Annotated in this window: 47 protein-coding genes, 1 tRNA gene and 1 pseudogene (1 of these 49 running past the window's edge); 21 read left to right on the forward strand and 28 right to left on the reverse strand. The window is 67.7% G+C overall.

Going from position 1 to position 57,671, the window contains the following annotated elements:
• Positions 1–96: 96 nt before the first annotated feature.
• Positions 97–903, reverse strand: a complete 807-nt coding sequence (locus ON43_RS26225; protein ID WP_245568754.1) for a helix-turn-helix transcriptional regulator — start codon at positions 901–903, stop codon at positions 97–99.
• 152 nt (positions 904–1,055) lie between these two features.
• Between ON43_RS26225 and ON43_RS47060 the strand changes: the two are divergent.
• The 5 genes and pseudogenes from ON43_RS47060 to ON43_RS26245 form a co-directional block, all read left to right on the forward strand.
• A pseudogene (locus ON43_RS47060) lies at positions 1,056–1,115 on the forward strand (hypothetical protein); the annotation flags it as partial.
• Between the two features lie 82 nt (positions 1,116–1,197).
• Positions 1,198–1,791: an SDR family oxidoreductase gene (locus tag ON43_RS26230; RefSeq protein ID WP_306304983.1), complete on the forward strand. Its 594-nt coding sequence runs from the start codon at positions 1,198–1,200 to the stop codon at positions 1,789–1,791.
• Positions 1,792–1,813: 22 nt separating this feature from the next.
• Entirely contained in the window at positions 1,814–2,572 is a 759-nt protein-coding gene (locus ON43_RS26235; protein WP_040811697.1) for an SDR family NAD(P)-dependent oxidoreductase, read from the forward strand.
• Positions 2,573–2,659: 87 nt separating this feature from the next.
• Positions 2,660–3,511, forward strand: a complete 852-nt coding sequence (locus ON43_RS26240; protein ID WP_040811698.1) for an oxidoreductase — start codon at positions 2,660–2,662, stop codon at positions 3,509–3,511.
• Positions 3,508–4,389, forward strand: coding sequence for an aldo/keto reductase (locus ON43_RS26245; protein WP_040811699.1), 882 nt, complete (start codon positions 3,508–3,510; stop codon positions 4,387–4,389). The genes ON43_RS26240 and ON43_RS26245 overlap by 4 nt, the downstream gene beginning before the upstream one ends.
• A gap of 51 nt (positions 4,390–4,440) precedes the next feature.
• Here the strand turns inward: ON43_RS26245 and ON43_RS26250 are convergent, their stop codons facing one another.
• Positions 4,441–5,064 (reverse strand): nitroreductase/quinone reductase family protein, encoded by a 624-nt coding sequence (locus ON43_RS26250; protein WP_051179244.1) that lies wholly within the window; start codon positions 5,062–5,064, stop codon positions 4,441–4,443.
• A 71-nt stretch (positions 5,065–5,135) separates the two neighbouring features.
• Between ON43_RS26250 and ON43_RS26255 the strand changes: the two genes are divergently transcribed.
• The gene (locus tag ON43_RS26255; RefSeq protein WP_245568756.1) at positions 5,136–5,702 is read left to right on the forward strand and encodes a TetR/AcrR family transcriptional regulator; all 567 of its coding nucleotides are present in this window, start codon (positions 5,136–5,138) and stop codon (positions 5,700–5,702) included.
• Here ON43_RS26255 and ON43_RS26260 read toward each other — a convergent pair.
• Positions 5,689–6,915, reverse strand: a complete 1,227-nt coding sequence (locus tag ON43_RS26260) for a cytochrome P450 (protein WP_040811701.1) — start codon at positions 6,913–6,915, stop codon at positions 5,689–5,691. The genes ON43_RS26255 and ON43_RS26260 overlap by 14 nt on opposite strands.
• Before the next feature lie 146 nt (positions 6,916–7,061).
• Positions 7,062–7,135 (reverse strand) — tRNA-Met (locus tag ON43_RS26265).
• A 537-nt stretch (positions 7,136–7,672) separates the two neighbouring features.
• On the opposite strand from ON43_RS26265, the gene ON43_RS26270 reads away from it, so the two are divergent.
• A complete protein-coding gene (locus ON43_RS26270) occupies positions 7,673–8,209 on the forward strand; it encodes a transglycosylase family protein (RefSeq protein WP_040811702.1) in 537 nt (178 codons plus the stop codon).
• A gap of 90 nt (positions 8,210–8,299) precedes the next feature.
• Here ON43_RS26270 and ON43_RS26275 read toward each other — a convergent pair whose 3' ends face one another.
• Positions 8,300–9,157, reverse strand: coding sequence for an SDR family oxidoreductase (locus ON43_RS26275; protein ID WP_040811703.1), 858 nt, complete (start codon positions 9,155–9,157; stop codon positions 8,300–8,302).
• 209 nt (positions 9,158–9,366) lie between these two features.
• Positions 9,367–12,360 (reverse strand): UPF0182 family protein, encoded by a 2,994-nt coding sequence (locus ON43_RS26280; protein ID WP_040811704.1) that lies wholly within the window; start codon positions 12,358–12,360, stop codon positions 9,367–9,369.
• 322 nt (positions 12,361–12,682) lie between these two features.
• Here ON43_RS26280 and ON43_RS26285 point away from each other — a divergent pair, with 322 nt between their 5' ends.
• A complete protein-coding gene (locus ON43_RS26285) occupies positions 12,683–13,291 on the forward strand; it encodes a PPA1309 family protein (RefSeq protein ID WP_040811705.1) in 609 nt (202 codons plus the stop codon).
• A gap of 1 nt (position 13,292) precedes the next feature.
• Here the strand turns inward: ON43_RS26285 and ON43_RS26290 are convergent, their stop codons facing one another.
• Positions 13,293–14,318 (reverse strand): YlbL family protein, encoded by a 1,026-nt coding sequence (locus ON43_RS26290; RefSeq protein ID WP_218003370.1) that lies wholly within the window; start codon positions 14,316–14,318, stop codon positions 13,293–13,295.
• An 85-nt stretch (positions 14,319–14,403) separates the two neighbouring features.
• On the opposite strand from ON43_RS26290, the gene ON43_RS26295 reads away from it, so the two are divergent.
• The 3 genes from ON43_RS26295 (at position 14,404) to ON43_RS26305 (ending at position 18,181) form a co-directional block, all read left to right on the forward strand.
• On the forward strand, positions 14,404–15,804 hold the full coding sequence (locus ON43_RS26295) for a zinc-dependent metalloprotease (protein WP_040811707.1): 1,401 nt from the start codon (positions 14,404–14,406) through the stop codon (positions 15,802–15,804).
• A gap of 83 nt (positions 15,805–15,887) precedes the next feature.
• Positions 15,888–16,748 carry a hypothetical protein gene (locus ON43_RS26300; RefSeq protein ID WP_040811708.1) on the forward strand — a complete coding sequence of 287 codons (861 nt, stop codon included), beginning with the start codon at positions 15,888–15,890 and terminating at the stop codon, positions 16,746–16,748.
• A 44-nt stretch (positions 16,749–16,792) separates the two neighbouring features.
• Entirely contained in the window at positions 16,793–18,181 is a 1,389-nt protein-coding gene (locus ON43_RS26305) for an ABC1 kinase family protein (protein ID WP_051179246.1), read from the forward strand.
• A 110-nt stretch (positions 18,182–18,291) separates the two neighbouring features.
• Here ON43_RS26305 and ON43_RS26310 read toward each other — a convergent pair whose 3' ends face one another.
• The 3 genes from ON43_RS26310 to ON43_RS26320 form a co-directional block, all read right to left on the reverse strand.
• Positions 18,292–18,612, reverse strand: coding sequence for a WhiB family transcriptional regulator (locus tag ON43_RS26310; RefSeq protein WP_040811710.1), 321 nt, complete (start codon positions 18,610–18,612; stop codon positions 18,292–18,294).
• 139 nt (positions 18,613–18,751) lie between these two features.
• Positions 18,752–19,114, reverse strand: a complete 363-nt coding sequence (locus tag ON43_RS26315; protein WP_040811711.1) for a hypothetical protein — start codon at positions 19,112–19,114, stop codon at positions 18,752–18,754.
• A 155-nt stretch (positions 19,115–19,269) separates the two neighbouring features.
• The gene (locus ON43_RS26320; protein ID WP_083913742.1) at positions 19,270–21,426 is read right to left on the reverse strand and encodes an ATP-dependent DNA helicase UvrD2; all 2,157 of its coding nucleotides are present in this window, start codon (positions 21,424–21,426) and stop codon (positions 19,270–19,272) included.
• Positions 21,427–21,516: 90 nt separating this feature from the next.
• Here ON43_RS26320 and ON43_RS26325 point away from each other — a divergent pair, with 90 nt between their 5' ends.
• Complete coding sequence (locus ON43_RS26325) at positions 21,517–22,812, forward strand: low temperature requirement protein A (protein ID WP_083913737.1); 1,296 nt, start codon at positions 21,517–21,519, stop codon at positions 22,810–22,812.
• A 116-nt stretch (positions 22,813–22,928) separates the two neighbouring features.
• Here the strand turns inward: ON43_RS26325 and ON43_RS26330 are convergent, their stop codons facing one another.
• From ON43_RS26330 to ON43_RS26340, 3 genes are read right to left on the reverse strand one after another with little or no spacing between them, the layout of a single operon-like run.
• Positions 22,929–23,390 (reverse strand): MarR family winged helix-turn-helix transcriptional regulator, encoded by a 462-nt coding sequence (locus tag ON43_RS26330; protein WP_051179249.1) that lies wholly within the window; start codon positions 23,388–23,390, stop codon positions 22,929–22,931.
• Entirely contained in the window at positions 23,387–23,812 is a 426-nt protein-coding gene (locus tag ON43_RS26335) for an EVE domain-containing protein (RefSeq protein WP_040811713.1), read from the reverse strand. The genes ON43_RS26330 and ON43_RS26335 overlap by 4 nt, the downstream gene beginning before the upstream one ends.
• Positions 23,809–24,231 carry an SRPBCC family protein gene (locus ON43_RS26340; RefSeq protein WP_040811714.1) on the reverse strand — a complete coding sequence of 141 codons (423 nt, stop codon included), beginning with the start codon at positions 24,229–24,231 and terminating at the stop codon, positions 23,809–23,811. Before ON43_RS26340 ends, ON43_RS26335 begins: the two co-directional genes overlap by 4 nt.
• A 109-nt stretch (positions 24,232–24,340) precedes the next feature.
• On the opposite strand from ON43_RS26340, the gene ON43_RS26345 reads away from it, so the two are divergent.
• Positions 24,341–24,592, forward strand: coding sequence for a mycoredoxin (locus ON43_RS26345; RefSeq protein WP_040811715.1), 252 nt, complete (start codon positions 24,341–24,343; stop codon positions 24,590–24,592).
• 63 nt (positions 24,593–24,655) lie between these two features.
• Here ON43_RS26345 and nudC read toward each other — a convergent pair whose 3' ends face one another.
• From nudC to ON43_RS43930, 4 genes are all read right to left on the reverse strand, one after another.
• Positions 24,656–25,585: an NAD(+) diphosphatase gene (gene nudC / locus ON43_RS26350; protein WP_040811716.1), complete on the reverse strand. Its 930-nt coding sequence runs from the start codon at positions 25,583–25,585 to the stop codon at positions 24,656–24,658.
• A gap of 23 nt (positions 25,586–25,608) precedes the next feature.
• Complete coding sequence (locus tag ON43_RS26355) at positions 25,609–26,670, reverse strand: potassium channel family protein (protein WP_040811735.1); 1,062 nt, start codon at positions 26,668–26,670, stop codon at positions 25,609–25,611.
• A gap of 182 nt (positions 26,671–26,852) precedes the next feature.
• Entirely contained in the window at positions 26,853–30,647 is a 3,795-nt protein-coding gene (locus tag ON43_RS26360) for an ATP-dependent helicase (RefSeq protein ID WP_083913738.1), read from the reverse strand.
• Entirely contained in the window at positions 30,644–34,417 is a 3,774-nt protein-coding gene (locus ON43_RS43930) for an ATP-dependent helicase (RefSeq protein WP_040811737.1), read from the reverse strand. Before ON43_RS43930 ends, ON43_RS26360 begins: the two co-directional genes overlap by 4 nt.
• Before the next feature lie 139 nt (positions 34,418–34,556).
• Between ON43_RS43930 and ON43_RS26370 the strand changes: the two genes are divergently transcribed.
• From ON43_RS26370 to ON43_RS26380, 3 genes are read left to right on the forward strand one after another with little or no spacing between them, the layout of a single operon-like run.
• A complete protein-coding gene (locus tag ON43_RS26370) occupies positions 34,557–35,333 on the forward strand; it encodes an alpha/beta fold hydrolase (protein WP_083913743.1) in 777 nt (258 codons plus the stop codon).
• A gap of 32 nt (positions 35,334–35,365) precedes the next feature.
• On the forward strand, positions 35,366–35,665 hold the full coding sequence (locus ON43_RS26375; protein ID WP_040811718.1) for an MGMT family protein: 300 nt from the start codon (positions 35,366–35,368) through the stop codon (positions 35,663–35,665).
• A gap of 37 nt (positions 35,666–35,702) precedes the next feature.
• Positions 35,703–36,449 carry a VOC family protein gene (locus tag ON43_RS26380; RefSeq protein WP_040811719.1) on the forward strand — a complete coding sequence of 249 codons (747 nt, stop codon included), beginning with the start codon at positions 35,703–35,705 and terminating at the stop codon, positions 36,447–36,449.
• A 68-nt stretch (positions 36,450–36,517) separates the two neighbouring features.
• Here ON43_RS26380 and ON43_RS26385 read toward each other — a convergent pair whose 3' ends face one another.
• The gene (locus ON43_RS26385; RefSeq protein WP_281033342.1) at positions 36,518–36,802 is read right to left on the reverse strand and encodes a WhiB family transcriptional regulator; all 285 of its coding nucleotides are present in this window, start codon (positions 36,800–36,802) and stop codon (positions 36,518–36,520) included.
• Positions 36,803–36,884: 82 nt separating this feature from the next.
• On the reverse strand, positions 36,885–37,325 hold the full coding sequence (locus ON43_RS26390; protein ID WP_174416495.1) for a hypothetical protein: 441 nt from the start codon (positions 37,323–37,325) through the stop codon (positions 36,885–36,887).
• Positions 37,326–37,546: 221 nt separating this feature from the next.
• Between ON43_RS26390 and ON43_RS26395 the strand changes: the two genes are divergently transcribed.
• On the forward strand, positions 37,547–38,428 hold the full coding sequence (locus ON43_RS26395; protein ID WP_083913744.1) for an alpha/beta fold hydrolase: 882 nt from the start codon (positions 37,547–37,549) through the stop codon (positions 38,426–38,428).
• 84 nt (positions 38,429–38,512) lie between these two features.
• On the opposite strand, the gene ON43_RS26400 is transcribed toward ON43_RS26395, so the two are convergent.
• Complete coding sequence (locus tag ON43_RS26400) at positions 38,513–39,307, reverse strand: helix-turn-helix transcriptional regulator (RefSeq protein ID WP_245568759.1); 795 nt, start codon at positions 39,305–39,307, stop codon at positions 38,513–38,515.
• A 355-nt stretch (positions 39,308–39,662) separates the two neighbouring features.
• Here ON43_RS26400 and ON43_RS26405 point away from each other — a divergent pair, with 355 nt between their 5' ends.
• Entirely contained in the window at positions 39,663–41,411 is a 1,749-nt protein-coding gene (locus tag ON43_RS26405) for an NTP transferase domain-containing protein (protein WP_040811720.1), read from the forward strand.
• Positions 41,412–41,553: 142 nt separating this feature from the next.
• Here ON43_RS26405 and ON43_RS47065 read toward each other — a convergent pair whose 3' ends face one another.
• The 6 genes from ON43_RS47065 to ON43_RS26435 form a co-directional block, all read right to left on the reverse strand.
• A complete protein-coding gene (locus ON43_RS47065; RefSeq protein WP_040811721.1) occupies positions 41,554–41,901 on the reverse strand; it encodes a hypothetical protein in 348 nt (115 codons plus the stop codon).
• A gap of 158 nt (positions 41,902–42,059) precedes the next feature.
• Entirely contained in the window at positions 42,060–42,908 is an 849-nt protein-coding gene (locus ON43_RS26415) for a helix-turn-helix domain-containing protein (protein ID WP_306304982.1), read from the reverse strand.
• Between the two features lie 140 nt (positions 42,909–43,048).
• Positions 43,049–44,818: a dipeptide ABC transporter ATP-binding protein gene (locus ON43_RS26420; RefSeq protein WP_051179253.1), complete on the reverse strand. Its 1,770-nt coding sequence runs from the start codon at positions 44,816–44,818 to the stop codon at positions 43,049–43,051.
• A complete protein-coding gene (locus tag ON43_RS26425) occupies positions 44,815–45,621 on the reverse strand; it encodes an ABC transporter permease (RefSeq protein WP_051179271.1) in 807 nt (268 codons plus the stop codon). The genes ON43_RS26420 and ON43_RS26425 overlap by 4 nt, the downstream gene beginning before the upstream one ends.
• A 77-nt stretch (positions 45,622–45,698) precedes the next feature.
• Positions 45,699–46,658 carry an ABC transporter permease gene (locus ON43_RS26430; RefSeq protein WP_040811722.1) on the reverse strand — a complete coding sequence of 320 codons (960 nt, stop codon included), beginning with the start codon at positions 46,656–46,658 and terminating at the stop codon, positions 45,699–45,701.
• Positions 46,655–48,241, reverse strand: a complete 1,587-nt coding sequence (locus ON43_RS26435) for an ABC transporter substrate-binding protein (protein ID WP_040811723.1) — start codon at positions 48,239–48,241, stop codon at positions 46,655–46,657. Before ON43_RS26435 ends, ON43_RS26430 begins: the two co-directional genes overlap by 4 nt.
• Before the next feature lie 137 nt (positions 48,242–48,378).
• Here ON43_RS26435 and ON43_RS26440 point away from each other — a divergent pair, with 137 nt between their 5' ends.
• A complete protein-coding gene (locus ON43_RS26440; protein ID WP_040811724.1) occupies positions 48,379–50,691 on the forward strand; it encodes an arylsulfatase in 2,313 nt (770 codons plus the stop codon).
• Between the two features lie 586 nt (positions 50,692–51,277).
• Here the strand turns inward: ON43_RS26440 and ON43_RS26445 are convergent.
• Complete coding sequence (locus ON43_RS26445; protein ID WP_083913740.1) at positions 51,278–52,729, reverse strand: HNH endonuclease signature motif containing protein; 1,452 nt, start codon at positions 52,727–52,729, stop codon at positions 51,278–51,280.
• A 73-nt stretch (positions 52,730–52,802) separates the two neighbouring features.
• On the reverse strand, positions 52,803–53,240 hold the full coding sequence (locus tag ON43_RS26450; protein WP_040811725.1) for a YdeI/OmpD-associated family protein: 438 nt from the start codon (positions 53,238–53,240) through the stop codon (positions 52,803–52,805).
• A gap of 323 nt (positions 53,241–53,563) precedes the next feature.
• Here ON43_RS26450 and ON43_RS26455 point away from each other — a divergent pair, with 323 nt between their 5' ends.
• Entirely contained in the window at positions 53,564–57,271 is a 3,708-nt protein-coding gene (locus ON43_RS26455) for a nitrate reductase subunit alpha (RefSeq protein WP_040811726.1), read from the forward strand.
• A gap of 11 nt (positions 57,272–57,282) precedes the next feature.
• A protein-coding gene (gene narH / locus ON43_RS26460; protein ID WP_245568761.1) for a nitrate reductase subunit beta crosses the window boundary here: on the forward strand, positions 57,283–57,671 show its beginning. The gene runs 1,348 nt beyond the window's last position; 389 of the gene's 1,737 nt are visible here — the first part of the coding sequence; it begins with the start codon at positions 57,283–57,285; its stop codon lies beyond the right edge, outside the window.

Here is a 57,671-nt window from a genome sequence, read left to right on the forward strand (position 1 = left end):
GCCCGGCACCGACCACCGGGCAGTCGTCGCCCGCCTGCGCCTGTAGCGAGCCGTATACCGCAGGCGGGCAGAGCAATTCGATGTCGGGGCCGCTTATCAGAGTGTCCGCAGGATCTTCTCGGACGGGGATCCGGGCTCCACGGTGTAGAGGCCGAGGGTCTGGTCGAGATCGCCGCTGGGTGTGAAGGCTTCGAAGCCGAGGCTGAGTTCCCCGGCGATCGGGTGGCGGTAGCGCTTGACGCCGAAGGTCGGTCGGTAGACGTCCTGCCGAGGCCACCAGCGGCGGAAATCCGGATCGTCGGACAGTTCGCCGACCAGTGCGGCGAGCCGTGGATCGCGGGGGTTACGACCGGCGTAGAGATGCAGCATGCCGATGTTCTCGCGTGCGGTCTCGGCCCAGTCGAGGTAGAGATCGCGGGCGGCGGGGTCGAGGAACATGAAGCGGGCCATGTTCCACTCACCGGCCGCGACGTCGTCGAAGCCGGGGTAGAAGGTGCGGGCCAGGCGGTTCATCGCCAGCACGTCGAGGCGGTGTCCGAGAACCATCGCGGGGATCGCGGTGATGTTGTCCAGGACCCGCGCCAGGCCCGGGCGTACCTGCTGAACGTTCGGAAGTGGCTGCGGGCCTGAGGGTTTTGCCAAGGCGAACAGGTGATCGCGTTCGGTGTCGTCGAGTTGCAGAGCGCGGGCCACCGCATCGAGCACCGCCGCCGAGACATGGGTGTTGCGGCCGCGCTCGAGCTGTACGTAGTAATCGACGCTGACCCCGGCCAGCTGGGCGACTTCCTCGCGACGCAGACCCGGCACCCGGCGAACACCGGGATGCGGGGGCAACCCGGCCGCCTCCGGGCTTATCCGCGCCCGCCGCGACCGCAGGAACTCTCGAAGATCGGTTTCGATCACGATTGCCCAGGCTAACGGCACCCGGGACACAGAGGGGGTACATCCGTACCCCCGGTACGTCCTCCCCCGGGGAAAACCGTAGTCTGCCTGGGATTTTGCGTCAGTGGTGTGCTCAAAGGGTCCCACTCACCACTGACGGAGGTCGCAGACAAATGAACGAATCCAAGATCATCTTGGTGACCGGAGCATCCAGCGGTATCGGCGAGGCCACGGCCCGCAAGCTGGCCGCCGCCGGCCACCACGTCGTCCTGGGGGGCGCGGCGCACGGACCGCCTGGCTCAGCTCGTCACCGAGCTGAAGGAAGCCGGACACGACGCGGAGTACGCGCGGCTCGACGTGACCGACCTGGAGAATGTGCGAGCGGTCGTCACCGACGTACTCGCCCGCCACGGACGGGTCGACGTCCTGGTCAACAACGCCGGCGTCATGCCGCTGTCCATGGTCGAAGACCTGCGGGTCGACGACTGGAATCAGATGATCGACGTCAACCTGCGCGGTGTGCTGCACGGCATCGCGGCGGTGCTGCCGTCGATGCGCGAGCGCCGGTCCGGGCACATCGTGAATATCGCATCCACCGCCGCCGACCGGGTGGATCCGACCGGCGTGGTCTATTCCGCGACCAAGTACGCGGTGCGCGCCATCTCCGAAGGATTGCGCCAGGAGACCGCCGACATCCGGGTCACGCTCGTCAACCCCGGACTCACCCGCACCGAACTCACCCACTCCGGCGGCACTCCCGAACTGCAGGCCGCGGTCCGAGACGCACTCGCCGGAGCCGGTCTCGACGCCTCCGCGATCGCCGCGGCCATCGACTACGCCATCGGCCAGCCCGAAGGCGTGGACGTCAACGAGATCATCGTCCGCTCGACCGCCTCGCTCCAGGGCTGAAAACACCGGAAGGACAAGAGAAATGACATGGCAATTCGATGGAAAGTCGGCACTCGTCACCGGCGGCGGCAGCGGCATCGGGCGGGCCAGCGCATTGGCATTGGCGGCCGAAGGGGCGATCGTGACGGTCGCGGGCCGCACCGAGGCGAGCCTGAAAGAGACGGTCCGGCAGATCGAATCAGCAGGCGGCACAGCGCGATTCGTGGTGGCCGACGTGACCGAGGAGGCGCAGTTGAAACGGGCCGTCGAGGCCGCGGTCTCGGGTATCGGCCATTTGGACATCGCGTTGAACAATGCCGGGTATGACGGCGAGTATCAGCTGACCTGGGAGTACTCGGCCGACCTGCTCGATCGCATGATCGCCACCAACCTCCGGGGCGTCTTCCTCGCCATGAAATACGAACTCCAGCAGATGGTTTCACAGCGATCCGGCGCGATCGTGAACATGGCCTCCGGCGCCGGCCTGGTCGGAGTGGCGGGCTTCTCCGGCTACACCGCCACCAAGGCGGCCACGATCGCCATGACCAAGAGCACCGCACTCGAGGCCGCGCCCTATGGAATTCGCGTCAACGCGGTCGCACCCGGGTTGGTCGAAACCCCCATGATCGCCACCCAGGACCCGAACACCGAACCGATGAAGTCGATCATCGCCTCGCATCCGCTCGGGCGAATCGCGACCGCGGAGGAGATCGCCGACGCCGTCGTCTGGCTCAGTTCCGGAAAAACCAGCTTCATCACCGGCGCGACCATCCCCGTCGACGGCGGATACACGGTGCCCTGAACAGGCGCTCAGCAGCGGACCGCCCCGTGGCCGGAACGCCACGGGGCCGAGTCCCTTTCCAGTACAAGGAGATACGACATGCCAACCATGAACCCCAGGACTTGGTTGATCACCGGAAGCTCGCGCGGGTTCGGCCGCAGTCTCGCGCGGGCCGTCCTCGCCGCGGGCGACAATCTGGTCTCGTCCGCGCGAAATCCTGTGGCCCTCAGCGATCTCGCCGAGGAATTCGGCGATCGGGTACTGCCCTTCACCCTCGACGTGACCCGACCCGAGCAGGCCCGGCTTGCCGTCGCCACGGCGGTGGAGCGGTTCGGGCGTCTCGATGTGGTCGTCAACAACGCCGGTTACGCCAATCTCGACTCGATCGAGCACATCACCGAGGACGATCTGCGTGCCCAGGTGGAAACCAACCTGTGGGGCGTCGTCAACGTCACGCGCGCCGCGCTGCCCGTGCTGCATCGCCAGCGCGCCGGGCACATCATCCAATTCTCGTCGATCGGCGGGCGGCAGGGCTCACCCGCGCTCGGCGCGTACCAGCTGTCCAAGTTCGCGGTCGGCGGATTTTCCGAGGTGCTCGCGGCGGAGGTCGCGCCGCTGGGCATCAAGGTCACCATCATCGAACCCGGCGGCTTCCGCACCGACTGGGCAGGCCCGTCGATGCGCACCGCGCACGCTCTGGACCCCGATTACGAACCGACGGTCGGGGCGATGATCAGGCGGCTGCGTGACAACCACGGCCACGAGGACGGCGACCCCGACCGCGCCGCCGAGGTCATCGTCGAACTCGTCGGACTCGCCGACCCGCCGCTTCGACTGCTGCTCGGCAGCTATGCGCTCGAACGCGCGGCCGACATCCTCGAACGGCAATCGGCGTCCGATCGGAAATGGGCCTACCTGAGCAAACGAACCGACTTTCAACCCGAGGAGGACGCGAAATGACCACCGCGGCAACCGAAACCATCACCATCGGCGGCGATTTGACCGTCGGCCGCATCGGATACGGCGCCATGCAGTTGACCGGGCCCAAGGTCTGGGGCGAATACCCCGACCGAGAACGCGGAATCGCGCTGCTGCGCACCGTCGTCGAGAAGGGCGTGACCTTCATCGACACGGCCGACGTCTACGGGCCCCACTCGAACGAGGAACTCATTCGTGATGCCCTGCATCCATATCCGGACGATCTGGTGATCGCCACCAAGGGCGGCTTCGTCCGCGGTGGACCGGAATACAGCGATATGGGCGCGGTCGGGAACCGGTACTACCTGCGGCAAGCGGCCCACATGAGTGCCCGCAGGCTCGGACTGGACCACATCGACCTGTACTACCTGCACACACCGACGATGACCGATGCCCCCTTCGAGGACATCATCGCAACCCTCGTGCGGATGCGCGAGGACGGGCTCATCCGCCACATCGGACTCTCCAATGTCAGTGCGGACCAGCTGCGGACGGCGCTCGACATCACCGACATCGCCGCTGTCACAGTGCATTACAACGTCGCCGAGCGTCTCGGCAGCGCCGTCCGGCAGCTCGCGCAGCAGTCGGGCATCGTGTTCTCGCCCTGGCATCCCGGCGCTATCCCCGGAGGCGAGGCGGGCGAGCCCTTGCACCGCGTGATCGATCCCATTGCCGCGCAATACCGTGCCACACCCCGGCAGATCGCCCTCGCCTGGCAACTGCACCGGGGCGGACAGGTGCTGCCCATCCCCGGTACGACCAGCATTGAGCACCTCGAGGAGAATCTCGGTGCCGCGGCAATCGAACTCTCTCCGGCCGAGGTCGCTGCCATCACCGCCCTTGTCCCCGAAGAACATTGAGGACATGACGCGCCGCCCTCATCACGGTGTGGGTGGACGCGTCGAGGGCGGTCAGGCGGACCGCTCGATGCAGGCAGCCTGATCCGGCTCACCCGCTGACTCTCGCGGTGTCAGGTCGATGCGGATGACGAGCAGGTCTGCGCCGAGTGCGCGGACGACGATTGCGTTGAGCATGCGCAGTGGGTGCCAACGGACAAGTCGCCGTTGTCTTTCCAGGGGATCCTCGTTCGGCAGGACTGTCGCCCATCCGTCCCGCCAGACGAAACGCCAACCCTGTCGGAGCTTTACGCGTACGGCGGGCTCGGCGATCAGGTTGCGGACGTATCCGGCGCGGTAGCCGTGTTCGGCGATGATCCAGAAGGCGTCGCCCTCCAGGCCATTGCCGACCGGTGTGCGGTATCGCCGCCCGGTGCGGCGGCCCACCGTTTCCACGAGCGCGTATCCGAACGGGACGAAGCCGCTCCGGAAGAGCAGGCGCACAACGGGATTGAGCAGGTAGCGCTGAAAGACCGTCACCACGGCCCGTTTTCGGTGCGGCCACAGGATGGTGAGCGGGATGTTGATCAGGAGCACGGCCGACTCCAGCAGGGGGACCAGCGGAGAGGAGGAGGCCGTGGGGTCGATCTTCCAGGTGATCCAGGCCAGGGCGGTCAGGCCCACCGACCCGGTGATCACGGCGTGCGAGCGTACTTTTCGAAGCAATTCCATACGAACGTATTGTTCCATACGAGTGTATGGTTGTCGATGTGCGGAAATACGGATCGACGAGCCGGGAGCAGCTCACGGACGCGGTGTTCGCCATCGCGGGCGCGAAAGGGCTGGACGCCGCGAGCATTCGTGAGGTCGCGTCCGCCGCCGAGGTGTCCATCGGCGCGGTGCAGCATCACTTCACCACCAAGGACGAGCTCTACGCCTTCGCGTTCGAACAGCTCACCGCCCGCGTGCGCGCCCGCATGGGCGATATCGACCCGGGCGCCCCGCTGGCCGACCGACTGATCACGGCACTGTCCCAACTACTTCCGCTCGACGCCGTGCGCGAGCACGAAGCGCGGGTCATGGTCTCGTTCGCCGCCCGCGCGGCGACCAGCGGCACCCTCGCCGAGATCCAGCGCCGCACCCTGACCGAGATTCGCCACGAACTGGAGGAGCAACTGACCGCCGCGAATCTCCCGAACCCGGCGACACGAGCCGCTCTACTGCTCGCGGCGGTCGACGGCCTCGCCCTCGACGCGGTCAGCGCCGGGATCTACTCCCCCGACGACCTGACCGCCGCCCTCTCATTACAGGTGCGCGCGCTCCTCACTCGAAGCTGACCTGCCAGTGCTTGATGCCGTTGATCCAGCCGGAGCGCAGGCGCTGCGGCTCGGCCAGCTGGCGCAGATTCGGCATGACATCGGCGATGGCATTGAACATCAGGTCGATTTCCAGCCGGGCGAGATTCGCGCCCACGCAGTAGTGGGTGCCGGTGCCGCCGAAGCCCAGGTGCGGGTTGGGGTCGCGGAGGATATCGAAGGTGAACGGGTCGGCGAAGGCGGCCTCGTCGAAATTGGCCGAGCTGTAGAACATTCCGACGCGATCACCCGCGGCGATCGGCTGCCCGGCCAGTTCGGTGTCCCGGGTGGCGGTGCGCTGGAACGCGGTGACGGGCGTCGCCCAGCGCACGATCTCGTCGGGCGCGGTGCGGGGCCGCTTGTCGCGGAACAACTCCCACTGCTCGGGGTGATCGACGAAGGCCTTCATACCGTGGGAGATGGCATTGCGCGTGGTCTCGTTGCCCGCGACGGTCAGCAGGATGACGAAGAACCCGAATTCGTCGGAGCCCAGCGCCTCCCCGTCGATGTCAGCGGTGACCAACCGGCTGACGATGTCATCGGCGGGACAGGCGCGCCGCTGCTCGGCCATGTTCCAGGCGTAGCCGAGGATCTCGGCGGAGGCCACCAGCGGATCGCCGTACTCCGGATCGTCGTAGCTGAGCATCTGATTCGACCAGTCGAACAGGCGGTGGCGATCGGCCTGCGGGACACCGAGCAGTTCGGCGATCGCCTGCAGCGGTAGCTCACAGGCCACCTGCTGGACGAAATCGCCGCCGCCGGTCTTCCTGGCCTCGTGGACGATTCGCTCGGCGCGTTCGGTCAACGCCGCGCGCAACCCCTCGACCGCGCGCGGCGTGAACCCCTTCGACACGATGCGCCGGGTGCGGGTGTGCTTGGGCGGATCCATGTTCACCAGCGACGCGCCGTTGAGCTCCAACTGCTCCGGCGTGGTGTCCGAGGGCATGCGGATGATCGACCCGTTCCGGCTGGAGGAGAACAGCTCCGGCTGCCGCGACACCTCCCGGATGTCCTCGTGCCGGCTCACCACCCAGAAGCCCTTGTCCCCGAACGGCGCCGCCTGTGCGGGCGTCTGCGCGTTCCACCAGACCGGCGCGTTGCGGCGCAGCTCGGCGAACTCCTCGACGGGACTGCGGGTCGCCCAGAGTTCCGGATCGGTGAAATCGAATCCGGCCGGGATCGATGGACGCGGCATGGTCGCTCCTGAGGCTCGCGGTCTGTCCGGCCACCCAAGCACCGTCGCGCCCCGCGAATCCGCCCCCGGTTCCAGCCAGTGGAACCGGCCTGGCTACCGATACGAGAAAGGCCCGGAACCTGATGGTTCCGGGCCTTCCGCTTTAGTAGCGGGGACAGGATTTGAACCTGCGACCTCTGGGTTATGAGCCCAGCGAGCTACCGAGCTGCTCCACCCCGCGTCGGTGAACACAACATTACACACGGGCTGGCAGTAGCGCCAAATCGTCTGGTCAAGGCGCATTTTTGCGATCTTTGGGCGGTAGCGGACCCGGGGCTGGCACAGCGAGGCGAGCCGGACGGGCACCCACTAAGCGGAGTGATCAGGTTGAAAATCCTCCGTTTGAAAGGCTCGCGCGCACGTATGGCCGTCGGAATGGCCGGAAAACGTGACTCACATCACCATTTCACTGTGAGTCGAGTCACATCACGGGTAGATAACAGACCGATCGGGATTGGCATTTACAGCATAGCCAACCTGCATCAACGCCGTTTTCGGCATCATTCGCTTCATGCAATTCTGGAGTTATCAAGACGTGATCTGCCGAGATTTACTCGTTATCGTCAGTTCCGGCCCGGATCAAACCTGAGACGGGCACCGACCCCGACCGCTGCACTCCGGAAACCCTGTCCCGCGGTCGGGCACCCAAGCCTCCTGGGGACAGGGACACGACGCAGCAAATGCGTCGGGTCGGGGCAGCGCAGGGAGGGAATACACCATGAAACAGAACCGGAAGATCAACACTCGCGCCCTCGGCCTCGCCGCCGTCACCGGCGCACTTGTTGCCGTCCCGTTCGGCTTCACCGCAACCGCTTCGGCCGCCCCCGCCCACGACTGGGACGGCGTCGCCCAGTGTGAGAGCGGCGGCAACTGGGGTATCAACACCGGCAACGGCTACTACGGCGGACTGCAGTTCACGCAGAGCACCTGGGCCGCGAACGGCGGCTCCGGCAACGCCGCCAATGCCAGCAAGGCCGAGCAGATCCGCGTGGCCGAGAACGTGCTGGCCACCCAGGGTGTCGGCGCTTGGCCGGTGTGCGGCCAGTACCTGCGTACGGGCGTTTCCGAGCCCGAGCCCGAGGCCGCCCCGGAGCCCGCCGCTCCCGCGCCGGCCCCCGCCCCGACCGACCGCCAGGTCCTCATCGAGCAGGCCAAGGGCGTCGCCGGCGGTCTCGCCGAGCAGTTCGGCGTGCAGGATCAGTACAACCAGGTCATGCAGGCGAACGCCGCTCTCATCGAATCGTGGGGCAAATAGCCCAAAACTCCTTCCCTTATCGGAAGTAATGGAAAGGTGCTGTCATCAATGACGATGACAGCACCTTTCGCTAATTGCGGGCAATAACTATTAATATGCGGCAGTAAATTGCTCCTTGTTTTCGCGAGCCCATTCCTGGAAGGTTCGCGGTGACCGGCCCGTGACGGCGGCGACCGTCGGATGCACGACCGAGGTGAAGGACTCCAGGGCCGTGGCGCGCAGAGCCATGATGGCCGAAGCCATCTCGGGGTCGACGCCGAAGCGCAGCAGGTCCGCCCGGGCGGCCTCCGGGGAGATCTCCTCGAAACGCACTGGGCGGCCGAGGATTCCGGACAGGATGGCGGCCTGCTCGCCCGGCGAGAGGGCCCGGGGACCGGTCAGCGTGTAGACCTGACCGGCGTGGCCGGGCTCGGTGAGCGCGGCGACCGAGACCGCGGCGATATCGTCGGGATCGATGACCGCGATCCGACCGTGACCGAAAGGCGCACGGACGGTTGACGATTCACGGATCGACCGGGCCCAGTGCAGGGCATTGGACATGAATCCCATGGGGCGCACCATGGTCCAGTCGAGCCCGCTCGCGCGGACCGCGTCCTCGCCCGCGCGATGCCAGGACGGGATCGGATCGGTGGCGGCCTCGTCACCGGCGCGACCGGAGGACAGCTTCACGATGTGCTCGACGCCCGCGGCGGCGGCAGCGGTCGCGAGATTGGCGTCGTGCGTTGGGATCTCGGGCCCCGCGGTCGAGAGGAAGACGCGGCGGACACCGGCCAGGGCGGCGGGCAAGGTGGCGGGGTCACCGAGATCGGCGCGCACCACCTCGACGGCCGCGGGCAGATCGGCCGACTCGGGGCGGCGGGTGAGCGCCCGCACCGGCAGGCCCGCGGCCAGCAGCCGGTCGATCACGGCCCGGCCGACGGTGCCGGTGGCTCCGGTCACGAGATACATGATTGCTCCATTCATCGAGGTACAGCGGGCGATTCCCGCCCCTCGATGGTGCAATCCACGCGGAAACATGACCATCAACCGCCGCAATTTCGCTCGAAGCCTCCATGATCAGCGGCTACATTGCGGGATTTCCGCCATCGAATTGCCCTGAATACGCGAAAGGCGCTGTCACCCAAGGGATGACAGCGCCTTTCAGGCTCACGGAAAGGCTATCCGCCCGCCTTCTGGTAGTTGTTCACCGCGGTCTGCAGCTGCTCCAGCGCCCGGCCGAGCGCGCCCAGGTCGCCGGACTTCTGCGCGTCCTGGACCCCCTTCAAGGCGTCGTCGAGCTGCTTGACCGCCGCGTCCTTACCGGCCGAGCCGGTGGCCGGAGGCGCCACCGGGGTGGTCGGCGGCGTCGCGCCCTGGGTCGGCGGGGTGACCACCTGTCCCGGCTGATCGGTCGCGGCACTGCTGGCCGCGGGCAGCACCTGGTCCAGCGCCTCCTTGAGGGTGGCCCCGTAGCCGACCTTGTCGCGGTAGCTGGCCAGCACCTTCACCAGCTGCGGGAAGGACGGCGCGTTGGGTCCGCCGGTATTGCGTTCCAGATACCAGGGTTCGACGTACAGGATGCCGCCGTCACCGATCGGCAGGGTCAGCAGATTGCCGTACTTGATCTTGTTGACATTGCCGCCGGTCAACAGGTTCCGGTCCCGCGACACTTGATCGGCCGTCGTCATGGACGTCTGTGTCTGGCCCGGGCCCGAGGTCTGCGTATCGGGCGGCAGCTTCAAAACGGTGATCTTGCCGTAGTTCTCGGGATCGGAGTGCGCCTGGATGTAGGCCGACATGTACTGCCGCTTGTAGCCCACCATCGCACTGGTCAGCGTGAACTGCGGCGGCTCCTTCGGGGCCTTCGGGTCGCCGAGCAGCACGTAGTACGGCGGCTGGTGCGCGGTGCTGGCCGCACCCTCCTGGGTCGGATCATTGGGCACCGACCAGAAGGCGTTGCCGTTGAAGAACTCCGTCGGATCGTCCACGTGGTACTTGGCGAGCATCTCGCGCTGCACCTTGAAAAGGTCCTCGGGATAACGGAAGTGCTTGCGCAGCTCGTCCGGGATCGAGCTCTCCGGCTTGACCGTGCCGGGGAACACGCCCTCCCACGCCTTGAGCACCGGGTCGGTCTTGTCCACCTCGTAGAGGCTGACGGTGCCGTCGTACGCGTCGACGGTGGCCTTCACCGAGTTCCGGATGTAGGAGACCTCCTTGCGGGGTAGTAGACGCCCCGTGGTCTGGTCGATGCTGTCCTCGACCGCACCGTCCAGCGGAGTCCGCTGCGCGTACGGGTAGTTGTCGAGGGTGGTGTAGCCGTCCACGATCCAGACGATGCGGCCGTTCACCACCGCCGGGTAGACATCGCCGTCGGCGGTCAGCCACGGCGCGACCTGGGTGACGCGATCGTGCGGATTGCGGTTGAAGATGATCTTCGAATCCGGTCCGATGGCGCTGGAGAACAGGATGTTGCGCTCGGCGTACTTGGCCGCGAAGGCCAAGCGGTTGAACCAGTTTCCGATCGGCACGCCGCCGCTGCCGCCGTAGGTGGAGTTGGCGTTGGGGGTGTCGTACTCCTTGGCGGGCTGGCCGTTGGCGCCGACGATGGCGTAGTCGGCATCGCTCTTGGAGATCAGCTCGCCGAAGTAGATGCGCGGCTGGTCGACCGGGATGGCCTGCTTGTCCTTCGGCGTGTCGATATCGCTCACCGTCTTCTTGCCGTCGCAGACGTCGAAGACCGGGTAGCCGTAGCCGCCGCCGGAATCGCTGCCCACGGTCTGCTGGGCCTGTGCGGATTCCTTGGGCGGGGCCGCGTTCACCTTGTTGGCCGGCGAGGCGATGAAGCCGTTGCCGTGGGTGTACACGGTGTGCTTGTTGAGCCAGTTGGTCTGGTTCTCGGACAGGTTCTGCGGCTGCAGCTCGCGCGCGGCCACGATGTAGTCGCCCTTTTCGCCGCAGATGGTGTAGCGGTCGATGTCCAGCGGGTCCGGGAAGCCGTAGAAGTTCTGCAGCTGCAGGTTGCGCTGAATGAAGGTCTGGGTCAGCAGGTTCGGGTCCAGCAGCCGGATGTTCTTGATGGTCTGCTGGTCCTGGGCGGAACTGATCTGATCGTTGGACGCCACGCCCTTGTAATCGACGTACTGGACCTTGTCCGGGGTGAGCCCGTACGCGTCACGGGTGGCCGCGATATTGCGCTCGATGTAGGAGCGCTCCTTGGTGGTGGCGTTCGGCTTCACCGAGAACTGCTCCACCAGCAGCGGCCACACCGCGCCCACCAGCACCGAGGACAGCACCAGCAGCGCCGCCGCCATGGCCGGAATCCGCAAGTCGCGCAGCACGACTCCGGCGAAGAAGGCGATGGCGCAGATGACCGCGATGGACAGCAGGATCAGCTTGGCCGGCAGCACCGCGTTGATATCGGTGTACGAACCGCCGGTGAAGGTCGGCTCCTTGCGGCTGCTCGACAGCAGCGCGTAGCGGTCGAACCAGTACGCGACGGCCTTGAGCAGCACGAAGATTCCGGCGATCACCGCCAGCTGCACGCGCGCCGAGCTGCTCAGCGCGCCCTCGCGGCCGGACAGCCGCAGGCCGCCGAACACGTAGTGCGCCACCAGGTTCGCGAAGAACGCGATCACCACGGCGACGAACAGCCAGTTCAGCACCATGCGGTAGAACGGCAGGTCGAAGGCGTAGAAGCCGATGTCCAGATGGAACTGCGGATCCTGCTGCCCGAACGAGCCGCCGTGCAGGAACAGCTGCACCGTCACCCAGCTCGACTGCGCGACCAGGCCCGACAGCGCGCCGATCAGCACCGGGATGCCGATGCCGAACAGCTTGAGCCGGCTCATCACCGTGGTGCGATAGCGGGCGATCGGGTCGCCTGGGCCGCTGGCGGGCACGAATACCGGCCGCGACCGGTAGGCCAGCAGCAACGCCGCCCAGATGATCAGCGCCACCACGATGGTGACCACCAGGAACAACAGGATCCGGGTGATCAGGACGGTGGTGAAGACTTTGCGGAATCCCACCTCCCCGAACCACAACCAGTTCGTGTAGGCGTCGGTGAGCCGGGGCCCGACCAGTAACAGTGCGGCCAGCACCAGTGCCGTGACGAGCAGTATGCGGCTGCGTCGGGACAGCGAAGGTAAGCCGGTCGGGGGGCGCATGCCCACGATGCCACTCTCCCAGGGTCCGGCGGCGCGCCGGGCCGATATGCCGGTCCGGAGCGCCGCAGTCCGATGATTCGAGTTGGTCCCGGGGGACCGTTCGCGCCCCACTCTACGTAAAACGCCCGTCCGGCGGCCCGACACCTGCCGGGCAGTCTGCATCCGGACATGTCGGGCATGCCGCACGGTCGCCGCCGTGCGGAAGGAACGGCCTGATCACGCTGGTGGGCAAGGGTGTCGATCCGCCGCCACCGACGGGGCTTTCGCTCAAGGCGCAACCCCTCGACCCGCGCTCCGGACGGCCGCGCGGCGATGCGAGGATTGCGGGGTGAATCCAGAGCAGTGGGCGGCGTCGGCCCTGTACCGGTCCATTCGGGAAGTCGCGGAGTATGTCGACGGCGAGGGGTGGGACCGCCCGCCACAGATGTTCGCGCTGGTCCCGACCGCCGATCTGGTCGCCGCCGAGCCCGGACTGCTGGATCAGCTCGACGCCCACAACGCGCTGACTCCCATTGCGCAGGAACCCTTCCCGGACGACATCGCGGGTGAGGCCGACGCCAGGGCGTTGGACGAATTCCTGGGCACCACCAGCTGGCCCGCCTCGGTCGAGGGCTGTGTGCTGGCCCAGCAGATCGTGGTGCTGCCGCCCACCGCCGAGCAGACCCTCGACGACGCCATCGCGCCGCTGCTGGCCGACCGCGACGCCGCCGACCAGGCCGGGCGGCAGGCCGCGCTGACCCACGCCGACCGCCGCGACGCGCGACTGTTCGTGGGAGTACTACGCGACGGCACGTCGCTGTCGCTGCTACAGGTCCGCCCGGCAGAGGACGAAGAGGACCCGTTCGGCGACCTCGAACTGCGCACCGCCCCGAACCTGGCCACGAACCTGGTCGAGGCGCTGCTCCATACGCTCGAGAACGACCCCGACGAGTTCTGAGCTAACCGCAGCTCGGGACGTCCTTGCCCGCGTTGATGTCCTCGAGGGATTGGACTGCGCCGGAGAGGTTTTCGACCTTGACCAGGCGCAGGCCCTCGGGGGTGCGCTGGGCGGCCTCGTTGCAGTTGGCGGCGGGGACCATGAAGGTGACGGCGCCGGCCTCGCGGGCGGCGATCATCTTGTATTGGATGCCGCCGATCGGGCCGACCTTGCCGTCCGGGTCGATGGTGCCGGTGCCGGCGACGAACTTGCCGCCGGACAGCTCGCCGGTGGTGAGCTTGTCGATCAGGGCCAGGGTGAACATGAGCCCGGCCGAGGGGCCGCCGATCTCGCCGAGGTTGAAGTCGACCTTGATCGGGCCCTTGGAGATCTCGTCGGGAGTGATGCCGAGGTAGCCCTTGTTGGCGTCGTCGGGCCGCGCGGCCAGGGTGATCTCGGCGGTCTGCTCGACGCCGTCGCGGCGGAACACCACCTTCACCGCGGTGCCGGGCTTGACCGAGGAAACCGCGGCGACAACGTCTTTGGCGGTGGTGATCGTCTTGCCGTCGATGCTGGCCAGCTCGTCGCCCTTCTTCAGGACGTCCTTGGCGGGCCCGTCGTCGGAGACATTCGCCAGTTGCACCGCGGTCGGCAGCTTCAGGTAATTCAGGGCCGCCAATTCGGCGGAATCCTCGGAATCCTTGAACTGCTGCTGATTGGATTTGTCTACATCGTCACGCGATTGTCCCGGCGGATAGACCTCCGCGCGCGGCACCAAACCGTGCTGACCGTCGACCCACAAGCCGATCGCCTCGAAGATATTCAGCTTGTCGCGAACGGACACCGTCGTCATATTGAGGTTGCCGGAGGTGGGTTTCACCTCCACGCCCTGCACCTCGACCACCTGTTTGCCCTCGACTTCGCCCAGCGTATTGAAGGTCGGGCCAGGTCCGAGCGCCACGAACGGGACGGTGACGACACTGCCCACGATTCCCAGCACCAGAATCGGGACCAGGGCGGCCAACAGGGTGACAATGCGGCGGTTCACGCGGCCAAGGGTACTGGTCATCAAGGCCATTGCCGCGCTCCGCTCGGCGGTTCGCGTGGTCCGTGGCTCCAGTACCGTAGTAGCTATGAGTGATTTCCCGTTCGGATTCTCGAACCGCGATGACGATCCGGAGCGCAAGCCCGGGGACCAGTCGGGCGGTTCTGGTGCGAACAACCCGTTCGGATTCCCCATCGGGGGTCAGGGCGGCGGCGGATTCGATCCCTCGCAACTCGGTCAGATGCTGACCCAGCTGGGCGCCATGTTCTCGGGCATGGGTCAGCCGGGCGCACAGAGCGGACCGGTCAATTACGACATCGCCAAGCGGTTGGCCCGGCAGCAGCTGGGAGCAACCGTCGCACCGGTGTCCTCCGGCTCGCAGAGCGCGGTGAACGACGCCGCGCATCTGGCGGAACTGTGGCTCGACGCGGCCACCACCTTCCCGGCGGGCGCGTCCAAGACCGTGGCGTGGACGGCCAACGACTGGATCGAGGAGACGCTGCCCACCTGGAAGCGGCTGTGTGATCCGGTGGCCGAACAGGTTTCGGGCATGTGGACCGCCACCCTCCCGGCCGAGGCCAAGGAGTTCGCGGCCCCGATGTTCGGGATGCTCGGGCAGATGGGCGGACTCGCCTTCGGCTCGCAGCTGGGTCAGGCGCTGGGCCAGCTCGCCAAGGAGGTGCTGACCTCCACCGATATCGGCCTGCCGCTGGGGCCGGACGGGACCGAGGCGCTGATGCCGACGGCCATCTCCGAATTCAGCGCCGGGCTCGAGCAGCCCGAGAGCGAGATCCTGGTCTACCTGGCCGCCCGCGAGGCCGCGCACCAGCGGCTGTTCGCGCACGTGCCGTGGCTGCGCCATCAGGTGCTGGGCGCGGTGGAGGATTACGCGCGCGGCATCAAGATGGACTTCTCGGCGATCGAGCAGGCCGCGGCGGGTCTGGATCCGATGACCCTCGCGCAGGATCCGTCGAAGCTGGAAGAGCTGCTCTCGCAGGGCACCTTCGAGCCGCAGACCACGCCCGAGCAGAAGGCCGCGCTGGAACGGCTGGAGACGCTGCTGGCGCTGATCGAGGGCTGGGTCGAGACCGTGGTCACCGACGCCGTCGGCGATCGGCTGCCCGGTGCGGGCGCACTGGCCGAGACGCTGCGCCGGCGGCGCGCCACCGGCGGTCCGGCCGAGCAGACCTTCGCGACCCTGGTCGGGCTGGAACTGCGGCCGCGCAAGGTGCGCGAGGCGGCGGCGCTGTGGCGGCGGCTGACCACCGATGCCGGGCTGGAGAAACGTGACGGCGTCTGGGCGCACCCGGACCTGCTGCCCGACTCCTCGGATCTGGATTCGCCCGCGGGCTTCATCGATTCGGTGCTGGGCGGCGGCGAGGCGAGCGCCTTCGACGATCCGCTGGCGCAACTGGCCGAGACGGAGGCGCGCGAGCGCGCCGAGAAGGAAGCCAAGGGCGAGGACTCCGACGGGGAAGACGCGAAGTAGAGGTTGTGGATAACCTGCGAAAGCGCTGATGAACAAGCGTTTTCGCGGGTTTTCGCGTTTCCGGGGGCGCGCACGCTGGAGGCATGACGACCTCGACCGCGACGCGCGGACCCCTGCTGCATCCTCGAATCACCGTGCTGCTGCGGCCGAACGGTGCCGTGCAGCTCGGGTGGGATCCGGACGCGGCGGTGATCGTGCGGCCGCCCGGGCCGGTCGAGGCGGTGCCCGCGCTGCTGCGGCTGCTCGACGGGTCCCGCACCGAGGCCGAGTTTCTCTGGCAGGCGCGGGAATTGGGGTTCGGGATCGAGACGGCCCGGGCCTTGCTCGGTGAGCTGGCGGCGGCCGATCTGCTGGCCCGGGACGAACCGCGGTCCCGGTTGCGGAGTGTGCGGATTCACGGGCGCGGGCCGCTGGCGGACGCGGTGCTGGCGGGGGTGCGCCGAATCGGGTTGCGGGCCGGGCATTCTCACGACCGCTACGGCGAGGGGCTCGCGGCGAGCCTCGCCGCCGACCGCCCGGATCTGCTGGTGCTCTGCGATGCCCTGGTCCCCGATCCCGGGCTGGTCGCGGAGCTGATGCGCCAGGGCATTCCCCATCTGCAGGTGCGGGTTCGCGACGGGCGCGGGCTTGTCGGCCCGCTGGTGCTGCCCGGTGAAACCAGTTGTCTGCGCTGCGCGGATCTGTACCGCACCGAGCGCGAACCGGACTGGCCGCAGCTGGCCGCGCAGTTGCTGGGCCGAGTCGGATGCGCCTCCCCGGCGGGCGTCGCGATGACGGCGGCCTTGGCGCTCAAGGAAATCGAGACGGTGGCCTTCGGCCCGGCCGCGCGGCCACCGGCCACCCTGAACGCCACGCTGGAGCTGGATCCCGATGTTCCGCATCTGGATCGGCGCACGTGGCCCGCCCATTCCGGCTGCGGTTGCACCGAAGGAGCGGGACTGTGACGGAAACCACTATCGTTCGCGACCCGAACAAACACCCAATTCCCATGGCGCACCGTCTGGGACATCGGCATGATGGGAACGTGTCAGAGATTGTGAGCAAGCGCTCTTCCCGCAATGCCAAGCTGGCCAAGATTCCACTCGGCATCGCAGGGCGGGCGGCCGTGGGTTTCGGCCGCAAACTTGCCGGGGGAGACAAGCAGGAGATCAACGCCGAGCTGAACCAGAAGGCCGCCGAACAGCTGTTCGCGGTGCTCGGTGAGCTCAAGGGCGGGGCCATGAAGTTCGGCCAGGCGCTTTCGGTGATGGAGGCCGCCGTCCCGGAGGAGTTCGGCGAGCACTACCGCGAGGCGCTCACCAAGCTGCAGGCCGCCGCGCCGCCCATGCCCGCCGCCGCGGTGCACCGGCAGCTGGATCAGCAGCTGGGAACCGGTTGGCGGCAACGCTTCCGGGAGTTCGACGACCAGCCCACCGCCTCGGCCAGCATCGGCCAGGTGCACAAGGCCATCTGGTCCGACGGCCGCGTGGTCGCGGTGAAGGTGCAGTATCCGGGCGCGGACGAGGCGCTGCGCGCCGATCTCAAGACCCTCAACCGGATGGCGGGCATGATGGGCGCGCTGATTCCGGGCGCGGACGTCAAGCCGATCCTGGCCGAGATCAGCGAGCGCACCGAGGAGGAGCTGGACTACCGCATCGAGGGCGGGCACCAGCGCCAGTTCGCCAAGGCCTTCGACGGGCATCCGCGGTTCCTGGTGCCGAAGGTGGTGGCCAGCGCGCCGAAGGTGATCGTCACCGAGTGGCTGGACGGCGCCACGCCGGTCTCCAAGATCATCCAGCGCGGCATGGAGGATCCCGAGGGCACGGTCGAGGAGCGCAACCGCACCGCGGCGCTGATGGGCGAATTCCATTTCAGCTCACCGGCCATCGCGGGCCTGCTGCACGCCGATCCGCATCCGGGCAACTTCATGGTGCTCGAGGACGGCCGGCTCGCGGTCATCGACTACGGCGCCTGCGCTCCCCTACCCAACGGCTTCCCCAAGATCCTGGGGCAGATGGTGGCACTCGAGGTCGAGGAGCGCTACGACGAGCTGACCGCGCTGCTGCACGACAACGGCTGGGTCATCCCCGGCAAGACGGTCAGCATCGAGGAGATCCAGTCCTACCTGCGTCCCTTCACCGACCCCATCAAGACCGAGACCTTCCACTTCACCCGCCGCTGGATGCAACGCGTCGCGGGCAAGGCCACCGACATCTCCAACTCCGAGATGATGAAAACCGCCCGCTCGCTTCAACTCCCGGCCGAACACGTCATGATCTTCCGCGTCCTCGGCGGCTCCGTCGGCATCTGTGCCCAACTCGACGCCGAAGTCCCCTTCATGAAACTCATGCGCGACTGGGTCCCCGGCTACGCCGAAACCCTCAGCGCCGCAAGCTGACACCCCGACAGCTCGCTTGGCACGTTTGAAAAGCGTTCCAGCGCAAAACGACCCGCTTACCACACGGTAAGCGGGTCGTATGCGTTCAACTCCCCCGGAAGCCGGGGTACTCATGCCACCGCGACCTTGCGCGGACGCCCACGGGGGCGCTTGCGGGCGATCACGACACCCTGGTCGAAGATCTCGCCACCCCAGACACCCCAGGGCTCAGCGCGATCCAGAGCCGCCGACAGGCAGCCCTGACGGATCGGGCAAGACGCGCACAGCGTCTTCGCCTCTTCCAGCTGGGCGGGAGACTCGGCGAACCACAGGTCCGGGTTGCCGACTCGGCAGGGGATGGAGATGGTGACCGTCCGGCGGGTGCGGGCGGTCGTGTTGGCCACGGTGTTGCGGCATGTCACTCGTTCACGGATGACCGTGGTGGTAGACACGTCGGGCTCCTTCAGCTCGTGCTTTCGGTCGTTCGGTGTGTTCGCGAAGACCGGTGCCGGTGGCTGAGGGCCGATAAAACAATGGCCACGGTATTCGCGCTTTTCGCGATCCGTGGCCAGGAGGTCTGGGAGTGGTTCCCTACCTGAGTCGACTTCGGTGTCGACTCCTGATCACGGTCGCTGGGTCGGTGGTGTTGGGGCGGACTGCCGTCAGATGGACCGGACGCTCGGTTCCGGCCGGATCGGCGACGAACTCGACGGCCGCATATGCGGCAGCCGGCTGCCAGTCACCCTTGGGCTTGTCCTGCATGATCACGATCTGCTTGTCCGCTTGGGCTTTGCTTGCAAAGACCTGAAGGCCCAGATCGGCATTCACGCCGGACACACGAATCCCCTGCAACGCGAGGATCCCCCGGGAGGCGGACGCCAGGGACATGACAGGTGCGCATGCGAAACGCCCGGCGATACTGCCGGTCGAGATGCTGTTCACGATGCCGTTCATTGGTCTGCCTCCCTCCTTCACTCGTATGCGATCAGTTGTCTAAAGCGCGCGGGTTCTTCCCCGGTGCATGTGAACCACACTAGGTAGTCGTACGGATGCACACAACCTATTTTTGACCTGCGGTTTTGGGGGCTTGCCCACATTTTCTTTCGGGACTAGGAAGAGTCGCGGAGCCGCGACCGCACGATCGCGAGCACATCCGCCCCGTATGTCTGCAGCTTCTTGGCCCCGATGCCCGGGATCGACACCAGTGCCTTGTCGTCGGCGGGCCGTTGTTCGGCGATGGCTGTCAAGGTCGTATCGCTGAACACCACAAAATGGGGCAGCTTCAGTTCGTCGGCCTTCTCGCGACGCCATTCCTGCAGGGCCACCAGCAGTTCCGGGTCGATGTCGGCCGGGCAGCGCGAGCAGCGGCCGAGCATGGTGGCCTGGGTGTTCAGCAGTGGACGGCCGCAGACGCGGCAGGTCGGGTGCACGCGTTTGGGGCCGGGGCGGCGGTCGGTGGTGTGGGTCGCGATGCGCGAGGCCGGGGAATCATCGGGGACCAGGCCGATGAGGAACCGGGAGCGGCGGCGCACCTTGCGGCCGCCCGCGGAACGGGCCAGCGCCCAGGACAACTGGAGGTGCTCGCGCGCGCGGGTGACGCCGACGTAGAGCAGGCGGCGTTCCTCCTCCAGGGCGGCCTCATCGGAAACCGTTGCGTCCGGGCCGAGTACGTGCTGGATGGGCATGGTGCCGTCGGCCAGGCCGACCAGGAACACCGCATCCCATTCCAGGCCCTTGGCCGCGTGCAGCGAGGCCAGGGTGATGCCCTGCACGGTCGGTGGGTGCCGGGCCTCGGCGCGGGCGGCCAGCTCGCGCAGCAGGCCGGTCAGGTCGAGTTCGGGGTCGTGCTCGGCGAGTTCCTCGGTCAGCTGGACCAGGGCCATGAAGGACGACCACTTCTCGCGGGCCTGCACACCGACGGGCTCTTCCTTGGTGAGCCCGATCCCAGCCAGCGCAGCGCGGACCAGGGTGACCAGTTTTTCGCCGCGGGCATCGGGCAGGTCCTCGCGGTTGGCGGTCTGGCGCAGGGTGGAGACCGCCTGCCGCACCTCGGGCCGGTTGAAGAAGCCCTCGCCGCCGCGCACCTGGTAGGCGATGCCCGCCTCGGTCAACGCCTGCTCGTAGACCTCCGACTGGGCGTTGATGCGGTAGAGGATCGCGATCTCGGATGCGGGAACACCGTTTCCGAGCAGTTTGGCGACCGCCTTGGCGACGGCGGCGGCCTCGGCGGGCTCGTCGTCGAATTCGGCGAAGGTCGGTTCGGGTCCGTCCGGGCGCTGGCCGATGAGCTGCAGCCGGGTGCCCGCGATGCGGCCGCGGGCCGCCCCGATCACCCGGTTGGCCAGCGACACCACCTGCGGCGTGGAGCGGTAGTCCCGTTCCAGGCGGACCACGGTCGCGTCCGGGAAGCGGCGGGAGAAGTCGAGCAGATAGGAAGGGCTGGCCCCGGTGAAGGAGTAGATGGTCTGGTTGGCGTCGCCGACCACGGTCAGATCGTCGCGATCGCCCAACCAGGCGTCGAGCACCCGCTGCTGCAGCGGGGTGACGTCCTGGTACTCGTCCACCACGAAACAGCGGTACCGGCCGCGGAACTCCTCGGCGACCGAGGTGTAGTCCTCGAGCGCGGCGGCGGTGTGCAGCAGCAGATCGTCGAAGTCGAGCAGCAGGCCCTCGGGCGTGGTCTTGAGCGCCTCGTAGTAGGTGTAGACCGCGGAGACCTTCTTGGCCTCGAACGGCACGTCGCGGTGGCGGCGGCCCACTTCACCGGCGTAATCCTCGGGCGCGATGAGCGAGCCCTTGGCCCATTCGATCTCGCTGATCAGATCGCGCAGGCTGTCGGTGTCGGTGGGCAGCCCGGCCCGCCCGGCGGCCTGAGCCACGATGGGGAACTTGCCGTCGATGAGCCGCCACGGCACATCGCCCACGACCTGGGGCCAGAAGTATTTGAGCTGCCGCAGCGCGGCGGCGTGGAAGGTGCGGGCCTGCACCTGCCCGGCCTCACCGCTCAAACCCAAGGCACGCAACCGATTCCGCAGCTCCCCCGCCGCACGGGCGGTGAACGTCACCGATAGCACCTGATCGGCCCGCACGTGCCCGGCCGAGACCAGATGCGCGATGCGGTGGGTGATGGTGCGCGTCTTGCCCGTTCCCGCGCCGGCCAGCACGCACACCGGTCCCCGGGGCGCGCGCACGGCCGCGGCCTGCTCGGCATCGAGTTCGTCGAGCCGGAGCTGGGCCTGGGTGGTCGCGGCAGTCACGCGCTCCATCATGACAGTGCCCTCCGACAGGTGCGGCGGCCCTCGGCGTGGCGGCACGGAAACCGGGCAGATGCCGGGCGGTCCGGTTAGCGTGCGGATGTGGTCAATGAGACACCTGGGACCGGCGGCGCTGAGACACCGGAGACCGGCAAGGCCGGAACACCCGATACCGGCGGCGACGCGTCAACCGAGACATATGAGCGGCACGCGAGTTGGATCGAGCTGTTCTTCGACCTCGTCGCGGTGGCGGGCATCGGCCAACTGACCCACCTGCTGCACCGGGGACCCTCACTGGGCGATTTCGCCCTGTACGTGGCGCTCTACCTGGCCTTTTGGATGGTGTGGGCCTGCATCACGCTGTACGGCAATATCGAGCGTGACAACGCTCGGGTGCCGTTGATGCTCGCGGCCATGCTGGGTCTGGGCTTGATGGCCGCCGCGGTGCCAGGGATTCCGGAGCGGCACGCCACCACCTTCGCCGCGGTGTATGTCTTGGTCCGGCTCGGGTCCGAGCACCTGTTCGGCCGCGGCCGGATCGTGGTCGACTGGCCGTCGATGCAGCTCACGATCGGCGTGTACCCGTGGGTCATCTCGCTGTGGGTCGGCGAGCCGGGCAAGTACTGGCTGTGGGCGGTGGGTCTGGCGCTGGATCTGTACGTCATGTTCGCGATCAGCGGCGAGAAGATGCTGGCCGAAGGGCGCAAGCGGCTGCAGGCCAGGGTGCGCCGCATCCAGCAGAGCCCGCGCTACGACCCCGACCGTTTCGAGCGACGCAAAGTCCCGAAAATGGAAGTGCTGCACGCGGATCCGGCGCACCTGGGCGAACGCCTCGGCCTCTACGTGATCATCGTGCTCGGTGAGGGGGTCATCGCGATCATCACCGCGCTCGGCGGCGTCCAATGGAACGCCGGGGTGTTGGCTCTCGCCTTCGCCGCCTTCGTCATCCTGGCCGGCCTGTGGGCGCTGACGCTGCTGTTCGGTTTCATCCCCCGGCTCATCGTCGACGTCGTCGCCGCCGAGAACGAACCGTGGCAACGCATCATGCTCACCCACTGCGGCGTCACCGGCGCGATCGCCACCCTGGCAGCAGGATTGGGCCTGGCCATGGACCACGCCCACGGCCACCTCACCACCGGCGTCGGCTGGGCGCTGTGCGGCGGCGCCGCAGCCTATTTCGCGGTAGTCGGCGTGAGCGGCGTGCGTAGCGGCGCCGGGTGGCGCTGGCTCCTGGTCTGGCCCCTCCCCTGCGCAGCACTCGCCGTAATCCTCGGCGTCTTCGCCACCCACCTCACCGCCCTGCCGCTGGTATGCGCGGTCGCGGCGCTGGTCATCTGGCCGCTGCTGTGGGAGACCTGGGCAGCGGGCAAGTGGCGCAACGGTTCCGGCGCGGCGTAGGAGTGCCCCTCGTCATCCCGGCGTGCTTTTGGCCGGGATCCATGGCGGCACGGTGGATTCCGGCCAAGAGCACGCCGGAATGACGGGGTCATGCACGCCGGAATGACGGGGTCATGTCAGCCGCGGTCGCGGAGTTGGCGTAGGGCGGCGGTGAAGCGCGGGCCACTGTCGCCGAGCGGGGCGAAGAAGTCGCGGTCGCAGGCTTCGACCGCGCCGATGGCCCGATTGACAAGGGCCGCACCGGATTCGGTGGGGACGAGGGATTTCGCGCGCTTGTCGGTGGGGTGGTCGCGGCGTTCGAGGAGACCCTTTTGTTCCAGGGTGCGCAGGACCTGGGAGGTCATCATGGGGTCGGTGGCGGCTTGATCGGCGATGTCGCGCTGGGTGACCGGGTCGCCGCCCGACCGGCCGGTGAGCCAGGTCAGGGAGGCGAGCAGGACGAATTGGACGTGGGTGAGGTCGAAGGGGGCGAGGGCCGCGCGCTGGGCGGCCTGCCAGCGGTTGGTCACCTGCCAGAGCAAGAGGCCGGGGCTTTCGTCGGCGTGCTCGAATTCGGTGTGCAGTCCGCCATTCGTCACTGGCCGACCATAGCGCGCGAGATGAGGTCGAAATCGTGGGCGGTGAGTTCGACCAGGCCGCGGCGCAACACGATTCCCCAATTGGGGACGCTGGTGAGATCGAGTTCGGTGCGCAGGTCGTCGATCGGGACCTGGCGGGCGTCGGGGTCGTAGTCGACCGCGCGCCGCCACGGGCGGAAGCAGCCGCCCGCCTCCTCGACCTGCCAGGCCGGGCCCTCGGCGATGGTGCCGAGGGCGGTGAAGGATTTGATCGGTTCACCCTCGCGCATGCCGGTGCGGGGCGAGTAGTAGACGAGGCCGTCGCCGGGGCTCATGCGTTCCACGGCGGCGCGCTTGCCGTGATTGGCTTGTGCGAAGCCGAGTTCCACGCCGCGGCGGACATGGTCGCGGGAGACGACGCCGAGCCAGTATCTGGTGGTCATACCAGCACCGCCTCGGCGGCCGCGACCAGCGCGTCGACATCGTGCTGCACGGTCTTGGCGAGGTCGCCGCCCAGGATCTTGTTCCAGAGTCCGCGCAGCGGGCCCTCCATGGTGATGCGGACCGTGACAGTGGTCAGACCATTTTCGACGACCACCTTGTGGGCGAAGATCAGCCGCGCGCCGAGCAGCTTGGACGTGTCGACGAATTCGGAATCGGTGAGCTTGGTGACCACGAATTTGGTCTTGGGACCGCCCTTGGGCTTGAGGGTCCCGGTCGCACCCTGGACGAACGGGCCATCGAGGACCACCCATTCGGTGTCCTGATTCCATTCCGGCCAGGTGGCCATGTCGGCCCACTTGGCGAAGAAGGCGGCGGGAGCGGCGGTCGAGGTGGCGGAGGCTTCAGCGATGAACGTCATGCAATTAGTATGCGCGCTTACTATTTATCTCGTCAACCCCTGATCATCGATCCGCTCACAGCGCCCCGATGAGGGGAACACGATCAGCTCGGAGTATGTTGCACGACTCGTGACTGCCACCGACCTGACCATGTACTCGACGACCTGGTGCGGCTACTGCCGTCGTCTCAAGACCCAGCTCGACGAGGCCGGGATCACCTACGAGGTGATCGACATCGAAGACCATCCCGAGGCCGCCGAGTTCGTCGGCAGCGTGAACAACGGCAACCATGTGGTGCCGACGATCAAGTACCGGGACGGCTCGACCGCCACCAATCCGAGCCTGGCTCAGGTCAAGGAAGCACTCGCCACCATCGGCTGAGTTCCACCACATATAGATGAAGCCGCACACCGAGGGGTGTGCGGCTTCACGCTGTGCCCTGAACTACTCCCAGGCAGCCCAGGATTCGACGATCGTCCGGGCGATCGAAATCGACCCCGGCAGCAGCAGTTTCCGATCCGTGGTCTGCAGCACCTCGGTGTTGTCGCGTCCCCACGCCCCCGCGGCCAGCGCCTCGCGCACCTCGTCGCGCGTGAACCAGTACGCCTCGACGATCTCCCCGTCGTGGAAGGTCAAGGGCTGCTCCGGATCCGCGACGGCGGTGAAGCCGAGCATGAGCGAGCGCGGGAACGGCCAGGGCTGGCTGCCCAGGTAGCGGATCTCGCGGACGTCGACGCCGACCTCCTCCTTGATCTCGCGTTCCACGCAGCGCTCGAGCGACTCCCCCGCCTCCACGAATCCGGCCAGCAGCGAGAACAGCCCCTCCGGCCAGGAGTTCTGGCGGCCGAGCAGCACGCGGTCGCCGGGCTCGTCGGTGATGAGGCAGATGACGGCCGGATCGGTGCGCGGGAATTCCTCGTGCCCGGCCTCGCTGGTGCGCGACCAGCCGCCATTGGTGGAGACGGTCGCGGTGCCGTCGGCGGAGCTGTAGCGGGCCTTGCCGTGCCAGTTCAGCAGGGCGATAGCGGTGGCGAGCAGGCCGGTGCCGAAGTCATCGAGTTGCAGGGTGGCCCCGTAGGCGCGCAGATCCGCGAGCTCGCCCTCAATGGTGTTGTCGCGCACCGCCCACAGGTGGATGCCGTCGTCCACGCCCAGGAAGACGGCGTCGACGGCCGGCTCGGCGGCGAGGGTGGTGGCCGGTTCCAGCACCACGGTGCCGCCGTCGATGCGGACCTGGCCACGCTTGTTCATTCGAAGGAGTTTCGCCTGCGCCCAGCCCTCTTTCAGGGCCTGCTCGTCGGCGCGTAGGTGTTCCGCGCGGTCGAGCGTGGAACGGGACAGCACCGGAACCGCATTCAGCTGAAAACCTGACACGGTTCGAGACTAGCCGGACCGGGTTATCCGGCTGAGACGCGGCGCAGATACAGCAGTTTGTCGCTGCTCTCCAGCGCGTCGGTCTCGGGTTCGCCGACGCGGATGAGCCGGCCGTCGCGGACCACGCCGAGCACGATGTCGCGCAGGTGGCGCGGGGAGCCGCCGACCTCCTCGGTCTCCACCTCGCGTTCGGCGATGGCGAAACCGGCTTCGGGGGTGAGCAGGTCCTCGATCATGTCCACCACGGCGGGGGTGGTGGTGGCGATGCCGAGCAGGCGGCCAGCGGTTTCGGAGGAGACGACCACCGAGTCCGCGCCGGACTGCCGCAGCAGGTGGGTGTTCTCGGCCTCGCGCACGGCGGCGGAAATCTTTGCCTTGGGATTGATTTCGCGCGCGGTGAGGGTGACCAGCACCGCGGTGTCGTCGCGGTTGGTGGCGACCACGACGGCGGAGGCGTGCTGAACTCCGGCCAGCCGCAACACATCCGACTTGGTGGCCGAGCCGTGCACGGTGACCAGTCCGGCATTGGCGGCGAATTCCAGGACCTGCGGGTCGGTGTCGACCACGACGATGTCATTGGCCTGGACGCCGTCGGCCAGCATGGCGTCGACGGCGGTGCGGCCCTTGGTGCCGTAGCCGACGACCACGGTGTGATTGCGCACGGTGTGCCTCCATCGCTGAATCTTGAACGCCTGCCGGGACCGTTCGGTCAGCACCGACAGGGTGGTGCCGACCAACACGATGAGGAACAAGACTCGCAGCGGCGTGACCACGAGAATATTGATGAGCCGCGCGGTGGGCGTGACCGGTGTGATGTCGCCGTAGCCGGTGGTGGACAGCGACACCGTGGCGTAGTACGCGGCGTCGAGCAGGCCCATCTCGTCGCGGGCGTTGTCGTGGTAGCCGTCGCGGCCGATATAGACGACGACGGTGGCCGCGATGAGCAGCAGCACCGCCAGGCCGACTCGCCGGGCGAGCGAATACCACGGGCTGGACTGCGTGGACGGGATCCGCAGGATGCCGACCAGCGCGAAATCGGGGCGGTCGTTCAGGTTGCCCAGACCGCGCGACGGGTCACCGAACACGCGAATCACCGGACCCTGCGGAGACTTCTAGCTGCGGCACAGGTCCGGAGCGTACCGGGCGCGGCAAGATTCCCCCGTCATCCCGGCATGGTTTTGGCCGGGATCTCGCCTCGAGGAGGTGGATTCCGGCCAAAAGCACGCCGGAATGACGAGGAGCAACTCCCCTGAATGACCGGGAGGCGCTACCAGTCCGGTGGCAGTGATTCGACGTCGGGCGGGGGTTCGAAGTCGAAATCGAGGGGGACGTCGAACTCCGACGGGGGACGCAGCATTTCGACGTCGGTGGGTTCGGGTGGGCCCGGATCGTCGTCGTCCGGTTCCTCGGCTGGGGGCTGGCGGGGTGGGAGCGGCGGAGCGCGATGGGGTGCGGCGGCGGTGATGATGGCGGCGAGTTCGGTTGGGCCGGGCAGGTGTTCGGGGGCGATGGTGCGGCCGGTGCGGACGTAGTGGAAGGCGGCGACGGTGTTGGCCAGCAGTTCTTCCTCGGGGCGGCCGGTGCGGGCGGCCTCCAGCCGGGCCCAGGCGAGGCGGTAGACGGCGAGCTGGATGGCGACCGAATCCTCTTCCGCGCGTTGGGGTTCGGAGCCGGTCTTCCAGTCGACGACGACCCAGGTGCCGTCGGGGCGGCGGAAGACGGCGTCCATGCGGCCGCGGATCACGGTACCCGCGAGGGTGGTTTCGAAGGAGATCTCCACCTCGACCGGGTTGCGGTCGGCCCACGGGGAGGCGAGGAAGGCCTCCTGCAGGCGCAGCAGGTCGGCGTCGGTGTCGGTGATATCGGCCGCGCCGGGCAGTTCCTCGAAGCCGAGCAGGCGCGCGCCGCCGAACCAGCGCTGCAGCCAGGCATGGAAGGCGGTGCCGCGGCGGGTGTAGGGGCTGGGCGGGTAGGGCAGCGGGCGACGCAGGCGCGCGGCCAGTTTCGCGGGATCGGCGCGCAGGTCGACCAGGGAGGTGGCGGCGAGCTGGCCGGGGAGTTCGACCTCGCGCACGGCCTGTTCGGCGGCCAGGTGCTCGGCGATGAGGGCGTCGACGTCCTCGGCCCAGCCTTCGGGGTCGTCGTCCTCGACCGGCTCGGGATCGGTTGCGGGGCCGCCGAATTCGGGGCCGAAGTCGAGTTCGGTCTGCTGGGGACGGGATTCCGCGCGCAGCGCGGTGAGCGCGGCCTTGACCAGTTCCACGCCCTCCTCGACGAATTCGCGGCGGGAGCCGAGCGGATCGCGGGGCCAGGTGGCGGTCTGCGGGTTGTCGGTGAAGGGGTTGGGGGTGTCGGGCAGGGGCGGATCGTCCCAGCGGTCGATGCGGACGGTGCGCGACAGCGCCGAACCCGGGGCCTCGGTCTCGTGTTTGAGCTCGAGTAGAAAAGCGGAGGGGCCCTTGGGTTTCGAGCCGGTCTCCGACCAGTGGTGGGCGGAGACGAACAGGGCGCGCTCGGTGCGGGTGAGGGCCACGTAGAACAGGCGGCGTTCCTCGTCGAGGCGGCGGGCGGCGAGGGCCTTCTTGTGCTCGTCGAGGGCGCGTTCGAGGTCGGCGCGGTCGTAGATGTCGTCGAGATCGAGGACGGGGACGCCGTCGGTGGCGTCCTCCTGTTCGCGGTCGCCGCGCAGGGCGGTGGGGAGTTCGGCGAGCGCGCCCATCCAGGTGGCGGTGCCGGTGCCGGACGGGAAGGTGCCGTCGACCACGTGCGGGACCGCGACCACCTCCCATTCCAGGCCCTTGGCGGCGTGCACGGTGAGCACCTGGACGCGGTCGTGCGCGACCTCGACTTCGCCCGGCTCCAAACCGTTTTCGACCTCCTCGGCGGCGGCGAGGAAGTCGAGCAGGCCGTTCAGCGACGAGCGGTGGTCGGCGGAGTATCCGGCCACGACCTCGGCGAAGGCGTCGAGATGTTCACGGCCCGCGGCGGATTGGGCGCGGCGGGCCTGGGTTTCCACGCCGACGCCGATGGTGCGCTCCACATCGGCGACCAGTTCGGCCAGCGGCTGCCCGGCCCGCTCGCGCAGGGCCGAGAGCTCCTGGCCGAGCGCGGTGATGCGGGCGAAGCCCTGGGGCGAATACTGTTCGGCGTCACCGGGATCGGCGATGGCGTCGCCGAGACCGGCCTTCTCGGCGGGTTCGGGGGCGACCTCGCGCAGGGCCTCGTCGAGGGTGGCGGTGTCGGTGATGGCGTCGGACTGCCCGGCGGGCCGCCGGATGGACAGCTCGCGGGCGCGCCGCGAGAGGGCCGCGATATCCGAGACGCCGATCCGCCAGCGCGCACCGGTCAGAATGCGCACCGCCGCGCTGCCCGCCGCAGGGTCGGCAATCAGGCGCAGGGTGGCGACGATATCGGCGACCTCGGGCGTGTGCAGTAGCCCGCCCAGGCCGACGATCTCGACCGGTAATCCGCGCTCGCGCAAGGCTTCCGCCAATGGTGCCGCGTCGGCATTGCGCCGCACCAGCACCGCCGAGGTCGGCGGCGGCAGGTCGTCGTCGGTCGCGGCCTCCCACTCCGCCGCGATCCGCTCCGCCACCCAATCGCGTTCCTCCACAATGGTTTCCGCCAGCGCAAAGGCCACCGTCCCCTCCCCTGCCCCGGGTCGCGGCCGCAGCGCGTCAACGGTCACACCCCCACCCCGGGCCGCCCGCTCCCGCAGCGGATCCGACACCAGATTCGCCAGATCCAGCGCCTCCGGTGGATTTCGCCAGCTGGTGAGCAGCGGCAGGATCGGCGCGGGAATGCCTGGCGCAGCGGGGAAGTCGGTCGCGAAGCGCGGCAGGTTGGCCGCCGACGCGCCACGCCAGCCGTAAATGGACTGCATCGGATCGCCGACCGCCGTGACCGCCAGCCGATGCCGCGCAGCCCCTCCCGTCACCCCGACCTCCCCTCCAGTCACCCCGACCTCCCCTCCCGTCACGTCGGCAGCCCCTCCCGTCATCCCGGCATGCTTTTGGCCGGGATCCATACCGTCGGAGTGGATTCCGGCCAAAAGCGCGCCGGAATGACGGGGTGGGGCATCGGCCGCACGGTCGGATGGGGCCGGGGCCGCCGCACCGAAAAGCGAGGACAGCAGGATTCGCTGGGAGTGGCCGGTGTCCTGGTACTCGTCGAGCAGGACGAGGCGGAAGCGATCGCGTTCGGCGGCACCGACTTCCGGGTGGGTGGCGGCCAGGCGGGCCGAGAGGGACATTTGAGCGCCGAAATCCAATGCGCCGCGGCGGCGGAGTTCGTCGGCCAGGCGCTCCACCAGGGGTAGCAGGGCGACGCGTTCGTGTTGGGCCTCGAGCAGGTCCAGTAGGGCCTTCTTGGGGCCGCCCTTCTGGCGGGGGCCGGCGGGCAGGGTGTGGATCAGGCGCTCCAATTCCACGTGGGCCATGGCCAATTGGTGCGGTTCCACCAGGTGTTCGGCGAGCTGGCCGGACAGGGCCAGGACCGCTTCGGTGACGCCGACGGGGCTGCGGTCGGTGTCGAGGTCGCCGTCCCAGGTGGAGACGACGCGGTAGGCCAGCTGCCAGAGCTGGGTCTGGGTGAGCAGTGTGGCGGTGGGTTCCACGGGGAGGAGCAGGCCGTATTCGGTGAGGAGGCGGCCCGCGTAGGAGTGGTAGGTGCTGATCTCGGGTTCGGAGCCGGTGAGCAGGCCGCGCAGTCGGCCGGTGGGGTCGATGTCGCGGATGATGGGTGCGCCCGCGAGCCGCGCCAGTCGGGTGCGGATGCGGGTTGTCAACTGCTGGGCGGCTTTTCGGGTGAAGGTGAGGCCCAGCACCTGTTCGGGTTCGACCAGGCCGTTGGCGACCATCCAGACGACGCGGGCGGCCATGGTCTCGGTCTTGCCCGCGCCCGCGCCCGCCACCACCAGGGTGGGGCCGGAGGGGGCCGCGATGACGGCGGCCTGCTCGTCGGTCGGCGGCGGCAGGCCCAGCGCGTCGGCGAGCTGACGCGGCGTGACGCGCCCGCCCGGGACGCCTTCGCCCGCAACGGAATCGCCAGGCGACGCGCTCACTGGTCGGTCACCTGGCGGCCCGTGTCCTGGACCGGGCAGCTGCCCGCGACCTTGCAGTGGCGGCAGCCGTCATTGCGCATGGCCAGGTAGCTGGGGCCCTTGGAGGCGTCGGCGGCGTCGTGGATGACGCCGCGCCAGGTGTCGATGCCCTCGGCGTCCAGCGGCGGCTGCATGCGCTGGGTCGCGCCCTCCTTGGAGTTGGGCTTGGCCACGTACACCAGGCGCGCGCCGCCGGGCTCGCCTTCGCCGAGGGCGCCCTCGGCGGCGGCGACCTGGTAGGTGGCCAGCTGCGCGTGCTCCTCGGCGGCCTGTTTGGAGATGGGGGTCTTGCCGGTCTTCACATCGACGATGACGAAGCGGCCCAGCGCATCTCGTTCGACGCGGTCGACGCGGCCGCTGATCCGCACCGGGTGCTCGTCGGGGCCGCGCGCGGGGAGCACGCAGTCCACCGGGACCTCGACGCCGATGGCGGTGAGCTCGTCGCGGGTATTGCGCAGCCAGGCCAGGAAGGTGTCGACCATGGTCTCGGTGCGGCGCAGTTCCGCACGGGAATGCCAGTTCTCGCCGTCGCGGGCGCTGGGGTCGATCTTCTTCCACGCCTTGACCAGGGCCTGCTTCACCTGGGCCTCATCGACCTGTCCGGCAAGGGCCTGCACCAGGGTGTGGACGAGATTGCCCTTGAGAGCGTGCGGGTTCTCGCCGTCGCCGCCGCCGTGGCGTTCCAGCGCCCAGCGCAGGGGGCAGGTCTTGAGCTGGTCCACGGTGGACGGGGACAGCGAGATCGCGCCGTCCACGCTGTCCCACAACGGATTCGAGGACGACAGCTCGGCGGTTCCGTACCAGTCGTCGGGATGCGCGCCACGGACACCGGCGCGAGCCAGCCGTGCCAGCTGCCGGGCCGCGCGCATCCGGCGCTCCGGAGAGGTTTCGGGATCGCATGCGGCGGAACGCAATTCAGCGATGAGAGCATGCATGGCCAGGGCGCGGCCGGGGTCGACCGGCGGCGGGATCCGCCCCGGATTCCCGTCAGCGGCGTCGGCGTCCATCTCCGCCAGGAAGCGTGAGGGCACCAGATCCTGGTCGCCGGTCACCGATTCGACCGCCGTCACCAGCAGTGATCGCCGCGCCCGGCTGCACGCCACCAGCAGCAGTCGCCGTTCCTCGGCCAGCAGCGGCGCGGCGCGGCTCACCTTCTCACCCGAACCGGCCACCCCCGCAAGCAGATCCACGAGATCCTCGACGCCGAGCAGGGTGCCGCGCGGCCGCAGGTTCGGCCAGATCCCCTCCTGCACGGCCGCCACCGCAACGGTGTCCCACTCCCGCCCCGCCGCCGCGTGCGCGCTGCAGATGGTCACCGCCTCACCAGGATCGGTGACCGGCGCATTGTCCTGCGGAATCTCCTGCTGCTCCAGGTATTCCACAAACCCTTCAATGGTCGCCCGCGGCAGCCGATCCACATACGCAGCGGCCGCCTCGAACAGCCCCACCACCGCATCCAAATCCCGATCCGCCTGCATCCCGACCGCTCCCCCGCGCTCGGACTGCCCCACCCACCGCCGCTCCAACGTGGACGCGGTCCAAATCCCCCACATCACATCCTCGAGCCCACCCCCATCCCGCCGGATCTTCCGAGCCCGCCGCATAGCCTTGAGCACCCGCTCCAACGGCGCGGCCTCAACCTTGGTCAGCCTCTCCAGAACAGCCCGATTCCCCACCCCCACAAGCAAATCCCGCAGAATCTCCGCCGACGACCGATCCAAATCCGCGTACCGCTCCGCGTACAGATCGACGTCACCCCCACGCGAGGAACTCACCGCCGACCCGCTGGCGGGCTGCTCGCCGCCGCGCTGGTCGTGACCCGAATCCAGTCCGGCCGCAGCCGATCCCGCCGGATCCGCCGCCGCTTCGGCGTGTGCCGCAGCGCTCGGTGTCCCGGCGGCTTCGGTAGCTTCCGCTACGCCATCGGCGTCGTCGCGGGCGCGCTCCGGATACCCGAGTTCCAGCACGCTGCGCCGGATACCGCGCCGCAGCCGCCGCAGGCTGATCTGATCCGCACCACCCAGTGGTCCCGCGAGCAGATCCAGCGCATCATCGGCCGTGAACGAGATCGGCCGCGGATGCCGCACCGACGTCGGATCCCCCGCCGTAATCGCCCGCAGCGCCAACAACATCCATACCGCGCCCCGTCGCCGCGCTAGTGGCACGTCGGCCGGAGGCTGCCGCACCGGTACCCCGGCCGCCAGCAGCGCCCGCCGCAGCGGCGCGAGCGACAGCGGCACCGACCGCACGATCACCGCCATGCGAGACCAGGGCACGCCGTGGCTGAGATGCGCCCGCCGCAGATGGTCGGCGATGAGCGCTGCCTCCTTCGCGGGCGTGGTCAACACCTGCACTCGCGCCTCACCGGCGGATTGCTCAGTGCCCCAGGCATTCACGACCACATCGGCGGACTGCGGCCGCGAAGCTTCACCCGTCATCCCGGCATGTTTTTGGCCGGGATCCACATCGCGATCGTGGATTCCGGCCAAAAGCGCGCCGGAATGACGGGGGTGGTCGTTGCCGGTCGTGGCGTGGCCGTTTACCGGGTGGCCGTTGCCGTTTGCCGGGTCAACGCCTCCAGACGCCAGGTCTTCTGCGATTTCGCGGAGGAAGTCAGTGGTGGCCGGGGCACGGCGAAGGTCTGGCGGTGGGGTCCGATGCGATGCAGAACCCGGGAGGCGGGCGGCTATGCGGTCGGCTAATTCTTGGATTGCGGTGGCGGAGCGGTGGTTGCGGCGCAGGATGATTCGGCGGTCGGCCGGGGCTTCGGGGTCGGTGGCGAAGCGGGGGTCGGCGCCTCGGAAGGTGTAGACGGATTGGTCGGGGTCGGCGGCTATGACGGTGGTGGCGCCGCCGGCGCCGAGGGCGCGGATGAGTTGGGCGGCGTGGGGGTCGAGGTGTTGGGCGTCGTCGGTGAGGATGCAGTGGAGGCGATCTCGTTCGGCGGCAAGGAGTTCGGGGTCGGCGTGGAAGGCGTCGAGGGTGGCGGTGACGAGTTCGGCGGCGTCGAGGGCGGGGGCGGAGGCTTCGGGGACGTCCATGCCGACGGACCAGCGGAGCATCATGATCTGTTCGTAGCGTTCGGCGAAGCGGCCGGCGGCGACCCATTCGGGGTGGCGGTGGGTGCGGCCGAGTTCGATCAGGTCCTCGGGGCCGAGGCCGCGTTCGGTGGCCCGCAACATGAGGTCCCGCAATTGTTCAGCGAATCCGGCGGCGGGCAGGGCGGGATGCAGTCGCTCGGGCCAGTCCTCGGCGCCGTCGGCTAGGTCGCCGCGCAGCATTTCGCGAATCACGATGTCCTGCTCGGATCCGGTGAGCAGCCGCGGCGGCGGATTGCCGTGGTGCGCCGCGAAGGTGCGCAAAAGTCCGAAGGCGTAGGAGTGGACGGTCCGCACCAGCGGTCCCCGGGTGGCTCCCGGGACCCCGCCCAGCTCCGGGTCGGCCTCGGCGATGCGGGCGGTGATGGCGGTGCGGACCGCGGTGGCCGCGCGCTTGGTGTAGGTGAGCACCAGCACCGAATCGGGCGCGGCCCCGGACAGGATGCGGGCGGCGGCGATATCGACGAGCAGCGCGGTCTTGCCGGTCCCGGGACCGCCGAGCACCTGCCACGGCCGCCAGCCGGGATCCGGGCCCAGGTCGTCGAAGAGCGGCCCGAGCTCGGCGTTCCACTCCCGCGAGGGAGTCTCCGCCTCGGCCCGGCGCACGAGTTGCACCGAGCTATATGACCGCATCACGCTGGCTATTTCAACAGACCGCCCCGACAGGTTTCGTTTGCCATGAGTTGTCCGTGCCGCCGATCACAGTGCGCGGGATGTTCACATCGCGGGAGGCGGGCTGAACACGGCGGGCGCAGGCAGCAGAATGGGCTGCGTGGTGGAGCTTCATATGCATCGTTTCGGTCCCTCGACCGGTCCGGTCGTCCTGGCATTGCACGGGTTGACGGGTCACGGCCGACGCTGGCAGCGGCTGGCCGACGATCATCTCCCCGATGTCCGGATCCTTGCACCGGATCTGCGCGGGCACGGGAGGTCGCCCGGCGTGCCGCCGTGGGATTTCGAAACTTTGGTCGATGATCTCGTGGCGCTGCTGCGGACCGAGTCCAGCGAACCCGTGGTGGTGCTCGGGCACTCGTTCGGCGGGGCCATCGCGGTGCATCTGGCGCGCCGCCACCCGGAGCTGGTGCGGGCGCTGGTGCTGCTGGACCCCGCGATCGGCCTGGAGCCCGACCGCATGCTGCAGATCGCGAATTCCATGCTGGCGGCACCGGATTACGCGAGCGCCGAGCAGGCCCGCTTCGACAAGCTGGAGACCGCCTGGGGCGAGCTGGACCCGGCGGTGCTGGACGCCGAACTGACCGAACATCTGGTGCCCACCGCGAACGGCCGCGTCGGCTGGCGCATGACCATGCCCGCGATCATCGCGTTCTGGGGTGAGATCGCCCGCGAGTTCGTGCTGCCGCCCGGTGATACGCCGACGGTCATGGTGCAGGCGATGAAGGTGGACCCACCCCTGGTGTCCCCCGCCTTCCGCGCGGCGCTCATCGAGCACCTGGGCGACCGACTAACGGTCCACGACTTCGATTGCGACCACATGGTGGCCCAGGCCCGCCCGGCCGAGACCGCCGCTTTGGTCCGCACCGTCCTCTGATTTCGACCGGAAAAGCCAACCGGAGGCTCGAAATGCCAACCACCGAAGCAGAAATCGAGCGTGTGCGGGAATTGGTGGCATCGATTCCGCCCGGCCGGGTCGCCACCTACGGCGATATCGCGGCCGCGGCGGGCCTGTCCACTCCGCGCACGGTCGGCTGGATCATGCGCACCGATGCCGCGGATCTGCCCTGGCATCGGGTACTGCGCGCAAACGGTACGCCCGCACCACATTTGGCGCATCGGCAACTGTCCGAGCTCATCGCGGAGGGCTGCCCGATCACCGACGGCCGGGTGGATCTGCGCCGCGCCCGGCACACCTTCCCCGAATAGCGAACGGGGCACCCGCCCCGCCGGTTACCGTGAAAGCATGTCCACCCGACTGGCGTGCGTGGTGTTCGATGCGATCGAGCCCAGGACGGTGGCCCGGTTCTGGGCCGAGCTGCTGGGCTGGGAGGTGACGGTCAACCGCCCCGGGCAGGTCGATATCGCCGCCCCGGATCCGGACGCACCGGACGTGGCCCTCACCTTCCTGCCCGCCCGGCGTCCCAAGACCGCGCTCAATCGCATCCACCTGGATCTGTGCAGCCGTTCGCTGGATCATCAACGGCTGCAAATCGATCGCGCGCTCTCCCTCGGCGCCCGCCGGGTGGACATCGGCCAGGGCGCCGCGCCCTGGACCGTGCTGGCCGATCCGGAGGGCAACGAGTTCTGTGTGCTGGAACCGCGCGAGGAGTACGTGGACACCGGCGCGGTCGCCGCGATCGTGATGGATACCCGGGACCCGTTGCGGCTGGCCGAATTCTGGTCCACCGCCGCGGGCTGGCCGCTCACCCATGAGCGGTCCGACTATGCGGGCATCCGTGCCGCCACGGGGCAGGGCCCGTGGCTGGAGTTCCTGCGGAAACCGGACGCACCGACCAAATGCGGCCGCCTCCACCTGGACCTCGTCGCTTTCCCCTCCGACGATCCCGTCGAGGAGGCGGCCCGATTGCGGGCCGCTGGCGCGGTCTCCCTTTCGGCCGGTTCGAGCGCACCCCCGGCGAATGATCCGGTGATGGTGCTCGCCGATCCGGAAACCAACGAATTCTGTCTGCTACGAACAATTATCGACTGACAGTGTCAATCCAAAAGAGCGTCCGACCCTCCCACTTCCCCGCGGAGGCTCGGGCGAGCGGAATCCGCTCAGGCAGCGCCGCGCTCGTAACGCCGGCGCTCGCGCGGCGACAGGCCGCCCCAGATCCCGAAGCGCTGATCGTGGCTGAGCGCGTAATCGAGGCATTCCTTGCGCACCTCGCAGGAGGAGCAGATGCGTTTGGCTTCACGGGTGGAGCCACCCTTGTCGGGGAAGAATGCCTCGGGATCGGTCTGCGTGCACAGCGCCTGCTGATGCCAGGATTCGGAGTCGGATCCATCGCGCCGGGCGAGGGTTTCGAACATGGCGTCGAAATTGGTGAAAAGCAGCTTCACTTCCTCTATCCCTTCACTTCTACGTTCACTACATGAGTTTTGAAAGAAAACGAGCGGTACGTTTTACTGGCGGCCCATCGAGTTACGGGCGACCCATCGAGCAATCGCCACTGACCGCGGCCAGCTTGGCCTGCTCGCCATTGACGAAGACCCGGCGCGCGTGCACCGCCGCGGGAGCACCCGACCAAGGCGCCAACGCGGTGGTGAACATGAGTTCGCACCAACTCAATGCGGGAACCTCGCCACCGGCGAGGGTATTCAGCAGTGAAAGTTCCTGATCGCTGTCGTTCCACGCGGCGAACAGCCATCCGGCGTCCAGCCGGCCCAGGAATTCTTCGGCGTCCTCCGGAAGTCCGAGCGGGGCATCGACCGCGAGGTGCACTACCGCGGAAATCGCATGGCGCATACGCGCATCCAGGCCGACTCCGTCGTGCAGCAACAGACCTTCGAGCGACTCCCGCAATCCAGCGCCGCGATCGATCCGGAAGTCATTTCGGCGGGCTGCGGTGGTGACGTCGAACATTGTTTCCTCCCTAGAAATTGCGCTTGTCCCAAAAGCGCCACGGCCTGATTAAAAAGGCATCGTGATCTTGTTGTCCAGTTTTGAGGCAATCTGGGGCAAACCCCTAGCAGTACTGACACTGGCCAGTGTTGGTACCCGTCGGGAACCTCACCGCAGGGTGCCTGACACCAGGCGGGCAAACATATAGGGAACGACCGCTCTCGCCGTTTAGGGTCATGACCATGCCTTATGTGCGATCAGGTTCAGCCACGGTTCATTACGTCACCAGCCAAATCAACGGTCCGACCTTGTTGCTCGCCCACGGATTCTTCATGGACGAGTCGATGTTCGATCCCATGCGCGAATCTCTGGCAGCCGCCGGTATCAATCTCGTCACGGTCGACGCTCGCTGCCACGGACGCACCCAGTCACCCGATGGCGAACCATTCAGCTATTGGGATCTCGCCGCCGACGGATTGGCGGTGCTGGACGAACTCGGAATCGAGAAGGCGGTCGTCGGCGGAATGAGCCAGGGCGGGTATGCGGCTTTGCGCATGGCATTGCTCGCACCCGAACGGGTCCAGGGCCTGGCGCTGATCGATACCGAGGCGGGTGCCTGCAGCCCGTCCGAATTGGCTTTCTACCGAGAATTCTTCGAGCGCTGGACCAGTGAGGAGCCGATGGCCCCGCTGGTCGCCGAATTGGCCCCGCAGATCATCGGCGGCACCGATCCGCGGCTGTGGCGCGCGTGGACCAGCCGCTGGTACGGCTCGGACCGCCAGGCCATCGTGCCGGCCGCCCGCTGCCTGATGGACCGGCGCTCGGTGCTGCACCGACTACCGGAGATCACGGCTCCGACCCTGGTGGTGCGCGGCAGCCACGATGCCACCAGCACCGCCCAGAAGTCCGAGGCGCTGGCCGCCGGGCTCTCCGGCGCGGACGGCGTGGTCACCATCCCCGGGGCCGGGCACGGCGCGGCCTGGACGCATCCTGAAGTGGTTGCGCCGCTACTGGTCCGGCTGGTCGCGCGGGCGACCGCCAAGCCGGAGAGCAAGCTGGCGCGGGCGCTGAGCGCGCCGTGGCCGAACCGGCGCGGGGGTCGCGAGATCCAAGCCGCCCAGTGACGGCGGAGAGCAGGCGGGGCAATCGAAACGCGTAGGCCGTGACCCTGGGGGTCACGGCCGATTGGTTTTCGGTACGGCTCGGCCCTAGTTGGCCTCTCCGGCCTCGTGCCAGCTCGGAATACCCAGGAAGATCTGAATCTGGCTGGGGTAGGCCGCGTTGAAGACGCTGAACAGCTGCACGGCGATATCGAAGCGGCGCCCGGTCTCGCGCTCGCGCAGCCGCATGGTGGCGCGGGGCCGCCCGTAGGCCGCGACGCCCTCGTCCCACATTTCCCGGAAAAGTCCGAATCGTCCGAGTTCTGCCAGGAATTCAACCGACCAGGCGGTATCTCCTGAGCTCGCGATCAGACCGCGCAGCCAGTGCACGGTCAGCCGGACCTCCTCCTCCCACTCGACCATGACGTCGCGGGCGGCCTCATTGCCCAGGAACCAGCGCAGGATATTGATGTCCTGTGCCAGCCCGGGGAAAGCCTTGGCGTAACTTTCGTTGCAGGCCAACACATTCCAGCGGGTGTCGACGTAGGCGGCCAGATTCGGCTCGTGCAGATCGAGCGCGCGGCGCATGTCGTCGGTGATTTCGGACCGCAGTTGTTCCACGGTCGGGAATTCGCTGACCCCCAGTCCGGCCAGATCGAGCAGATGGCGGCGCTCGACGGCGGACAGCGGGGTTATTCGGTCCAGATATCGCAGCAGCGCATCCACCACTTCGCGCGTCGGATGGCCGCGATCGCCCTTCTCCAAATGGCTGATGTAGCTGGCGCTCACACCGGCATTGAAGGCCAGCCTTTCGCGTGATACCCCGCGCGCGTCGCGCAACCGGCGCAGCAGCAGGCCGAATGTGGGCGGCTTCAGATCGTCGGAGTCCCTATCCGGTTTCACGCCCAGCACCACGCCGTTCCCTCTCCACAAACATTCAGCAAACCAACCTTCATCGCTCTGGGTCCTCCTGGTACCGGACAGTGGGACCCGGTGTGACGCCTGGTGTGAACTGTGACGAACGCCGCGTACTGCGCCAGTTCATCAGCTCGGATACTGCCATATGAGATTGTTCCAAACGTTAAAACAAGACCATTTCTACTATGTGTCGTGCCACATCACATAACGTAACGAGTATCCGCAATTACTTGGCTAGCGCGCGAATCGGGCACGCCCGACAAGCCGGGAACGGCCTGCCACTACGATCTTCAACCATGTCCAGTCTGTTCGCGACGCACAGCGCACCGGGATCCGGCTCGTGAGCCCCATCGATGCCATCGTGCTCGCCGGCGGCAAGGCCAGCCGCATGGGCGGAGTGGACAAACCGGCCATCGTGGTCGGCGGGCAGTCCATGCTCGACGCGGCGCTGACCGCGGTCGCGGGCTGCGCGCGCACGGTCGTGGTGGGCCCGCACCGGCCCGAGCTGCCGCCGGAAATCCTTCAGGCACAGGAGATACCGGCCGGGGCCGGTCCGGTCGCGGCCATCGCGGCGGGGCTGGGCGCGCTGGCCGGTTGTGAGTTCCCGGCCGGGCTGATCGTGGTGCTGGCCGCCGACATGCCGTTCCTCACCGCGGCGGCGATCGACGAACTGCTGTCGCACGCAAGGGAATCGGGGGCCGACGCGGTCTTCGCGGCGGATGCCTCGGGGCGGCCGCAGTATCTGGTCGGGGTGTGGCGGCGGGCGGCGCTGACCGCGGCGCTGCAAGGTTTGGACTCCCTGGTGAACCGGCCCATGAAGGCGCTGGTGCCGGTGGACACCGCCATGGTGGCACTGCCCGGTGTGGAGGATTGCGACACACCCGAGGATGTGCGGCGGGCCCGGACCGGGGCCGCGCGCTCGGCGGACCCGCTGTGGCTGGACGAGGCGCGGGAGACGCTGCGCCGGAACATCTCTCCGCTGCCCGTGCGGCACGCGGTGCTGCGCGCGGCGCGGGGCGCGACCCTGGCCGTTCCCCTGCGTGCCGCGGACGCGCTGCCGCGCTTCGATGTCTCGGCCATGGACGGCTACGCGGTCAGCGGCGACGGGCCGTGGCAGCTGCGCCGCGATATCGGCTTCGCGGGCGGCGAGCGGCCGGTGGGCCTGCTCGACGGCGAGGCGGTGCGGATCGCCACCGGGGCGCACGTGCCCGACGGGACGAGTTCGGTGGTGCGCGACGAATTCGTGCGGATCGACGAGGACGGCACGCTGTATCGCCTGCCGGACACTCCGATTCGCGAGGATGTGCGCCGCCGTGGCGAATATTGGCTGCCCGGTGACGAAGTCGCGGCCGCGGGCACCCCGGTGAACGCGGCGCTCATCTCGGTGGCGGCCAGCGCCGAGGTGACCGCCGCGGACGTGCGCGGCCCGGTGCGCGCGCGAATCGTCATGACCGGCGACGAGATTCGCGGCGACGGCCCGCTGCACACCGGCCAGACCCGCGACTCGATCGGGCCCATCCTGCCCGATCTGCTGTCCTGGTACGGCGTGAGCGTGCTGGAGCGGGTTCACCTGCGCGACACCGCGAATGCCTTCGACGAGGTGCTGGCCGCGGCCACCGATTGCGATCTGCTGGTCATCGTCGGCGCCACCGGCGGCGGCGCGGCCGACCAACTGCGCTCGGCCCTGGACCGCACCGACGCCTCGATCCTGCTGCGCCGCCTGCGCCTGCGGCCCGGCGGCTCCACCGTGGCTGCGCAATTGGCCACCGGCGCAGTGGTTCTGGGCCTGCCCGGCAATCCGTTCGCGGCGGTGGCCACCCTGCTGAGCCTGATCGGCGCGACCGTGGAGGCCCTGACCGGCGCGACCCCGGCCCACCGCATCATGGGCCCGCTGGTCAATGCCGGTGAGCTGACGGCCCCCGTGAATCGCATCGTCCCCGCCCGCGCCCTCCCGGAGGGCGGCTTCCGCGGTGTCCTCCAACTGCGCACGGCCCACCTGGCCGACCTGCTCCACCACGACGGCGTGGTCATCGTCCCCGCCGACGCCGAAGACGGCGCCCTCGCCGAATTCATCCCTCTGCGAGGCTGATCACCCCGGTCATTCCGGCGTGCTTTTGGCCGGGATCCACCCCGCTGCAGTGGATCCCGACCAAAAGCACGCCGGGATGACGGGAGGCCGCCGAGCTGACGGGAGATCGCCGGGATGACGAGGCGGTCGCTGAGGCACGGCCTCAGTAGAGGGCTTCCACCACCATGGCGTTGGCTTGGCCGCCGGATTCGCACATGGTCTGGAGGCCGTAGCGGGCGCGGCGTTCGCGCAGGGCGTGGACGAGAGTGGCGGTGATGTCGAGCTCGGCCCGGCCGAGATTCCAGCGGGCGGTGATGAGTTCGGCGCTGATGCCCTGCCACGGCACGCCCTGCGGATAGCGCTCCAGAAAGGCCGCGCCGGTTAGGTTGTCGGCGTCGAGCAGGCTGGTGCCCATCGGGATCCGGCTCACCGATTCCACCCCGGTGGCGACCGCGATCTCGCAGTCACCGGCGATGACGGCGTGCGCAGCGCCTGCTGGCTGGCGCTGCACTGGCGGTCGACGGTGGTGGCGGGCACCGATTCCGGATAGCCGGCGGCCAGGGCACCCGAACAGCATCCAAGGTACCCCACCCCGGTAGCGACGGCAGAACCGCTGCACTCCAGGGGAATTGCGGTGTGAGCACATCGCCCGGAACGGGTGAGACCGGGTCAGCCGGGCAGTCCGAGAATCGTCAGCAACTGCCCGGGGTAGGCCGCGCCGTCCAGCCGTCCGGTCTGGGCGTAAATCCGGCGGCGCAGCCCGGTCACCGGATTGCGCAGGTGCAGTGTCCATACGTGGGGCGCGAACTCCACGCCGCCTTCCGACCACGCCTGCCGGAATTTCGGGAATTCGCCGAGTTCGCGAATGAGATCGGCGAATCCGTCCACATTGCCTGACCGCCCGATCAATCCGCGCATCCAGCGTGCGACGCGGCGGGCATCCTGATCCCAGTTCACCATGACCCGGGTCGCCAGCTCGTTGCCGAAGAACCAGCGCAGCATATTGCCGTCCTCGCGGACACCGGGAAAGGCATCGTCCCAGCTGTCGTTGCTGGCCAGCAGATTGGCTTGAATGTCGAGCAGCGCGGCCAAATTCGGGCTGTGTAGTTCCAGGGCGCGGGTCATCTCGGGGGTGATGGCGGCGCGCAGTTCGTCCACGGTGGGCAGTTCCCCTGTTCCCAGGCCCGCCAGGTCGGTCAGCTGGCGGCGATCCTCGGTGGAGAGGGGGTCGAGCCGGTCCAGGTATCTGGTGAGCGCCTCGACGACTTCGCGGGTCGGGTTTCCGCGGTCACCCTTCTCCAAATGCGTTATGTAACTTGCGCTTACGCCGGCATTGAATGCCAGGCGTTCGCGGGAAACACCGCGATTGTCGCGCAGGCGGCGGAGGAGGTTTCCGAAGGTGGGTGCTTCGAGTTCCCTGAAATCCTGTCCGCATACCGCTCTCGCGCCCACGTGGTTCCCTCCGTCGCGGAATCCCGTCGGCCCCTCGCCTCCCCGTGGAGGCCCCGCCGAGATCACCCTCAGGACGGATACTTACACAGATTTCAATACAATCCGTTTCCCACGGCGCACACAATTAGTATCACCGGATACTCCTATCGGTATATGTCCGGCGGGTCCCTGGTGTTCGGGACCTAATTCTGCTCTTCAAATTACTCTCATGCCCCCAGCGCCAGGGGCAGTGGTGCCGACGAGTTTTCGGCACGCCGCGCCCGCTTCGGATCCGGGGCCGGAACCGCCTCGACGAGGCGGCGCGTGTATTCCTCTCGGGGCGACCGGAAAACGTCCGTGACCGGCCCTGATTCGACAATTCGACCCTCGCGCAGCACGATGGCGCGGTCGGCCACCTGATGCACGACGGCGAGATCGTGACTGATGAAAAGGCAGGCGAATCCGTATTCCTCGCGCAGGTCGGTGAACAGGTCCAGGACACGCGCCTGGACCGAGACATCGAGCGCGCTGGTGGGCTCGTCGGCCACCAGCAGACGCGGCGCGAGGGCGAGGGCGCGGGCCAGCGCGACACGCTGGCGCTGGCCGCCGGAGAGCTCGCCGGGGCGGCGGGTGGCGTAGTCACGGGGCAGGTGCACGGAGTCGAGCAGGTCGCCGACCTTGGCGCGCAGGAGTGCGCCGGAGGCCACCCGGTGGACGCACAGGGGTTCGCCGATGGAGTCGGCGAGGGTGCGGCGGGGGTCGAGGGAGGCGGTCACGTCCTGATGGACCAGGGCGACGTTTTTGCGCAGGCCGCGCAGTTCGCGGCGGGACAGGCCGGTGAGGGAGACGCCCTGCAATTCGACCTCGCCGCTGGTGGCCGGGACGAGTCCCAGGGCGGTGCGGCCGAGAGTGCTCTTGCCGGAACCGGATTCGCCGACCAGGCCGATCACCTCGCGCGGTGCGAGGGTGAGCGACACTCCCCGTAGAGCCTGGAACCGCTGCCCGTGGCGGCGGTAGACGACCGACAGGTCCTCGACACGCAGAACCGGATCCTCGTCTGTCCGGCTCGTCTCGGTCATCCCGGCGTGTTTTTGCGTCTCGGTCATCCCGGCGTGTTTTTGGCCGGGATCCACCCCGGTGCCGTGGATTCCGGCCAAAAGCACGCCGGAATGACGGGGCGCTTCGTTCTGGCGCTCGGACTCGCCGCGCGTGGTTGAATCCGGGAGCTCGGGCACCGCGGCGAGGAGTTCGCGCGTGTAGTCCTCGCGGGGCTCGGCGAAAAGCTCTCGCACCGGCTGGGTTTCGACCACCTGGCCCGCGCGCATCACCACCACGCGGTCGGCGATGGCGGCGACCACGCCGAGGTTGTGGGTAATGAACAGCACCGCGGTGTTGTTGCGGCGCTGCAGGTCTCGCAGCAGGCGCAGGATCTCGGCCTGGACGGTGACGTCGAGGGCGGTGGTGGGCTCGTCGGCGATGAGCAGGTCCGGCTCGCCGGAGAGGGCCAGGGCGATGACGACGCGCTGTTTCTGGCCGCCGGAGAGCTGGTGGGGGTACCAGTCGACGCGCTTCTCGGGCTCGGGGATGTCGACCTGGGTCAGCAGCTCGATGGCGCGGGCCCGGGCGTCGGCCTTGGTGATCGGGCGGTGAGCGCGCAGGGCCTCGGCGATCTGGGTTCCGATGCGCTGCACCGGGTTCAGGGCCGTCTGGGGTTCCTGGAACACCATGGCGGCGCGGGTGCCGCGCAGGGGGCGGAGTTCGTTCTCCGTCGCGCCGATGATCTCGGTGCCGCCCAGGGAGATCGAGCCGGTGGCGGTCGCGCCGGTGGGCAGCAGACCGAGTACGGCACGCGCGGTGAGGGACTTGCCGGAGCCGGATTCGCCGACCAGCGCGACGGTTTCGCCACGTGCGACACTGACGTTCACACCGTCGACGACGGTCCGCGCGCCGAAGCGCACGGTGAGATCGCGGATATCCAGCAGTGTTTCGTCGGTCATCCGAGCCTCCGGGCGCGGCCCAATGCCTGGGCGATCAACAGGAATCCGAGCGTGAGGGCCGAGACCACCAGAAGCGGGCCGACCGCCATGGCGGGATTGGCGTCGAGGTTGCGGGTGGATTCGGCGATGATCGAGCCCAGCGACGGGTCCGGCGGGCGCACGCCGATACCGATGAAGCTCATGGCGCTGTCCACGAATACCGCCAGCGACAGCGAGAGCGCGAACTGCACGGCGAGCGGTTCGATCACATTGGGCAGCACGTGTTTCCGCAGGGTCCAGGCGGTGCTCGCGCCGATCACCTCGGCGGCCTCGACGAAGGGCTGTTCACGCACGGCCAGCACCGCGGTGCGGATCTGGCGGCCGAAGATGGGGATCTCGGCGGCGACGATCACGATGATGACCGCGTGCGCACCCGGTCCGGTGACGGCGCTCAATGCGATGGCGAAGATCAGGGCCGGGAAGGCCAGGATGAGGTCGAAGACGCGCTGCGCCACCACATCCGCGATCGGGTTGACGGTGGCGGCCAGGCCGATGGCCGAGCCGAGTACCGCGCCGACGGGGACCGCGACGAAGGCGATGAGCAGGTCCACGCGGATGCCGTAGAGCACTCGGGTGAAGACATCGCGATTGATGTGGTCGGTGCCGAGCCAGTGATCGCCGCTCGGTCCGAGCAGGTTCGCACCGGGGATCTGTTCCAGCGGGCTGTATTTCGTGAGCAGCCCGGCGGCGAGTGCGGCGACGGCGATTACCGCGATGAGCAGCAGTCCGGCCAGACCTTGCCCGCGCAACAGCGCCCCCGTCATTCCGGCGCGCTTTTGGCCGGAATCCAGCTCGTCCTCATGGATCCCGGCCAAAAGCGTGCCGGGATGACCAGTGGTACTCATGCCCGTCCTCCGATCCGGATGCGCGGATCCAGATACGCGTGCACGATGTCGGTGGTCAGCTGGATGGCCACGAACACCGCCACCGAGAACAGCAGCAGCGCCTGCACCACCGGATAGTCGCGGCGGTTGATGCCCTGTTCGATGAGCTGCCCGATACCCGGCCACGCGAAGGCCGCCTCCACCAGAACCGCGCCGCCGAGCAGGTTGCCGGTCTGGATGCCGAGTGTGGTGAGCATGGTGGGCAAGGCGTTTCGCAGTGCGCCGCGGGTGACGATGCGGCGGTGCGGGATGCCGAGGGCGCGGGCGGTGAGCACGTACGGCTTGGCGAGTTCGGTGCGCAGCGCCTCGGTGAGGAAGCGGGTCAGTGCGGCCGAGACGGGCAGGCCCAGGCAGATGGCCGGGAGCAGCAGGTACTGCACGGCGATGTCGGGGCGGGCCAGGAAGCCGTCCGGCGGGATGCCGCCCGCGGGCAGCACCGGGATCACGACCGCGAACACCAGCACCAGCAGGACGCCGGTCACGAAGACCGGGATCGCCACGGTCACCGTATTGGCCGCGGCCACAATCGCGTTCAGCCAGCGCTTGTCCCACAGCACCGAGGCCACCGACACCGCCAGGCTCACCGCGACCGCCAGCAGCAGCGCGGCGGCGGCGAGGATGAGGGTGTTGGCCAGGCCGCGGCCGATGAGGTCGGCGATCTGGCCGCCGATGATGTAGGAGCGGCCCAGGTCGCCGGTGAAGACGCCGTGCAGCCAGGACAGGTACTGGGCCGGAATCGACCGATCCAGTCCGAGCTGATGGCGGATGGCGGCAACGGCGTCCGGCGTGGCGTCGGGTCCGGCCAGGGTGGTGGCCGGGTCGCCGGGGACCAGGCGCAGCAGCAGGAAGATGAGAACTGACGCGCCGAAGAGCACCGCCAGGGCGGAGGGCACTCGGCGCAACAGATACGCGCTCATGCGAGGAAGGCCTCGGTGAGCTGGAGTTCGCGGCGCTTGGTCCAGTTGAAGCCGTGCAGTTTCTTGGTGGCGCTGTTCTGCCAGTCGTGCACGCCGATTTCGATCAGGAACAGGCTGTCCAGCAGCTGGTCGCTGAGCGCCTGGTAGGCGCGGGTGGCGTCGGCACCGGTGGCCTGGGGCAGCTGCCAGGCGCTGTCGGCCGCCTTGACGTAGTCGGCCGATTCGTAGTGGGAGGCGTTCTTGCGGGCGTTGAACGGATAGGCGCTCACTGTCAGCGTGGACGGCACGAACTGCGCCCACGAGTGGTCGGTGATCCACAGGCCCGGGAACTGCGCGCCGATCAGCTGTTTGAGGAAGGTCGCGTTCTCGGTGGGCACGAGCTCCACCTCGATGCCGATCTCGGCGAGGTTGGCCTGCACGATCTGGGCGATGGCCTCGTACGTGGCATAGGCGGTGTTGTAGGCCAGCGGCAGCTTCGCGGGCTTGGGCAGCTGGGCCAGAATCTGCTTGGCCTTGGCGGCATCTCGCGTGTACCGGGTGTTGCGTGCCTGGTCGAAGGCGGGAGAACCCTTGGGCCACGGCAGGTTCAGCGGATAGCCGGCGCCGCGGAACACCTCCTTGACGATGCGTTCCCGATCGAGGGCGTAGGCGATGGCCTGGCGCACACGGACATCGGCGAGGGTGGGGTCGGTGACGTTCGCGCCGACGTAGACCTGCAGTTCCGCACCGTCGAAGGTGATGACGCGGTAACCGTCGGTCTTGGCGAGCGTCTCGGTGTCGCGGTAGGTGATGCCGTCGGCGAGATCGATCTGCCCGGTCTTGAGCGCGTTGAGCTGGGCCTGGTTGTCGGAGATGACCCGGAATTCGACGCGGTCCAGGTAGGGGCGGTCCGGGATCCAGTAGGCCGGGTTCTTCTCGAACACCAACTGCTGGTTGGGGATTCGCTGGGTGAACCGGAACGGCCCGGTCCCGACGAACTTGTCGCCGGTGGCCAGCTGGTCGATGGATTCGCTGTCCAGGATGGGCACGGTGTCCAGCAAATCGAACAGATTGCTGAGCGGGTGTTCCAGCGTCAGGGTGATCTTGTGCGGGTCGCTGGTGTCGAACGCGGTGACCTTGGCCGCCGTGCTCTTCAGCTGGCCCGACCACTTCGGGTCGGCGTAGGTGCGGTACGAGAACTCCACGTCCTTGGAGGTGAAGGGGCGGCCGCTGTGGAACTTCACGTCGTCGCGCAGGTTCAGGGTGATGGACTTACCGTCCGGGGTCACGGTCCAGCTCTTGGCCAGCAGCGGCTGCGGTTCCAGCTTGTCGTGCGGATAGCGCACCAGCGATTCGAAGACCAGCCCGATCACATACGGCGTGGTGCCGGTATTGGTGAGCAGGTTGGCCGGCACGATGTCCACGAGGACGCCGTACTTCAGGGTCCCGCCGCGCACGGGTTGCGCGTTGTCGTCACCGCCGCGCTGCTGGCTCACCGCCGAGGTGCAGGCGGCCAGGGCCCCGCCACCGAAGATCGCCAGGGCGGCGACGGCGGAACTGCGCAGGAAAATACGGCGGTCGAGACCGCCGGGGGACGAAGTCATGGGGAATCCTCGAGCTGTGGACCGGGCCTTGATGGTGTCCGGCGACGCTATCGCCGGGTCTATGACGGATCACCGGTTGCGCGCAGCGAGAGTGAAACCCTGGCTCGAAACCTGGGCCGCAACCTTTGCTGGGGAGCATGTCAGTCCCCGACAATGCCCGTGGCTATGAGAATTTCAATGGCGAGATCGGCCGAACCACCGCCGATTCCACGCCTGAGTGGCTGTACCCGCCGACCGCGCCGGAAGGTGCGCCCAATATCGTCGTGGTGCTGGTCGACGATATGGGCTTCAGCGATATCGGGCCATTCGGATCGGAGATCGAGACACCGACTCTGGATCGACTGGCGGCCAAGGGATTGCGGCTCACCAACTTTCACACGACCCCGTTGTGCTCGCCGTCGCGCGCGGCCCTGCTGACCGGAGTCAATTCGCATCGGGCCGGATTCGGGTTCGTCGCCAATGCCGATCCCGGATATCCCGGCCTGCGGCTGGAATTGGCCGATGATGTGCTCACATTGCCAGAGATCCTGCGCGCCAATGGATATGCGACGTACGCGGTCGGAAAATGGCATCTGGTGCGGGATGCCACGCTGCATCCGGCGGCCCATCGGGATTCATGGCCCACGCAACGCGGATTCGACCGGTACTACGGGTCTTTGGAGGGCCTGAACTCCTTCTACTATCCGAATCAGCTGATCTCGGACAGCTCGGCGGTGGATGTCGAGGAGTATCCCGAGGGGTACTACCTCACCGATGACTACACCGATCGGGCCATCGGCTACATCAAGGACCTGCGCGCTCACGACGCGACCAAGCCGTTCTTCCTGTACTTCGCGCACACCGCCATGCACGGCCCGTTGCAGGCCAAGCCAGAGGATCAGGCGAAGTATCGGGGCCGGTATCGCGAGGGCTGGGATCGGTTGCGGCAGACGCGGTTCGCCGCGCAGATCGCCGAGGGCTTGTTCCCCGAGGGGACGCAGCAGAAGCCGCGCAATACCGAGCCGGGTTATGAAGCGCAGGAATGGGATTCGCTGACCGATGAGCAGCGGTCGCGCTTCGAGCGGTACATGGAGGTCTACGCCGGGATGGTCGACAGCATCGACCAGAGCCTGGGCCGAATCGTGGACACCCTCGAACAGTTCGGCGAGCTGGACAACACCATCATCGTGTTCACCTCCGACAACGGCGGCACCGCCGAAGGCGGCCCCGAGGGAACCCGAACCTACTTCGCGCAATTCGCGCAGGTGGACGAGCCGGACTGGGAGCGCGACGTCCCCCACGACGACGAGTTGATCGGCACCGCCAAACTCGGCGTCCACTACCCCCGCGGCTGGGGCCAGGCCTCCAACACTCCCTTCCGCTTCTACAAGGGCCAGACCTTCGCCGGCGGTGTCCGAGTCCCGTTCGTCCTCTCCTGGCCGAAGGGCCTCCCCCGCACCGAGGAAGACTCCGGTGTCCGCCAGGAATACGTCTACATCACCGACCTGGCCCCCACCCTGCTCCAGCTGGCCGGCCTGAACCGCCCGACCGTCCGTAACGGCCTGCCCGCCAAGGACTTCGACGGCGTCTCCGCGGTAGACGTCCTCCGCGACCCGACCGCCATCTCGCAACACGTCGAGCAGTACTCCGAAATGACCGGCCACCGCGGCTTCTACCGAGACGGCTGGAAACTCCTCGCCCTGTACGAGCCCGAACGCGGCATCGACAACCCGCGCTGGCAACTCTTCGACGTCCGCACGGATCCGACCGAACTCCACGACCTCTCGGAGCAGCTGCCGGAGAAGGTGGCTGAACTATCGGCCGCCTGGGACGAAGCCGCGTGGCACAACACGGTTTTCCCGCTCGTCACCCGAGCGGATCTCGCCAAGCGTCGCCCCGAGGAATCCCGCCTCGGCAACCAGGTCCGAATCCTCCCCGGCACTCCGACCTTGGAGCGCTACCGCTCCCAACGCCTGATCGCCTACCGCGACTTCACCATCGCCATCGAACTCGACGGCTACACACCCGGTGACGAAGGCGTCCTCGTCGCCCACGGCGACCCGCTCGGCGGGTACTTGCTCTACGTCGAGAACGGCCACCTGATCTTCGGCTACAACGCCTACGGTCGGTACAACACTCTCGACGCTGGCGAAATCCCCACCGGCAGTCGGCTTCTCACCGCCTCTGCGACGGTTCAGCCGCATTTGCGTTGGGATTTCTCTGTCGGTATCGATGGTGTGCGGGCGGGTGAGCTTCCGAACCAGGTTCAGCTGGTTGGCATGTCACCGTGGACCGGGATCTCCGTTGGTCTCGACGCCCGTGGCCCGGTCTCGTGGGACATTCGCGACCGGCGAGGAGTCTTCCGCTACACCGGCAACCTCCGCTCGGTTACCTATCGGCCCGGTGCCGTTGGAGTCTCGGACGAAGCGCAGCGAGCCTTGGACTCGGAGGCCGAGCTCATCGCCGAATAGTCGAAAAGCGAAGAGACAAAAGAAGAAAAGACGAAAGAACAAAAGAAACAAAGACAAAAGACGCCAGGAGGAGGAGTGGGGAGGGGGCTGGGTTGGGCACCTCGGTGGCGGCACCAGCCCCCTCGAGGCTCGGGCGCGCAGCGGCCCGGGGTAGAACACTCAAAGACGCCCGGCGCGTGTCCGATTCGCCCGGTTGCTGTCGCCGAGAGGCACATTTTGGAGGCGGATTTAGGGAGGAACCGGACAAAGGCCCTCCAGGATGTGCCGCTCGATGAAAAGACGGGCGGGAAGGGGCGGGAGGGGGTGGCCGGGGAGCTTGGGAAACCCTGTGGAGTTGTCAATGAGCGCTGGTGCTCGACCCTGCGAGTCTTGGTGCTCGACCCTGTGAGTCCTGGATCGTTGAGTCTTGGTGCTTGGGGTCTTGGTTCTTGTTCTGTTGTCTCGAGAAGGTGATCCGTGCAGTCCCTGGGCCGGGATCGCCGGGTGGCGGCTCCCAACCCGGCGTCAGCCCAAGTCCGGTAGGGCAGGCGAAGCAACCACACTTCCCCGTCCCTGCGCACACCAGACGTAGACGAGCAGCCGGGCCTCACGCAGCCGTTGAACCCCACTCCCGGCAACTAGCTTCCACCGCAGCGGCGACCCACTGCCCCGCGTGATGCTTCTCATTCACCTGCGGTGTGCCCGTGGGATCGAGGGCCTTCGGCGCGATCCACCCGATCCGGCCACGCTGGGCGGACTCCTTGCCCAACATCACCGTCCGCCACCCGTTCACACTGTCGTTCACCAACGCGTGGTGGTGATCGCAGACCAGAGCGAGGTTGTCCAAGTCGGTCGGGCCACCCTTGACCCAGTCGGTCACATGGTGCGCGGCACACATATCCGCAGGCGCATCACAGCCGGGGAACGTGCAGCCACGATCGCGCGCGAGCAATCCCCATCGCTGCCCGCAGGAGGCGATGCGCTGCCCGTAGCCCAGGTACAGCGGAATCCCCTTGTCATCGTTCACGATCAACACCGGACGAGTACCGCCCGCCATCTTCAGGGCTTCGTTGATCGACAGCTGGACACCGGAGGCGGTGGTCGCCAGACCCGAACCCCGCTCCAAATCCGCCAGATTCATCTGCAAGGTGACCTGCACCGGCATGCCGCGATGGGAGCCGAGCTTGCGCAGATCCAAATCGGGCTGCAACAGGGCGATGAACGCATCATGCACCCGCTGCCCCGCATCACGACGATCCCGGCGCGCGGCGGCATCCAGCACCTTCGAGTCGATCAAAGCGTCGGAAACCTGGGGGCTGTCGGCGTCGTCGCTGTTGCACATGCCCGGGCGGGCGTACTTGGCAAAGAACGCATCCAACAACGCCCGCAGCTGCGGGGTGATCCACCCCTCGATCCACGACATCCCATCGATCCCGGGACGGCCCACCCTGATCCCGCGACGGCGGTGACGATCGGCGTCGCTGACCACCGTGCCTTCCGGATCCAACCGAGCCAGGATTTCGCGGCCCATGCGCGGCAGGTCATCGGGCCAGCCCTCGCAGCAGTAGTTCACGAGAATCTGCTCGGTCTCGGCGCGGGTTTCGACCGGCACGTCGGCGGGCAGGTGGTTCATCACGTCGACGATGTTGCGGACATGATCGCGTGAGATGTCGCCTGCTTCATAGGCTTCGGCGGTGACTTCCAGCACCGGCGGGGCGAGTTGCCCGTTCGCCTGGTGGAATTCCCCGACCTGCTGGGCGATCTTGATGCGGGTGGAGGCGTCGTGGCGGGTCAAGTGCAGGGTGTGACGCAGGAACGCCACCGGGCTTCCCGCACCGCTGGATTCGGGCAGACCACGATCACTGGCCTCGATGATCAGCTTGGACGCCAACGCCGAAAGCTGATGCTGGCAGGTCTCCACGCGCTGCATCACCGCCACCACATCCCCACCGGACAGCGAGGACAGGTCACCGTACTGCACCCGGTCGGCGCAGTTGCGGACTGCGGCTTCCAATTCGGCAAGTCCGCAGCTGTCGAGTGTCTCCCCTTTCGAACCCATGTGCCAATTCTACGCCCCACACGATCACCGAGGAACCCGAAATGTCCGTTCCTACAAGGCTTTTCGAACTTCGCTACCCCCCAAGCGAGTCAATGATTTTGGTAACCCGGCGATTTCGAGTCTCGGGCTTCTTGGCATCGGCCACAGAGGTAACGGCCTCTCGGCGCTTCGTATAGGACAGCGCCTCGAAGGCTTCGCGCACACCCCCGGCGGTCAAGGCGGCGGCGAGGTCCTCGGGGATGGCGATCGTGCGGTCGGCAGTTTCGCGTTCGAGGGTGACTGTCACGTGGTCGCCCGGAGCCTTGCCGAGCTCGGCGCGGATGGCTTTCAGGATCCCGAGGCAGGGGCCGGCGCCCATGTTGGCGATGGAGCCTCGGTACGGGATGCCATCGAAGGTGGCTTGGACCGGGATGCGGCCGCCACCGCCGAGGGCTTCGATGATTTCCGGGGGCACCGGGATGAAAGCACCGCCGCCGTTCGCCTCTTCTATGACTCCTTCGAATCGCTGCATGGAAGCACGATATAGCGATCCTCCAGCTATCCGATGATGTGTTAACAAATATTAAGTAAGCGAGAACCGACCGTTTCGGAAGCATCACCGCACGGGGTCCGAAACCCTTGAACGGGAGCTCGTTTCGCCCACGAAATCATGGTTTCCCCAGGTCACACCCGAGGTGACACAGTACTCCCACGACTCTCCAGTGACCGCAAGATTTCTTGGATCTCACAACTCACTTTTACCTCTCGCGCATTGTGAGGAAACCGTTTTGATGGCTCCCGCCACATCCTTACAGTCGAGCCAGCAGCCCGGTTTTCCAGCTCGAAGGGGGCGTTATGGCTATCTCGCAGAACGGACACTCGTCCGCCGATGCGCTGCTTCGACTGGGGAAGTATTTCAACCGCGGCGAGGTGTCCGGCGATCTGCGCACCCTGCACAAGGTGGGTGGGCGTGAGGCCGACGAGTTCTATCGGGAGCGCTGGTCGCACGACAAGGTGGTGCGGTCCACGCACGGTGTGAACTGCACCGGCTCGTGTTCGTGGAAGATCTACGTCTCCGACGGCGTGATCACCTGGGAATCCCAGCAGACCGACTACCCCAGCGTCGGCGCGGACAAGCCGGAGTACGAGCCCCGCGGCTGCCCGCGTGGCGCGTCCTTCTCCTGGTACACCTACTCCCCCGCGCGCATCCGCTACCCCTACATCCGCGGCGCCCTGCTGGAGATGTACCGCGAGGCCAAGAACCGGCTCAAGGATCCGGTCCTGGCGTGGGAGTCCATCGTCGAGGACCCCGCCAAGGCCAAGGCCTACAAGTCCGCGCGCGGTAAGGGCGGGTTCGTTCGCGCCGAGTGGTGGGAAGCCGCCGAAATCGCCGCGGCCGCACACGTTTACACGATCAAGCAGTACGGTCCGGACCGGGTCGCGGGATTCTCACCCATCCCGGCCATGTCGATGGTCTCCCATGCCGTCGGCGCCCGCTTCATCTCCCTGATCGGCGGCTCCATGCTGTCGTTCTACGACTGGTACGCCGACCTGCCCGTCGCCTCCCCGCAGGTCTTCGGCGACCAGACCGACGTCCCGGAATCTGCGGACTGGTTCGATGCTGGTTACCTCATCATGTGGGGTTCCAACGTCCCGGTGACCCGAACCCCGGACGCCCACTACATGACCGAGGCCCGCTACCGGGGTCAGAAGGTCGTTGTCGTCTCCCCCGACTACGCCGACAACACCAAGTTCGCCGACGAGTGGGTCCCGGCCCGCCCGGGCACCGATGCCGCGCTGGCCATGGCCATGGGCCATGTGGTGCTGCGAGAGTTCTTCGTGGAGAAGCAGACTCCGTACTTCACCGACTACGTCAAGCGCTACACCGACCTCCCCTACCTCATCACTCTGGAGGACAAGGACGGTGTGGCCGTCCCGGGCAAATTCCTCACCGCCGCCGACCTCGGCCACACCGGCGAGGGCGTCGAGCACCAGACCGTCCTGCTGGATTCCGATGGAAACCCGCAGGTGCCCAATGGTTCTCTCGGCCACCGCTTCAACGAGGCGGGCAGGGGCCGGTGGAATCTGGAACTGGGGGACGTCGATCCCCTCCTGAGTTTGCACAGTCGCACCGATGATGCTGCGGCCGTGCAGTTCCCGCGCTTCGACGGGCTCGCCACCGGGTCCGGGGGCAGCAATGCGGCTGTCCTCACCCGCGGCGTGCCGACCACCGTCATCGCGGGGCGTCGGGTGACGACGGTGTTCGATCTCCTGCTGGCGCAGTACGGCGTGGCCCGGCCCGGCCTGCCCGGCAGCTGGCCGACGGGCTATGACGATGCGAGCGAGCCGTACACGCCCGCCTGGCAGGAATCGATCACCGGCGTCCCCGCCCAACAGGCAGAACGCATCGGCCGCGAATTCGCCGACAATGCCGAGAAGTCCCAGGGTCGGTCCATGATCCTGATGGGCGCGGGCACCAACCACTGGTTCCACTCGGACCAGATCTACCGCTCCTTCTTCACGCTCACCCTGCTCACCGGCTGCCAGGGCGTGAACGGCGGCGGCTGGGCGCATTACGTGGGCCAGGAGAAGTGCCGTCCCGTGACCGGTTGGGCCACACTGGCTTTCGCCTCGGACTGGCAGCGGCCGCCGCGCCAGATGCAGGGCACCGTGTTCTGGTATCTGGCCAACGACCAGTGGCGCTACGACCCGTTCACCAGCGAATCGTTCGCCTCCCCGCTGGGCAAGGGCACTTTCGCCGGGCGCACGGCCGCCGACAATATCGCTCTCGCTTCACGTTTGGGCTGGATGCCGTCCTACCCGACGCTCAACCGCAACCCCCTCGACCTCGTCGACGAGGCCGAGCGGGCAGGCAAAGCACCCGCGGATTACGTTGTGGACGGCTTGAAGTCGGGTGAGCTGCGCTTCGCCTGCGAGGATCCCGACGCCCCCGAGAACTTCCCACGCGTGCTGACCGTCTGGCGCGCCAATCTGCTCGGCTCCTCCGGTAAGGGCAACGAGTACTTCCACAAGCACCTGCTCGGCGCGGACTCCAACCTGCAGACCGCCGAGGCCACCGGCATCCGCCCGCAGGAACTGGAATGGCGGGACGAGGCGGCGACCGGCAAGCTGGATCTGCTGCTGTCGCTGGACTTCCGCATGACCTCCACGACCCTGTTCTCCGACATCGTGTTCCCCGCCGCCACCTGGTACGAGAAGCACGATCTGTCCTCGACCGATATGCACCCGTTCGTGCATGCCTTCACCCCGGCCATCTCCCCGCCGTGGGAGGCCAAGACCGACTTCGAGGCGTTTCACCGCATCGCGCGCGGCTTCTCCTGGTTGGCCGAGAAGCACCTCGGCGTCCGCAAGGATCTGGTCGCGGTGCCGCTGCAGCACGACACCGCGGATGCGCTGGCGCAGGCCGGCGGGCGGGTGCTGGATTGGAAGAACGGCGAGTGTGACCCCGTTCCGGGTGTCACCATGCCGAAACTCGTTGTCGTCGAACGCGACTACCCGAAGGTCGCGGAGAAGATGGCCGCGCTCGGACCGCTGGTCGAAACGCTGGGACTCACCACCAAGGGTGTCACCACACTGCCCGATGCCGAGGTAGATTACCTGCGCGGCGTGAACGGCATCGTGGTTTCGGGTGTCGCGCAGGGCCGTCCGTCGCTGGCCAAGGACACCCACGCGGCCGAGGCGATCCTGGCACTGTCCGGCACTACGAACGGCCGGCTCGCGGTGGAAGGGTTCCATGCGCTCGAAAAGCGCACAGGGACCGAGCTGGCCGATCTGGCCGCCGAGCACGAGGGTAAGCGAATCACCTTCGCCGACACGCAGGCCCGGCCCGTTCCGGTGATCACCTCACCGGAATGGTCCGGGAGCGAGACCGGTGGGCGCAGGTACTCGCCGTTCACCATCAATGTCGAGCGCAAGAAGCCGTGGCACACGCTGACCGGGCGGCAGCACTTCTACCTCGATCACGACTGGATGATCGAGCTCGGTGAGCAGTTGCCGATCTACCGGCCGCCGCTGGACATGAGCGCCTTGTTCGCCGAACCCGGCATTGGCAATGTCGACGGCAACGGTGTCACCGTGCGCTATCTGACCCCGCACTCGAAGTGGTCGATCCACTCCGCCTACCAGGACAACCTGCACATGCTCACGCTTTCCCGTGGCGGACAGGCGATCTGGATGTCGGATGTGGACGCGAAGAAGATCGGCGTCGCCGACAACGACTGGATCGAGGCCATCAACCGCAACGGCATCGTGGTGGCCCGCGCGATCGTGTCGCACCGCATGCCCGAGGGCACGGTTTTCATGTACCACGCCCAGGACCGCGCGGTGAACGTCCCACGCATCGAGGGCACCCCGGAAGTCAAGCAGGGCAAGGGCAAACGCGGCGGCATCCACAATGCGCTGACCCGCATCATGATCAAGCCCTCGCATCTCATCGGTGGCTACGCGCAGCAGTCGTTCGCGCTGAACTACCACGGCCCCACCGGAAATCAGCGCGACGAGGTCACCACGATCCGAAAGCGCTCGCAGGAAGTGGAGTACTAGTCATGCGCGTGATGGCTCAACTGGCCATGGTCATGAACCTGGACAAGTGCATCGGCTGCCACACCTGCAGCGTCACCTGCAAGCAGGCCTGGACCAACCGCTCCGGGACCGAGTACGTGTGGTTCAACAATGTGGAAACCCGCCCGGGACAGGGGTATCCGCGGCGTTACGAGGATCAGGAGAAGTGGAAGGGCGGGTGGACCCTCGACAAGAAGGGGCGGCTCACGCTGAAGTCCGGGTCCCGGATGAAGCGGCTGCTCAATATCTTCGCCAACCCGGATCTGCCCACGGTCAGCGACTACTACGACCCGTGGAGCTACGACTACGAGAACCTGCTTTCGGCCCCGCAGATGGACACCACCCCGGTGGCCAAGCCCAAGTCGCTGATCACCGGTGAGGA

The organism is Nocardia concava NBRC 100430 (assembly GCF_000308815.1).
GTDB classification, from domain to species: Bacteria; Actinomycetota; Actinomycetes; order Mycobacteriales; family Mycobacteriaceae; genus Nocardia; species Nocardia concava.

What these genes read in the sequence shown, in the direction of transcription:
- ON43_RS26425 (WP_051179271.1), bottom strand. Translation starts at nt 45,621, where the DNA reads ATGACGGGGGCGCTGTTGCGCGGGCAAGGTCTGGCCGGACTGCTGCTC.
- ON43_RS26275 (WP_040811703.1), bottom strand. Translation starts at nt 9,157, where the DNA reads ATGTATCTCGTGACCGGAGCCACCGGCACCGTCGGCCGGGCCGTGATC.
- ON43_RS26395 (WP_083913744.1), top strand. Translation starts at nt 37,547, where the DNA reads ATGCCTTATGTGCGATCAGGTTCAGCCACGGTTCATTACGTCACCAGC.
- ON43_RS26300 (WP_040811708.1), top strand. Translation starts at nt 15,888, where the DNA reads ATGACGACCTCGACCGCGACGCGCGGACCCCTGCTGCATCCTCGAATC.
- ON43_RS26260 (WP_040811701.1), bottom strand. Translation starts at nt 6,915, where the DNA reads ATGCCGCGTCCATCGATCCCGGCCGGATTCGATTTCACCGATCCGGAA.
- ON43_RS26320 (WP_083913742.1), bottom strand. Translation starts at nt 21,426, where the DNA reads ATGGAGCGCGTGACTGCCGCGACCACCCAGGCCCAGCTCCGGCTCGAC.
- ON43_RS26340 (WP_040811714.1), bottom strand. Translation starts at nt 24,231, where the DNA reads ATGACGTTCATCGCTGAAGCCTCCGCCACCTCGACCGCCGCTCCCGCC.
- ON43_RS26440 (WP_040811724.1), top strand. Translation starts at nt 48,379, where the DNA reads ATGTCAGTCCCCGACAATGCCCGTGGCTATGAGAATTTCAATGGCGAG.
- ON43_RS26235 (WP_040811697.1), top strand. Translation starts at nt 1,814, where the DNA reads ATGACATGGCAATTCGATGGAAAGTCGGCACTCGTCACCGGCGGCGGC.
- ON43_RS26435 (WP_040811723.1), bottom strand. Translation starts at nt 48,241, where the DNA reads ATGACTTCGTCCCCCGGCGGTCTCGACCGCCGTATTTTCCTGCGCAGT.
- ON43_RS26245 (WP_040811699.1), top strand. Translation starts at nt 3,508, where the DNA reads ATGACCACCGCGGCAACCGAAACCATCACCATCGGCGGCGATTTGACC.
- ON43_RS26380 (WP_040811719.1), top strand. Translation starts at nt 35,703, where the DNA reads ATGTCCACCCGACTGGCGTGCGTGGTGTTCGATGCGATCGAGCCCAGG.
- ON43_RS26335 (WP_040811713.1), bottom strand. Translation starts at nt 23,812, where the DNA reads ATGACCACCAGATACTGGCTCGGCGTCGTCTCCCGCGACCATGTCCGC.
- ON43_RS26375 (WP_040811718.1), top strand. Translation starts at nt 35,366, where the DNA reads ATGCCAACCACCGAAGCAGAAATCGAGCGTGTGCGGGAATTGGTGGCA.
- ON43_RS26445 (WP_083913740.1), bottom strand. Translation starts at nt 52,729, where the DNA reads ATGGGTTCGAAAGGGGAGACACTCGACAGCTGCGGACTTGCCGAATTG.
- ON43_RS26420 (WP_051179253.1), bottom strand. Translation starts at nt 44,818, where the DNA reads ATGACCGACGAAACACTGCTGGATATCCGCGATCTCACCGTGCGCTTC.
- ON43_RS26315 (WP_040811711.1), bottom strand. Translation starts at nt 19,114, where the DNA reads ATGAACGGCATCGTGAACAGCATCTCGACCGGCAGTATCGCCGGGCGT.
- ON43_RS26305 (WP_051179246.1), top strand. Translation starts at nt 16,793, where the DNA reads ATGGCGCACCGTCTGGGACATCGGCATGATGGGAACGTGTCAGAGATT.
- ON43_RS26390 (WP_174416495.1), bottom strand. Translation starts at nt 37,325, where the DNA reads ATGTTCGACGTCACCACCGCAGCCCGCCGAAATGACTTCCGGATCGAT.
- ON43_RS26450 (WP_040811725.1), bottom strand. Translation starts at nt 53,240, where the DNA reads ATGCAGCGATTCGAAGGAGTCATAGAAGAGGCGAACGGCGGCGGTGCT.
- ON43_RS26270 (WP_040811702.1), top strand. Translation starts at nt 7,673, where the DNA reads ATGAAACAGAACCGGAAGATCAACACTCGCGCCCTCGGCCTCGCCGCC.
- ON43_RS26240 (WP_040811698.1), top strand. Translation starts at nt 2,660, where the DNA reads ATGAACCCCAGGACTTGGTTGATCACCGGAAGCTCGCGCGGGTTCGGC.
- ON43_RS26455 (WP_040811726.1), top strand. Translation starts at nt 53,564, where the DNA reads ATGGCTATCTCGCAGAACGGACACTCGTCCGCCGATGCGCTGCTTCGA.
- ON43_RS43930 (WP_040811737.1), bottom strand. Translation starts at nt 34,417, where the DNA reads ATGCGGTCATATAGCTCGGTGCAACTCGTGCGCCGGGCCGAGGCGGAG.
- ON43_RS26430 (WP_040811722.1), bottom strand. Translation starts at nt 46,658, where the DNA reads ATGAGCGCGTATCTGTTGCGCCGAGTGCCCTCCGCCCTGGCGGTGCTC.
- ON43_RS26295 (WP_040811707.1), top strand. Translation starts at nt 14,404, where the DNA reads ATGAGTGATTTCCCGTTCGGATTCTCGAACCGCGATGACGATCCGGAG.